This is a genomic window from Mesorhizobium sp. M1027, from assembly GCF_040318745.1.
In the GTDB taxonomy this organism is placed as follows: Bacteria; Pseudomonadota; Alphaproteobacteria; order Rhizobiales; family Rhizobiaceae; genus Mesorhizobium.
The window spans coordinates 1-54,963 of the sequence record NZ_JAMYMW010000019.1; the positions used below are offsets into that span (position 1 = coordinate 1).

At 62.9% G+C, this 54,963-nt stretch carries 59 protein-coding genes (1 of these 59 only partly in view); 38 read left to right on the plus strand and 21 right to left on the minus strand.

The window, feature by feature from the left end; all coding sequences use genetic code 11:
• Nucleotides 1–234: 234 nt before the first annotated feature.
• The 3 genes from clpS to NKH50_RS27580 all read right to left on the minus strand — a co-directional run bounded on the left by clpS (nt 235) and on the right by NKH50_RS27580 (nt 1,394).
• Nucleotides 235–540, minus strand: coding sequence for an ATP-dependent Clp protease adapter ClpS (clpS, locus tag NKH50_RS27570; protein WP_023679498.1), 306 nt, complete (start codon nt 538–540; stop codon nt 235–237).
• 257 nt (nt 541–797) lie between these two features.
• Entirely contained in the window at nt 798–1,013 is a 216-nt protein-coding gene (locus NKH50_RS27575; protein WP_352450529.1) for a hypothetical protein, read from the minus strand.
• 36 nt (nt 1,014–1,049) lie between these two features.
• Nucleotides 1,050–1,394: a hypothetical protein gene (locus NKH50_RS27580; protein ID WP_292665026.1), complete on the minus strand. Its 345-nt coding sequence runs from the start codon at nt 1,392–1,394 to the stop codon at nt 1,050–1,052.
• Nucleotides 1,395–1,630: 236 nt separating this feature from the next.
• Here NKH50_RS27580 and NKH50_RS27585 point away from each other — a divergent pair, with 236 nt between their 5' ends.
• Both NKH50_RS27585 and NKH50_RS27590 read left to right on the plus strand, forming a co-directional pair.
• The gene (locus NKH50_RS27585) at nt 1,631–2,347 is read left to right on the plus strand and encodes a response regulator (RefSeq protein WP_352509808.1); all 717 of its coding nucleotides are present in this window, start codon (nt 1,631–1,633) and stop codon (nt 2,345–2,347) included.
• The gene (locus NKH50_RS27590; protein WP_352509806.1) at nt 2,344–3,753 is read left to right on the plus strand and encodes an ATP-binding protein; all 1,410 of its coding nucleotides are present in this window, start codon (nt 2,344–2,346) and stop codon (nt 3,751–3,753) included. Before NKH50_RS27585 ends, NKH50_RS27590 begins: the two co-directional genes overlap by 4 nt.
• Before the next feature lie 71 nt (nt 3,754–3,824).
• Here NKH50_RS27590 and choV read toward each other — a convergent pair whose 3' ends face one another.
• The 4 genes from choV to NKH50_RS27610 all read right to left on the minus strand — a co-directional run bounded on the left by choV (nt 3,825) and on the right by NKH50_RS27610 (nt 7,169).
• Nucleotides 3,825–5,006: a choline ABC transporter ATP-binding protein gene (gene choV / locus NKH50_RS27595; protein ID WP_352646623.1), complete on the minus strand. Its 1,182-nt coding sequence runs from the start codon at nt 5,004–5,006 to the stop codon at nt 3,825–3,827.
• Nucleotides 5,003–5,857 carry a choline ABC transporter permease subunit gene (gene choW, locus NKH50_RS27600; RefSeq protein ID WP_352646625.1) on the minus strand — a complete coding sequence of 285 codons (855 nt, stop codon included), beginning with the start codon at nt 5,855–5,857 and terminating at the stop codon, nt 5,003–5,005. The genes choV and choW overlap by 4 nt, the downstream gene beginning before the upstream one ends.
• Before the next feature lie 118 nt (nt 5,858–5,975).
• Complete coding sequence (locus NKH50_RS27605) at nt 5,976–6,911, minus strand: choline ABC transporter substrate-binding protein (RefSeq protein ID WP_352646626.1); 936 nt, start codon at nt 6,909–6,911, stop codon at nt 5,976–5,978.
• Nucleotides 6,912–6,926: 15 nt separating this feature from the next.
• A complete protein-coding gene (locus NKH50_RS27610; protein ID WP_352882300.1) occupies nt 6,927–7,169 on the minus strand; it encodes a hypothetical protein in 243 nt (80 codons plus the stop codon).
• Between NKH50_RS27610 and NKH50_RS27615 the strand changes: the two genes are divergently transcribed.
• The 8 genes from NKH50_RS27615 to NKH50_RS27650 all read left to right on the plus strand — a co-directional run bounded on the left by NKH50_RS27615 (nt 7,149) and on the right by NKH50_RS27650 (nt 17,232).
• Entirely contained in the window at nt 7,149–7,760 is a 612-nt protein-coding gene (locus NKH50_RS27615) for a thymidine kinase (RefSeq protein WP_352882302.1), read from the plus strand. The two genes, NKH50_RS27610 and NKH50_RS27615, sit on opposite strands and share 21 nt — an antisense overlap.
• Before the next feature lie 126 nt (nt 7,761–7,886).
• Nucleotides 7,887–8,276, plus strand: a complete 390-nt coding sequence (locus NKH50_RS27620) for a c-type cytochrome (protein ID WP_352702956.1) — start codon at nt 7,887–7,889, stop codon at nt 8,274–8,276.
• A 122-nt stretch (nt 8,277–8,398) separates the two neighbouring features.
• Nucleotides 8,399–9,487, plus strand: a complete 1,089-nt coding sequence (locus tag NKH50_RS27625; protein WP_352478015.1) for a hypothetical protein — start codon at nt 8,399–8,401, stop codon at nt 9,485–9,487.
• 35 nt (nt 9,488–9,522) lie between these two features.
• A complete protein-coding gene (locus tag NKH50_RS27630; RefSeq protein ID WP_352509802.1) occupies nt 9,523–10,668 on the plus strand; it encodes a hypothetical protein in 1,146 nt (381 codons plus the stop codon).
• 24 nt (nt 10,669–10,692) lie between these two features.
• Nucleotides 10,693–12,603, plus strand: a complete 1,911-nt coding sequence (locus NKH50_RS27635) for an AAA family ATPase (protein ID WP_352882305.1) — start codon at nt 10,693–10,695, stop codon at nt 12,601–12,603.
• 198 nt (nt 12,604–12,801) lie between these two features.
• Complete coding sequence (locus NKH50_RS27640; protein WP_352882308.1) at nt 12,802–14,106, plus strand: DUF6638 family protein; 1,305 nt, start codon at nt 12,802–12,804, stop codon at nt 14,104–14,106.
• A gap of 15 nt (nt 14,107–14,121) precedes the next feature.
• A complete protein-coding gene (locus tag NKH50_RS27645; RefSeq protein WP_023679513.1) occupies nt 14,122–15,246 on the plus strand; it encodes a DUF2333 family protein in 1,125 nt (374 codons plus the stop codon).
• 306 nt (nt 15,247–15,552) lie between these two features.
• Nucleotides 15,553–17,232 (plus strand): formate--tetrahydrofolate ligase, encoded by a 1,680-nt coding sequence (locus NKH50_RS27650; protein WP_352882311.1) that lies wholly within the window; start codon nt 15,553–15,555, stop codon nt 17,230–17,232.
• Nucleotides 17,233–17,305: 73 nt separating this feature from the next.
• On the opposite strand, the gene NKH50_RS27655 is transcribed toward NKH50_RS27650, so the two are convergent.
• Nucleotides 17,306–17,953 carry a cysteine hydrolase family protein gene (locus tag NKH50_RS27655; RefSeq protein WP_352882313.1) on the minus strand — a complete coding sequence of 216 codons (648 nt, stop codon included), beginning with the start codon at nt 17,951–17,953 and terminating at the stop codon, nt 17,306–17,308.
• A 127-nt stretch (nt 17,954–18,080) separates the two neighbouring features.
• Here NKH50_RS27655 and NKH50_RS27660 point away from each other — a divergent pair, with 127 nt between their 5' ends.
• From NKH50_RS27660 to NKH50_RS27670, 3 genes are all read left to right on the plus strand, one after another.
• Nucleotides 18,081–19,070: a helix-turn-helix domain-containing protein gene (locus NKH50_RS27660; RefSeq protein WP_352882316.1), complete on the plus strand. Its 990-nt coding sequence runs from the start codon at nt 18,081–18,083 to the stop codon at nt 19,068–19,070.
• A 187-nt stretch (nt 19,071–19,257) separates the two neighbouring features.
• Nucleotides 19,258–19,737 carry a type II RES/Xre toxin-antitoxin system antitoxin gene (gene parS, locus NKH50_RS27665; RefSeq protein WP_302896769.1) on the plus strand — a complete coding sequence of 160 codons (480 nt, stop codon included), beginning with the start codon at nt 19,258–19,260 and terminating at the stop codon, nt 19,735–19,737.
• Nucleotides 19,734–20,243: an RES family NAD+ phosphorylase gene (locus NKH50_RS27670; RefSeq protein ID WP_352882319.1), complete on the plus strand. Its 510-nt coding sequence runs from the start codon at nt 19,734–19,736 to the stop codon at nt 20,241–20,243. Before parS ends, NKH50_RS27670 begins: the two co-directional genes overlap by 4 nt.
• 18 nt (nt 20,244–20,261) lie before the next feature.
• Here NKH50_RS27670 and NKH50_RS27675 read toward each other — a convergent pair whose 3' ends face one another.
• Nucleotides 20,262–20,777 carry a sugar O-acetyltransferase gene (locus tag NKH50_RS27675; protein ID WP_352882321.1) on the minus strand — a complete coding sequence of 172 codons (516 nt, stop codon included), beginning with the start codon at nt 20,775–20,777 and terminating at the stop codon, nt 20,262–20,264.
• Nucleotides 20,778–20,925: 148 nt separating this feature from the next.
• Here NKH50_RS27675 and NKH50_RS27680 point away from each other — a divergent pair, with 148 nt between their 5' ends.
• From NKH50_RS27680 to NKH50_RS27700, 5 genes are all read left to right on the plus strand, one after another.
• Nucleotides 20,926–21,387: a DUF4126 domain-containing protein gene (locus NKH50_RS27680; RefSeq protein ID WP_352882323.1), complete on the plus strand. Its 462-nt coding sequence runs from the start codon at nt 20,926–20,928 to the stop codon at nt 21,385–21,387.
• Nucleotides 21,384–22,760: an FAD-containing oxidoreductase gene (locus tag NKH50_RS27685; protein ID WP_352882325.1), complete on the plus strand. Its 1,377-nt coding sequence runs from the start codon at nt 21,384–21,386 to the stop codon at nt 22,758–22,760. Before NKH50_RS27680 ends, NKH50_RS27685 begins: the two co-directional genes overlap by 4 nt.
• A gap of 131 nt (nt 22,761–22,891) precedes the next feature.
• On the plus strand, nt 22,892–23,959 hold the full coding sequence (locus NKH50_RS27690; RefSeq protein ID WP_352882327.1) for a M14 family metallopeptidase: 1,068 nt from the start codon (nt 22,892–22,894) through the stop codon (nt 23,957–23,959).
• 226 nt (nt 23,960–24,185) lie between these two features.
• A complete protein-coding gene (locus NKH50_RS27695) occupies nt 24,186–26,375 on the plus strand; it encodes an anthranilate synthase (RefSeq protein WP_254819140.1) in 2,190 nt (729 codons plus the stop codon).
• A gap of 33 nt (nt 26,376–26,408) precedes the next feature.
• A complete protein-coding gene (locus NKH50_RS27700) occupies nt 26,409–27,338 on the plus strand; it encodes a cation diffusion facilitator family transporter (protein ID WP_502901849.1) in 930 nt (309 codons plus the stop codon).
• Nucleotides 27,339–27,562: 224 nt separating this feature from the next.
• Here NKH50_RS27700 and NKH50_RS27705 read toward each other — a convergent pair whose 3' ends face one another.
• Nucleotides 27,563–28,039, minus strand: a complete 477-nt coding sequence (locus NKH50_RS27705) for a hypothetical protein (protein ID WP_352882329.1) — start codon at nt 28,037–28,039, stop codon at nt 27,563–27,565.
• Nucleotides 28,024–28,662, minus strand: a complete 639-nt coding sequence (locus NKH50_RS27710; protein ID WP_352882331.1) for a hypothetical protein — start codon at nt 28,660–28,662, stop codon at nt 28,024–28,026. Before NKH50_RS27710 ends, NKH50_RS27705 begins: the two co-directional genes overlap by 16 nt.
• Nucleotides 28,663–28,764: 102 nt before the next feature.
• Between NKH50_RS27710 and NKH50_RS27715 the strand changes: the two genes are divergently transcribed.
• From NKH50_RS27715 to NKH50_RS27730, 4 genes are all read left to right on the plus strand, one after another.
• Nucleotides 28,765–29,217 (plus strand): DsrE family protein, encoded by a 453-nt coding sequence (locus NKH50_RS27715; RefSeq protein WP_352690895.1) that lies wholly within the window; start codon nt 28,765–28,767, stop codon nt 29,215–29,217.
• Between the two features lie 163 nt (nt 29,218–29,380).
• A complete protein-coding gene (locus NKH50_RS27720) occupies nt 29,381–30,178 on the plus strand; it encodes an SDR family NAD(P)-dependent oxidoreductase (RefSeq protein WP_352882334.1) in 798 nt (265 codons plus the stop codon).
• Nucleotides 30,179–30,227: 49 nt separating this feature from the next.
• Entirely contained in the window at nt 30,228–30,533 is a 306-nt protein-coding gene (locus NKH50_RS27725; RefSeq protein ID WP_352508987.1) for a putative quinol monooxygenase, read from the plus strand.
• A gap of 277 nt (nt 30,534–30,810) precedes the next feature.
• Complete coding sequence (locus NKH50_RS27730) at nt 30,811–31,899, plus strand: AbrB family transcriptional regulator (protein ID WP_352823963.1); 1,089 nt, start codon at nt 30,811–30,813, stop codon at nt 31,897–31,899.
• A gap of 17 nt (nt 31,900–31,916) precedes the next feature.
• Here NKH50_RS27730 and NKH50_RS27735 read toward each other — a convergent pair whose 3' ends face one another.
• A complete protein-coding gene (locus NKH50_RS27735; RefSeq protein ID WP_254819134.1) occupies nt 31,917–32,231 on the minus strand; it encodes a nuclear transport factor 2 family protein in 315 nt (104 codons plus the stop codon).
• Between the two features lie 618 nt (nt 32,232–32,849).
• Between NKH50_RS27735 and leuA the strand changes: the two genes are divergently transcribed.
• The 4 genes from leuA (at nt 32,850) to NKH50_RS27755 (ending at nt 38,287) form a co-directional block, all read left to right on the plus strand.
• Nucleotides 32,850–34,586, plus strand: coding sequence for a 2-isopropylmalate synthase (gene leuA, locus NKH50_RS27740; RefSeq protein ID WP_352882337.1), 1,737 nt, complete (start codon nt 32,850–32,852; stop codon nt 34,584–34,586).
• Between the two features lie 143 nt (nt 34,587–34,729).
• Nucleotides 34,730–36,520, plus strand: a complete 1,791-nt coding sequence (locus NKH50_RS27745; RefSeq protein WP_352508990.1) for a tetratricopeptide repeat protein — start codon at nt 34,730–34,732, stop codon at nt 36,518–36,520.
• 212 nt (nt 36,521–36,732) lie between these two features.
• A complete protein-coding gene (locus NKH50_RS27750) occupies nt 36,733–37,536 on the plus strand; it encodes an alpha/beta fold hydrolase (protein WP_352882339.1) in 804 nt (267 codons plus the stop codon).
• A 133-nt stretch (nt 37,537–37,669) separates the two neighbouring features.
• Entirely contained in the window at nt 37,670–38,287 is a 618-nt protein-coding gene (locus NKH50_RS27755; RefSeq protein ID WP_254819130.1) for a hypothetical protein, read from the plus strand.
• Nucleotides 38,288–38,359: 72 nt separating this feature from the next.
• On the opposite strand, the gene NKH50_RS27760 is transcribed toward NKH50_RS27755, so the two are convergent.
• A complete protein-coding gene (locus NKH50_RS27760; RefSeq protein WP_254819270.1) occupies nt 38,360–39,304 on the minus strand; it encodes a metallophosphoesterase family protein in 945 nt (314 codons plus the stop codon).
• Between the two features lie 53 nt (nt 39,305–39,357).
• Between NKH50_RS27760 and NKH50_RS27765 the strand changes: the two genes are divergently transcribed.
• Entirely contained in the window at nt 39,358–39,858 is a 501-nt protein-coding gene (locus NKH50_RS27765; protein WP_352508992.1) for an NUDIX domain-containing protein, read from the plus strand.
• Nucleotides 39,859–39,860: 2 nt separating this feature from the next.
• Here NKH50_RS27765 and NKH50_RS27770 read toward each other — a convergent pair whose 3' ends face one another.
• Nucleotides 39,861–40,850: a glutathione S-transferase family protein gene (locus tag NKH50_RS27770; protein ID WP_352882342.1), complete on the minus strand. Its 990-nt coding sequence runs from the start codon at nt 40,848–40,850 to the stop codon at nt 39,861–39,863.
• A 278-nt stretch (nt 40,851–41,128) separates the two neighbouring features.
• On the opposite strand from NKH50_RS27770, the gene NKH50_RS27775 reads away from it, so the two are divergent.
• From NKH50_RS27775 to NKH50_RS27790, 4 genes are all read left to right on the plus strand, one after another.
• Nucleotides 41,129–41,665, plus strand: a complete 537-nt coding sequence (locus NKH50_RS27775; RefSeq protein WP_254819127.1) for a GNAT family N-acetyltransferase — start codon at nt 41,129–41,131, stop codon at nt 41,663–41,665.
• Nucleotides 41,666–41,729: 64 nt separating this feature from the next.
• Nucleotides 41,730–42,491: a 3-hydroxyacyl-CoA dehydrogenase gene (locus NKH50_RS27780; protein WP_352508994.1), complete on the plus strand. Its 762-nt coding sequence runs from the start codon at nt 41,730–41,732 to the stop codon at nt 42,489–42,491.
• A complete protein-coding gene (locus NKH50_RS27785; protein ID WP_352509001.1) occupies nt 42,463–43,269 on the plus strand; it encodes a HugZ family pyridoxamine 5'-phosphate oxidase in 807 nt (268 codons plus the stop codon). The genes NKH50_RS27780 and NKH50_RS27785 overlap by 29 nt, the downstream gene beginning before the upstream one ends.
• A 173-nt stretch (nt 43,270–43,442) precedes the next feature.
• The gene (locus NKH50_RS27790; RefSeq protein WP_254819124.1) at nt 43,443–43,781 is read left to right on the plus strand and encodes an ArsR/SmtB family transcription factor; all 339 of its coding nucleotides are present in this window, start codon (nt 43,443–43,445) and stop codon (nt 43,779–43,781) included.
• Between the two features lie 88 nt (nt 43,782–43,869).
• Here NKH50_RS27790 and NKH50_RS27795 read toward each other — a convergent pair whose 3' ends face one another.
• Complete coding sequence (locus NKH50_RS27795; protein ID WP_352882345.1) at nt 43,870–44,874, minus strand: L,D-transpeptidase; 1,005 nt, start codon at nt 44,872–44,874, stop codon at nt 43,870–43,872.
• Between the two features lie 312 nt (nt 44,875–45,186).
• Between NKH50_RS27795 and NKH50_RS27800 the strand changes: the two genes are divergently transcribed.
• A complete protein-coding gene (locus NKH50_RS27800; protein ID WP_352882347.1) occupies nt 45,187–45,984 on the plus strand; it encodes a TrmH family RNA methyltransferase in 798 nt (265 codons plus the stop codon).
• Between the two features lie 129 nt (nt 45,985–46,113).
• Here NKH50_RS27800 and NKH50_RS27805 read toward each other — a convergent pair whose 3' ends face one another.
• Together NKH50_RS27805 and NKH50_RS27810 are read right to left on the minus strand one after the other, a co-directional pair.
• Nucleotides 46,114–47,277: a coiled-coil domain-containing protein gene (locus tag NKH50_RS27805; protein ID WP_352882362.1), complete on the minus strand. Its 1,164-nt coding sequence runs from the start codon at nt 47,275–47,277 to the stop codon at nt 46,114–46,116.
• Nucleotides 47,278–47,424: 147 nt separating this feature from the next.
• Complete coding sequence (locus tag NKH50_RS27810; RefSeq protein ID WP_023679557.1) at nt 47,425–48,006, minus strand: DUF1134 domain-containing protein; 582 nt, start codon at nt 48,004–48,006, stop codon at nt 47,425–47,427.
• A gap of 72 nt (nt 48,007–48,078) precedes the next feature.
• Between NKH50_RS27810 and NKH50_RS27815 the strand changes: the two genes are divergently transcribed.
• The 3 genes from NKH50_RS27815 to NKH50_RS27825 all read left to right on the plus strand — a co-directional run bounded on the left by NKH50_RS27815 (nt 48,079) and on the right by NKH50_RS27825 (nt 49,581).
• On the plus strand, nt 48,079–48,324 hold the full coding sequence (locus NKH50_RS27815; protein WP_352882349.1) for a hypothetical protein: 246 nt from the start codon (nt 48,079–48,081) through the stop codon (nt 48,322–48,324).
• Between the two features lie 21 nt (nt 48,325–48,345).
• Entirely contained in the window at nt 48,346–48,975 is a 630-nt protein-coding gene (gene chpT, locus NKH50_RS27820) for a histidine phosphotransferase ChpT (protein ID WP_352882351.1), read from the plus strand.
• 237 nt (nt 48,976–49,212) lie between these two features.
• Nucleotides 49,213–49,581, plus strand: a complete 369-nt coding sequence (locus tag NKH50_RS27825) for a response regulator (RefSeq protein WP_254819118.1) — start codon at nt 49,213–49,215, stop codon at nt 49,579–49,581.
• Nucleotides 49,582–49,685: 104 nt separating this feature from the next.
• Here NKH50_RS27825 and ctrA read toward each other — a convergent pair whose 3' ends face one another.
• Nucleotides 49,686–50,381 (minus strand): response regulator transcription factor CtrA, encoded by a 696-nt coding sequence (gene ctrA, locus NKH50_RS27830; RefSeq protein WP_006203583.1) that lies wholly within the window; start codon nt 50,379–50,381, stop codon nt 49,686–49,688.
• Between the two features lie 451 nt (nt 50,382–50,832).
• On the opposite strand from ctrA, the gene NKH50_RS27835 reads away from it, so the two are divergent.
• Nucleotides 50,833–51,210 carry a flagellar export protein FliJ gene (locus tag NKH50_RS27835; protein ID WP_352882353.1) on the plus strand — a complete coding sequence of 126 codons (378 nt, stop codon included), beginning with the start codon at nt 50,833–50,835 and terminating at the stop codon, nt 51,208–51,210.
• A gap of 62 nt (nt 51,211–51,272) precedes the next feature.
• Here NKH50_RS27835 and NKH50_RS27840 read toward each other — a convergent pair whose 3' ends face one another.
• On the minus strand, nt 51,273–51,668 hold the full coding sequence (locus NKH50_RS27840; protein ID WP_352882355.1) for a winged helix-turn-helix transcriptional regulator: 396 nt from the start codon (nt 51,666–51,668) through the stop codon (nt 51,273–51,275).
• 85 nt (nt 51,669–51,753) lie between these two features.
• Here NKH50_RS27840 and NKH50_RS27845 point away from each other — a divergent pair, with 85 nt between their 5' ends.
• Nucleotides 51,754–52,680, plus strand: coding sequence for an NADP-dependent oxidoreductase (locus NKH50_RS27845; RefSeq protein WP_352882357.1), 927 nt, complete (start codon nt 51,754–51,756; stop codon nt 52,678–52,680).
• A 57-nt stretch (nt 52,681–52,737) separates the two neighbouring features.
• Here the strand turns inward: NKH50_RS27845 and sciP are convergent, their stop codons facing one another.
• Nucleotides 52,738–53,013 carry a CtrA inhibitor SciP gene (gene sciP, locus NKH50_RS27850; protein ID WP_352882359.1) on the minus strand — a complete coding sequence of 92 codons (276 nt, stop codon included), beginning with the start codon at nt 53,011–53,013 and terminating at the stop codon, nt 52,738–52,740.
• Nucleotides 53,014–53,274: 261 nt separating this feature from the next.
• Here sciP and mnmA point away from each other — a divergent pair, with 261 nt between their 5' ends.
• The gene (gene mnmA / locus NKH50_RS27855) at nt 53,275–54,465 is read left to right on the plus strand and encodes a tRNA 2-thiouridine(34) synthase MnmA (RefSeq protein WP_352776997.1); all 1,191 of its coding nucleotides are present in this window, start codon (nt 53,275–53,277) and stop codon (nt 54,463–54,465) included.
• Between the two features lie 14 nt (nt 54,466–54,479).
• On the opposite strand, the gene NKH50_RS27860 is transcribed toward mnmA, so the two are convergent.
• Nucleotides 54,480–54,963: the 3' portion of a Gfo/Idh/MocA family protein gene (locus NKH50_RS27860; RefSeq protein ID WP_254819113.1), read on the minus strand. It continues 476 nt past the right edge of the window; 484 of the gene's 960 nt are visible here — the last part of the coding sequence; its start codon lies off the right edge, out of view; the stop codon is at nt 54,480–54,482.

Here is a 54,963-nt window from a genome sequence, read left to right on the forward strand (position 1 = left end):
ACTGGCCCATCTGCTTCACTGCCATCGCGATTCCCTCCGAGCTTCGTCTCAGAGAATCACAATCAGCGAATTACGCAACAGGCCCCTTGTGGGAGAAGGTGGATTGGCGCGAAGCGCCAAGACGGATGAGGGGTGCCGGAAGAAATGAGGCGTCGGCGTTCCCTGGAACACCCCTCATCCGACCGAGCTTCGCTCGGCCACCTTCTCCCGCAAGGGGAGAAGGGAAAAGGAGCCCTACTCCTCCGGCTCCGTCGTGAACATCAGCGGATAACCCTTGGCCTTGCCGGCATCGGTTGCCCGCGCCGCCTTGGTCTCGGCGACATCCCTGGTGAAGACGGCGACGACGCAGACGCCGCGCCGGTGCGCAGTGATCATTATCCTATGCGCCTGGTCTTCGCTGAGCTTGAACTCGGCCTTCAGCACAGTCACGACGAACTCGCGCGGCGTGAAATCGTCATTGACCAGGATAACCTTGTAGAGCTTCGGCCGTTCGACTTTCGGCTTCGTGCTGGTACGGGGTTTTGTCGTGATTTCAGGCATTGGACCGGCAATTGAGTACGACGGCTTTGCGGTCATTTTGACATGGGCAAAAGCGGTCGTCCATTCAACCGCGCGCGAGCGGCTTCCCGGCGGACGCAGTTCAAAAATCCGTGCCTATGTGGGAACTGCCGTCTGGCGTTCAACGGGGGGTGTGGGCCGGGACTGCCCGTATTGTCTGCACGCAACAAAAAAGACGACCGCTCCAGGCAAATCGCAACTGGAGCGGTCTTCTCATAGGGTAGAAAGATGTCGCTTGATCAGGCCTTCGGAGCTGCCTTGACCGCGTGCTTCTTGTGCTTCTTGACGGTCTTCTTGGCAGCGACCTTCTTCACGGCCTTGGCCGGCGCAGCGGTCGTCGTTGTCGTCGCAGCCGGGGTGGTGGTCGCGGCATTGGCGCTGCTGGCGCCGAGAACCGGCATCGAGACGGCCAGCGCGATGGCGAGACCGAGGGCGGAGAGGAGAGACTTTTTCATGGCTTCACTTCCTTTTTGTGCAGATCGGATTGAGTGTCACTGAACGGGATCGATCGGTGTCACTCCAAGCAGCTTCAAGGCGTTCGCGAGCATCCGGATTCCCTGTGCCTGTTTCTTGTTGGCGCAGAACCGGTTTCCCTTTCTTTGAAGTGCTTTCGCCGCGGTGACCTGCGTTGCCGCGGCATGGGTTTCGAGGGCTTCGTCAAACTGGCGGTTCAGATCGATGCAACGCTCGCTGCGGGTGGTCGCCACCTTTGCATCGGCCGCCTTTGCATTGGCCACCTTTGCATCGGCCAGTTTTGCATCGGCTTGTTCAACCGCGGCCGTGACGAGCGAAATGGAAAGCAACGCACCCATCAGACTGATCGAGAACCTTTGCATTGGTCTATCCGTATCCCGTAACGCGTGTCGCAGCCGATGACCTGACCGCCACGGCACCACTTATGACCTTGATTTTTTTCGGCAGTTTTTCCGGATTGTAGAATTTTGTTTCTGGATTGTTTCTGGGCAGCCCGGATCGGGCCGCCGATCTTCACTGGCCAACTTATGGCCTGAATTCTATCGTCTGGCTGACGGCCGAAGCACCGCTTGGGCGATCCACAAATGACAGGTTTCCTGTGAAATCCGACCCCCACATACTGATCGTCGACGACGACAAGGGCATTCGCGACCTGCTTCAGGAATTCTTCCAGAGGCGAGGGCTGCATACATCTGTCGCCGCCGACGGCACCGAGATGGAGACCGTCCTGCGCCGCGCCCAGGTCGACCTGATCGTCCTGGACGTCATGCTGCCCGGCAAGAGCGGGCTGGAGCTCTGCCGCGAGTTGCGCGCCAATTATTCGACGCCGATCATCATGCTGACCGCGGTTACCGAGACAACCGACCGCGTGGTTGGGCTGGAGATGGGCGCGGACGACTACGTGCCGAAACCCTTCGATCCGCGCGAGCTGCTCGCACGCATTCGTGCCGTCTTGAGACGCAATGGCGCCGCCGAGCCGCGACGCGCCGCCTCGCGGCAGATCTACCATTTCGCCGGTTGGACGATGGACTGTTCGCGCCGCCGGCTAATGGCGCCCGGCGACGTCAGGATCGAGCTGACGATGGCCGAATTCAATCTCCTGCAGACCTTCGTCAAGAGCGCGCAGCGCGTACTGAGCCGCGAGCAGCTGATCGAGCTGTCCGGCGGCGACAGCGGCTACAGCTTCGACCGCAGCGTCGACATTCTGGTCAGCCGGCTGCGGCGCAAGATGGAGGACGACCCGAAAACGCCGAAGCTGATCCTGACCGTGCGCAGCGGCGGCTACCAGTTCCTGCCTGAGACGACCTCCGAATGAGACGCATCCTGCCGCAAACGCTGCCGGTCTGGGTGCTGCTCATCGTCATCGCCGGCCTGCTGATCAGCCAGATCGCGACCCTTTACATCGTTTCGCGCGACCGTGCGGCCGCCAATGACGTCGTCGATCTCTATCGGCTGAACGACCGCGCCTTCTCGCTGGTGCAGCTGATGCATGATGCCACCCCAGAACAGCGCAAGGCGACGGCCTCCGGGCTGTTCAATGCCACCTATGCGCTCACCGTCTCCGACACGCCCGCCGTCACCTCGTCGATAGCGGGCGACGACGAGCTGGCCGAACTGGAAGACATATTGGTCGGCCGGCTGTCGAAGTTCGGGATCACCGATGCACGGGTCCGCCGCGACCCGGCAACGCACGAAGCGGACGCTCCCGGTGGGACGGTCGCCGGTCCCGATATCGGCCAGGTCGAGCGCGACCTGCTGGTGCTGGCGGCCGATTTCGCCCAGAGCGACAAGCTGACGGCTTCGCTTCGCTTTGCCGACGGCCAGTGGCTGAACTTCACCGAACCGAACACGCCGGCCGGGCCGATACTGAGCTTCGATAGCCTGCCGCTCTATGCCTTAATCGCCGGGCTGGTGGTGGCTTCCTCGATCTGGTCGCTGCGCCGGCTGACGGCGCCCTACAGGATGATGGAGACCGCGGTGAAGCGGATCGGCGAGGACCTGAAGAGCCCGCCGATCGCCGAGAGCGGCAGCCGCGAGGTGCGTACCGCGGCAAAGGCGGTCAATGCCATGCAGGCGAGACTGCGCGCCTACGTCGAGGACCGCGAGCATCTTGCGGCCGCACTGGCGCACGACCTGCGCACGCCGCTGACCAGGATGCGGCTGCGCCTCGAACTGCTGAGGAATTCGTCCGTGCGCGCCGCACTGGCGCACGACCTCGCCGACATCGAAGGCATTGCCAGCTCGGTCATCGACTTCGCCACTTTCGAGGTGACCGAGGAGAAGAGCGAGAGGATCGATTTCTGGTCGCTGGTAGAATCGATCGCCGACGGCTTCGACGAGGTCTCCTTCGAGAATGAAGACGGGCGCTCGCGCGGCTTGATCTGCATGGCGCGGCCGGTCGCGCTGCGGCGCTGCGTCACCAACCTCGTCCAGAACGCGGTGACCTATGGCAAGAGGGCGCATCTCAGCCTGCGTCAATCAGGCAAGACAATCACGCTGGCGATCCATGACGAAGGGCCGGGCATACCGCAAGCCGAGCTCGACGCCGTGTTCGGCTCGTTCGTGCGCCTGGAACAGTCGCGCAACCGTCAGACCGGCGGCCTCGGCCTCGGCCTGACCATCGCCCGCAACATCGCCCGCGGCGCCGGCGGCGAGGTCATCCTGTCCAATCACCCCGATGGCGGCCTGTTGACGGAACTGAGATTGCCGCTGGCGGTTTAGCTTGCGGTATCGGGCTAAGCCGGCGTTCCTTCGCGCCGGCGTTTGGTCTCGGTTCTCGCCAAGGAGAAAAATTATCTTCGCAGCACCGCGCTCAGCACATCCCTGACGCCGATGGCGCCGACGAAGCGCGACTGGTCGTCGAACAGCGCCACCGGTGCGGTCTGCGAGCGATGCATGGCCAGCATCACGGTCTTCAGCGAGGTGCCGGGATTGGCCCAGAACACCTGCGCCGTCTCCTCCGGCTGTGCCTCGACATCGGCGCAGGACACCCATACCGCCGGCTTGCCGTCGCGCTCGGCCGCCGCCACCAGCCCATGCTCGTCGATCTTGAAGCGCGTCGTCTTGCGCCGGTCGAGCCACACCCAGCCGTTCTCGCCATGTTCGAGGTCGCGGCGGTCGCGCATGACGTTCCACGCGGTCAACACCGAGAGCGGGTTCACATTGGCGATGAAGTCGCGGACATAGTCGTTGGCGGGCCGCAACACGATGTCTTCCGGCGCACCGGTCTGCACGATGCGCCCGCCCTCCATGATAGTGATGTGGGTGCCGATCTTCAGCGCCTCCTCGAGGTCGTGGCTGACGAAGATGATGGTCTTCTTCAGCTCGGCCTGAAGCTGCAGCAGCTCGTCCTGCAGCTTGGTCCGGATCAGCGGGTCGAGTGCCGAGAACGGCTCGTCCATCAGCAGGATCGGCGCCTCGGTGGCGAAGGCGCGCGCCAGGCCGACGCGCTGCTGCATGCCGCCGGAAAGCTCATGCGCGTATTTCTTCGACCACTGGTCGAGATGAACCAGCTTCAGCTGTTTGGTCACCCGCTCCTTGCGCTCGGCTTCAGGCACGCCGGCGAGCTCGAGGCCGAGGCCGACATTTTCCTCCACTGTGCGCCACGGCAGCAGGCCGAACTGCTGAAACACCATTGCCACCTGTTTCTGCCGCAACCGCCGAAGCGTCGCCTCGTCGCAGGTCACGACGTCGACCGTGCCGTCGCCGTCCTTGACCAGCACCTGGCCGCGCGAGACCACGTTCAGCCGGTTGACGGCCCTGAGCAGCGTCGATTTGCCGGAGCCGGAAAGCCCCATCAGCACCGAGATCTCGCCCTCGTTCACGGTGAGGCTGGCGCCGGCGCAGCCCAGTACGTTGCCGGTCTGTTCGAGGATCTCGGCGCGGGTGGCGCCGCTGTCGATCAGCGCCAGCGAGCCTGCCTGGTCGGCGCCGAAGACGATGTCGACATTTCTGAAATCGACGGCGACGGTCATTTCTTGCCTCCCACGCCGATGCGCGTCATTCGGTCGAGCACGATGGCAAGCACGACGATGGCCAGCCCTGCCTCAAGCCCTAGGTCGATCCGGCGCGAACCGAGCGCGCGGTTGATCTCGGTGCCGAGGCCGCCGGCGCCGATAAGGGCGGCGAACACCACCATCGACAGCGACAGCATAATCGACTGGGTCAAGCCGGCCATGATGGTCGGCAGCGCCGAAGGCAGCTCGACCTTCCACAGCAGCTGGCGTTTGGTGGCGCCGAACGCCTCGCCCGCCTCGACGATCGATTTCGGCACCGAGGTGACGCCGAGATGGGTGAGCCGAACCGAGGTCGGAATGACGAAGATGATGGTGACGATGAGGCCGGGCGCATTGCCGAGGCCGAACAGGGTCAGCACCGGGATCAGGTAGACGAAGGTCGGTAGCGTCTGCATCAGGTCGAGCACCGGCAGCATGACGCGATACACCTTCGGCTTGTGCGCGGCCCAGATGCCGAGCGGCACGCCGATGGCCATCGACACGGCGGCGGCGGCGACCACCAGCACCAGCGTCTCCACCGTCTGCTTCCACAGGTTCTGGTTGAGGATGAACAGCAATCCAATGAATACCGCCAAAGCCAGGCCTTTCGAGCGCTGCAGGAAATAGGCGAGCAGAGCGATCAGCGCGATCAGCAGAACCGGCGGCAGCAACAGCAGCCCGTCGACGATGCCGTCGAGCAGGAAGTTGAGGGTGTTGGAAAAAGCCCTGAAGATGGTGTCGAAATTGTCGGTGAGAAAGCCGAAAAACGCCTTCCCCCATGCCCCGATGGGAATCTTGTAACTGACCAGGAATTTGGAGATCGGATCCATCTAGCCCCTCTTCTGCCGGCGCCGTCCTTCGCCGCACGGTCATCTTGTCACAGGATATGAAAAAGGGCAGCCATTTCTACCGTGGCTGCCCCTTGTCTCGTCATGCCAGATGGTCGGGTCAGCTTCCGAGCGCCGTTTTCACCCCAGCCGCCGCATCGCCGCCGTCGAAGGTGGTGACGCCGGCGATCCAGGGGGTGATCGCGTCAGGGTGTTTCTTCAGCCAGTCGGTCGCGGCGGTATTGGCGTCGGCGCCCTTCAGGATCGCGTCCATCATCTCGCCTTCCATGTCCAGGTTGAACTTCAGATTGGCGATGAACTTGCCGGCGTTCGGGCATTCGCTCATGTAGCCCTTGCGCACATTGGTATGCACGGTGGCGGCGCCGAAGCCGCTGTCGCCCATCCCCTCGAGATAGGTGATCTTCATGGCGCCCATCACCGGATGCGGCGTCCAGCCGAGGAAGGCGATCCATTCATTGTTCTTCATCGACTGCTCGGCCTGGGTGAGCATGCCGGCCTCGGAAGACTCGACCAGTTCGAAGCCTTCGAGATTGGTCTTCGGATCCTTGATCATATCGAGGATAATGCGGTTGCCGTCATTGCCGGCCTCAATACCATAGATCTTGCCGTCGAACTTGTCCTTGAACTTGCCGAGATCGGTTAGCGTCTTGACACCGGCATCGGCGACATAGGTCGGAACGACGATGCCATAGCCGGCACCGCTGAGATTTTCGCTGACGGTCTCGACCGAGCCTTCGGCGGTATAGTCCTTGATGTCGTTGGTCATCGACGGCATCCAGTTTCCGAGGAACACGTCGAGGTCTTTGTTCTTCAGCGACGCATAGGTCACCGGCACCGAAAGCTGGATCACCTGCGGCTCGTAACCGAGCGCCGTGAGCAGCACCGAGGCGACGCCGGTAGTCGCCTGGATGTCGGTCCAGCCGACATCGGACAGCCGCACCGTCTTGCAGCTTTCCGCATCACCGGCGAAGGCCCCAGTCGTGGATAGAAAAGCCGCCAGGCCGAGACCGGCGACGAATGAACTCATGCGCGACATAGAAATTCTCCCATTTCAGTTCTCGGTGAAGCGAAGTGGCGGTTTTATTTCCACCTTTGTTCCGTCAGCCAAACACCATTCTGCTGCGGTTTCAAGCACTAAGGCAATCACGAACAACGGCGCAGGCTGGCCGATCGGCGACACGCCCGCCGCTTTACGGATGGAAGTCGTCTTTTCCCGGTGGAATGTAGGCGCTCCCCCTCCCCGCTTTGTTGCAACTCGGCTTAAAAGGACGGCATGGCCAAGCTGTACTTCCATTATGCGACGATGAATGCCGGCAAGACGACGATGCTGTTGCAGGCCTCGTACAATTACCGCGAGCGTGGCATGACGACGATGCTGTTCATCGCCGGCCACTACCGCAAGGGCGATACCGGGCTGATCTCGTCGCGTATCGGCTTGGAGACGGAGGCCGAGTTGTTCCGCGACGGCGACGATCTGTTTGCCCGGGTCGCCGAGCATCATGACCACGCCACGGTGCATTGCGTCTTTGTCGACGAGGCGCAGTTCCTCGAAGAGGATCAGGTCTGGCAACTCGCCCGCATCGCCGACCGGCTGAACATTCCGGTCATGTGCTATGGCCTGCGCACCGATTTCCAGGGCAAGCTGTTTTCCGGCTCGCGCGCCCTGCTGGCGATATCAGACGAGCTGCGCGAGGTGCGCACCATCTGCCGTTGCGGCCGCAAGGCGACGATGGTGGTACGCCTAGGGGCCGACGGCAAGGTGGCGAAACAGGGTGAACAGGTGGCGATCGGCAAGGACGTCTATGTCTCACTCTGCCGCCGCCATTGGGAAGAGGAAACGGGCCGCGCCATGCCCGACGATTTCATCGGCTTCATCAAAACCTGACCAGCGCGTTGCGTCCATCCGTCCGCCCAGCCGACATTCGTTCCGCGATCGCGTCATCGTGCGGCGCTTGTTAAGGCTTGCTTCCTATTTTCAAAACCTCTCAGCCAGAGCCGTCGGGGAGTTCCCATGCTTCGAGCCATTTCGTCTGCAACTGCTTTCCTCATCGTCGGAGCTCTTGCCGCGCATGCCGACGGCGATGCCGCTCTCGGCAAGAAGGTCTTCAACAGATGCATGGCCTGTCACGAGGCAACGAGCGAACGCGACAAGGTCGGCCCGCATCTGCTGGGTGTCGTCGGACGCACCGCCGGCACCGCGGACAGTTATCTCAGCCGCTACTCGCAGGGGATGAAGGACGCCGGCGCCGCCGGCCTGGTCTGGGACGAAATAAGCCTTGCCGAATACCTGCGCGCGCCGCGGCAGAAGGTCCCCGGCAATAAAATGGCCTTCTCCGGCCTGACCAGCGACGAGGACATCGCCAATGTCATCGCCTACCTCAAGGCTGATCCCAAGCCCTGAGCGTGACCCCAGTTGCCTCGTTTCCTGGTGTCGCCCGTCTTCCGTCTTTCATTCGCCAAACCCGGTACATATAGTCACGGCGGTTCGCGACACGAAAACCGATGCCGAAGCGGGAGGCCCCAATGGCGACATTGCAGAATTTCGATGCCGAGATTGCCAAGACCAAGCAGGTCGTAGAGGACATGCGCACCAAGATCGAGCAGTCCGGTAGCGTGCTCGACACGCTCGCCACCGCCGACAAGAAGATCGGCGACGCCAATTTCGACATCGAGAATGCCCGCATCGAGGACGTGCTGAAGCAGCAGAAGGTGATGGAAGGCAATATCGCCGACCTGATCATCGGCCTGGAGGACGCCACCAACGTCTTCGGCGCCGAATTCGAGAGCATGAAGAACTACACCGGCTGGGAGAATTTCGTCGGCGTCTTCTCCAGCCAGCGCAAACAGCGCATGCGCACCGACCGCGTCCGCAACATGTCGCTGGCCGGCAATTTGCAGGAGCTGTTGGCGAAATCCGACACCATCGTCGGCATCCTCAAGGCGCAGAAGCAGGTTCTCGACACGCGCTACAAGACCTCCGAGGCCAGCCTGTCGCAGGTGATCGAGCGCCGCAAGACAACCATGTCCAATCTCGAGACCGTGCAGAAGCGCATCGAGGAACTCAACCCGATGCTGCTCGACATCGAGAACAAGATCGCCGCCTCGACCAGCCAGAAGGAGCGCACGCAGCTTGAAGGCGAACGCTCGAAACTGGCCACGGAATACAACGAAAAGCAGGCCAAGGAGCAGGAATTGCTGGCCGAGAGCCAGACGCTGGAGCGCTACACCTCGATGTTCCAGACCTTCGTCGATTCGCTCAACAATCAGATCGCGGCGCAATCGACGCTGATCAACAAGCTGACCATCGATACCGAGCAGCGCATCGTGCTGTACAAGGCCCTGGAAGATTCGCTGAAGACCGCCGCCCAGCAGGATGTCGCCCATAAGATCAACACGCTGGGCAGCCAGGTCGACAACACCGCCGAGGAGACCATGGCCGGCATTGGTGCCGCCTCGCAAAAGCACATCGGCGATCTGCTTGAAATGCACGAGAAGAACATGGTCGCCACCGCCGACATCCAGCGCCGCAAGAAGCTCGCCGACGACGCCTTCGCCCGCCGCTTCGACGATGTGATGAAGAAGCACAATTCGGCAAATTACGTGCAGTCGTAATTGCTGCACGTGCACTGCTCCCAAGGGCTGGCAGCATGACCCCCGAAAACGAAGCCGCGGCGCGCTATTTCTCGGCGATCGCGGCTGCACTTGGCGGCCTCGAAGTGTTCATGCGCGACGATCGCTCGCCGCTCTATCGGCACGGCATCGTCGCCAAGGTCGTCGCCGAATATATTGCGCGGCTCGAAAAGTCGTTCTCGTGCTGGCGCAACCGGCTGGGTTTCACCGAGACGTTCCGCATCTCGCGCGCCGAAAGCGGTTTTCCGGTTTTCCAGAACCTGCTCGAACTGGAAAACGACCGCCTCCAGGCCGACAGCCGTCTCGCCGTCATCCCTTCGGCCAGCGAGCTGCGCGAGGAAATGGCCGACTTCATTCTGCGCCACAAGGAATTTCCCGAAGCGTTGCAGAAGTCGATGGCCGAGCGGCTTTACCTCGAAGACGTCAAGAGCGGGACCACCTTCGGCCCGTTCACGCTCGCCCAGACGGCCAAGGTTTCGGTCAACCCGAAGACGCTGCGGCCCTATTATCTGGTCCACTGGGCCTGCTTCGACGGCAGCGCCAACCTGCCGCTGGTCTACATGGCGACGGTCGAGGATTCCTCCGACGACATGATCCGGCAGCTGGTCGATAGCAGCGGCAAGCTTAATGAGAGGGTCGACATTCCGCTGCCGGTCGACGGCTTGCTCAATCCCGAACTCGCCCACCGTTTCGACGATTTCACCGAGAAGAATTCCGCCTACACGCTGTCGCCGGCGACGATCGCGGTCAACCTCGACAAGGATTTCGAGACGCTGCATCCCAAGCAGCTGCGCCGCGTCGTGCTCGGCCCGTTCTATTCTGCCGGCATTACCGACAACAATTCGACGGTGAACGAAGTGCTGGCCAAAGTGCGCAAGCCGGAAAACGCCTGGCTGCTGACCTGGACTATCCAGGAGGTCTTTTCCAAGGCCGAGAAGCCCGGCCGCAAGGGGCTGTTTTCGAGCGAGAAGACGACGCAGGAATTCTTCATCAACACCGACGATCTCGAGGCCGCACGCCAGGGCGTGTCGAGCTACGAGAACCACGCGCTGATTCCGCATGAGGCCTATCAGTCGCTTTACGCCGCCGGCGAGGCGCAGAAGATCTTTTCGGGCTACAAGGTCCATATCCTGTCCAAAGGGCAGGTCATCAGCGACGTCTGACCATCAAATCGCGGAGTATCCTCCATGGACACCGGTCTGACCACCATCCCGGAAGCGGCAATCGAAAAGCACCGCGCCACTGCGCAAAGTTTCATCACCCGCATCGTCGTGCTGGAGGACCCATCGCGCGAATCCGGTACCGCGCTTGCCGGCACCAACCGCCGCTTCGTCTCGACCGTTTCGGTGGGCTCGGTTCGCCGCACGCGCGAGGTCGAGCTCGCCAAAACCGTCGCTGCCGTCCATCCCGACGACCAGCTGCTGACCATCCCGCAGCACATGCTGCTGTTTCGCGCCCGGCGTGGGCTGGCCATTGCGTTGGCAATATCCGATGTCTTCGCCGAAGGCTCTGACCTCGAAAGCCTGCAGGCGAAAAACGCCCGCGCGCCGCTCGAAGGCGACGAGGCCGCCACATTCAAAAAGCTGCTGTCGGCTTCGGCCTATATTTCCGCCTTCAGCTTCGCCTCCTATCTGTTCCAGCTGATCGATAGCGACGGCGAGGCGCCGAACGACACGCCCGAGCCGGACCTTCTGTTCGACACGCCCCAGGACGCGGTGAAATCGATCGTGGCCGGCCTCGACAGGGCGATATCCGGCGCGAAGGACGACGCCGACCTGATGACCCGGGCGCGCGCCTTTGCCCGCATTGCCATCGATGGGCTTTTGGCGCGAAAAGGCCGCTTCGACGGCATCGGCCCGTTCGAGAACGCGCATATCCGCATCGACGTCGACGATTTCACGCTCGATGGTTTCGACGTCGCGCCGGGCAAGCGGGCAAAACCGTTGGTCATGACCTTCAAGAAGCCGGAGGAGGTCGTCGGCAACCACATCGCCAAATACCAGTCGGTCAAGCTCGCCAAGATGCTGATGGCCTACGACTTCGAGCGCGAGTTGAACCCGTTTGTCGAGCTCGGCGGCTTCCTGTTCACCTTCATCGGGGACGGCGCGCCCGGCACCGGCAAGACGACGCTGATCCAGATGATCGCCGGTCTCGTCAACGGCTACTGCCAGGTCGCCGGCTATCCCTTTGCTTACGAGAATTTCGGCGTCGACCAGATCTCGTCCTACCAGGGCAAGTCGGGCCAGAACTGCCGCCAGTTCATCAACAATGTGCTGAACCCGCGCGTCATCGGCTTCGGCACAATCGACGATATCGACCAGGTCGCCGCACGCCGCTCAGACGACCGTGCCTCTGCCGGCCAGCAGGAAATCACCGGTGTGCTTATGGACGCGTTCGGGGGTGCCGGCACCGTGGTGCGCGGCAATTGCTCGTTCGGCATGTTTTCCAACTATCCCGAGAACGTCGACGACGCATTGCGCCAGCGCGCCGGCGCGCGCTGGCTGGTCGATGGCCCGCAGAGCCGCGACGACTACATCGACATTTTCGTTCTGCTCGCCGGCAAGAACCACAAGATCCCGCTCGGCGATCACAAGCTCTATGCGGCGCAAGAGATCCAGCGCGCGGTGATGGAAGCCTATGAGGAGCATGAAAAGCCGCACGAAGACGGGCTGATGAAGGTCTACGAGCGCTATATGAAGGAGAACGGCGCACCGAAGACGATGGCCGACATCGGGACTTATCTGCACATGATCAAGGATGCCGAACCGCGCTTTACCGGCCGCGCCATCAAGAACGTCACCGACGCGATCAAGATGCGCGCCATGGACATCGAATTGCCCGACGAGTGGTTCGAAAAGCCGGAAGCCTTCATGCACAAGAGTTACGACGACAAGAAAGCCATGATCGAGGAACTGCGCGGGCCATTCTCGATGGACATGGTCATGCAGGAGATCAATCGCTATGCGGATTCCGAATTCCGTTATTCCGACAAGTCCGACGATGCCGCGGTGAGCAAGATGATCCGCGATACTCGGCTGCGGGAGCGTGCCGTCCGCGAGATCGAGGAGATGAAGAAGAAGGGGCTGTCGAATGCGTGAGATGCGCCGACGCCCCCTTCTCCCCTTGTGGGAGAAGGTGTCGCCGAAGGCGACGGATGAGGGGTATTCGTCAAGCTGGAACACGCCTCATCCGACCGAGCTTCGCTCGGCCACCTTCTCCCACAAGGGAAGAAGGAGCGTTCGCGCTCCTCATCCGCCGTTCGGACACCTTCTCCCCGTGAACGGGAAGAAGAAAGCATGAGTCCCGCCAAGAAGCCCGATCTGTTGCGCGACAACGAGCTGATCTACGGCCGGCTGCTGACGATCGACGAGCCGCATCTCATCCAGCGCTATAACAAGGCGATGATCGCGTTCGGCTTGAAGCCGACCAAGTTGAAAAGCTTCGAGATCGATCGCACCGGCTTCTCGCCGCAGGTCGCCGAGGAATGCGGCGACTACAGCTACCTCGATCCGAACGAGGTCAACCGCCGCTTCATCATCCTGACGCCGTCGCAGATCGACCTGCCGGTGGTGCACACGGCATTCTCCAACACCTCGCTGCTGATGTACGAATTCATGTCGAAGAACCAGCGCGCCATCGATGCGCTGACGATCAAGGACGTCATCTACGGCGAGATCGAGGATTCGGTCCCCAAGGTCGACGACATCGAGGACCTGCTGTCGATCAACCAGGTCGAATTCAAGGTGCTCTCGGCCGAGGATGTGCTCGGTAAGGCCGCCGAACTCGGCAAGCTGGTCGACCGGCTGAAGCAGGAGCCGGATGCCTGGCGCGACAACGCCATGCTGGCCCACATGGTCGAGCTGGCGAAGATCTGCGGCGACATCCGCGAGAATGCGCTGGTGCCGGACCAGGTGATCTTCCGTCACAATGCCTATTGGACCAGCCATTTCGGCGGGCTCTATGTGTTCGTCGATCCCGACGTGACGACGGTGATCAGCAACCCGGCAGCGCCCGGTTTCCGCCGCTCGCGGCCGTGGCAGGTGAGTTACCTTTCGATCCACGATGCCGACAAGGTGTTCAAGTTCCTCGCCTCGACCGGCCGCATCGAGCTGCCGCGCGCCTCATGGATCGAAACCTCCGGCTATCTCGAGCATCGCGCCGAAATGGTGGTGCGCGCACTGATCCGCGACGCCGAGCCCGACCGCAATCTGACCGATGTCGACAAGGTCTGGCTGCAGACCTGGATCCACGGCCATGCCGATCTGATCACCAGGGACGGCAATTTTCCCTTCCTCAACGCCGCCAAGCGCGAGATCGCCCAGCTCGGCCATCTCAAGATCGAGGATGTGTTCCCGCAGCAGCGCTTCCTGGTCATCCGCGCCAAGCCGGACCATCCCGACGCCTGGCTGACCAACCAGCTGATCTCGGACTTCGTGCCGCAGGACTTCGTCTCGCGTTACGTCTTCAACAAGCCGGGCTTCTACAGGGATTATGACGGCTTCAGCGACGCCTGGCGATCGCATGTTGTGGACGTTCTGAAAACCACATATTTGAAGGACAAGGTGGCGTTTCGCACACGCCTCTACGGCTTGACTGACTGAGGGGGTGACATCGCCATGCTTGATCCGATCGTGAATTTCTTCACCCGGATTTTCCAGTGGATTGGCCGCGGCATCGGCCTGCTCATCGGCGCGATTCTGTGGCCGTTCCTGTGGGCGGGGCGCTGGTACACGCAACGCGGCTGGATCCTGAAGGCGGTGCTCGGCCTGGCTGTGCTCGTGCTGATCGGCCTCTATGTCAATTTCTTCTATGCCACGCAGTGGTGGAACAATTTCGACCCGAATTACGTCGACAAATACACTTTCGAAAAACGCAACAGCTCCGCCGGTGAACAGGTTTCCGCCGGCGCCGGCACCGACACGGCCAAGACCTGCGGAAATTCAGCCATTGCCCAGGTTGCTGCCGACCTGACCGACTTCAACGTCAACCAGAATGCCTGGGTGTCGTCGATGATCCTCTACAAGCTCGGCCTGTTCGGCATCGACTGGGACCACACGCCGTTCATGGACAACAAGGCTTCGTTCCAGCGCGGCATCAACCAGGCGGTGCGGCGTACGGCGACCGAGCTTGCCGATAATCTCGGCCGCGTCCGCACCACCTCGCAGATCGACGCCGACCTGCAGGACGCCCGCGGCAATCTGCAGTTCGATGAGGAAACCTGGTATTTCGGCCTGAACCCGTTCGGCCCCAAGACGCCAACGCCGAGCTACTATCGCGACGCGGTGCGCAAGCTGCGCTCCTTCAACGCCCGCCTCGCAGCCTGCCAGGCGACGTTCGATGCCCGCGCCGACAATCTCAAGCAGTATATCGACCGCATCTCGTCCGATATCGGTTCGACCTCGGCGATCCTCAAGGAGCGTGCCGAAAACCACAATAATGGCTGGTTCGACACGCGCGCCGACGACCGCTTCTGGTTCGCCTATGGCCAGCTCTATGCCTATTACGGGCTGATGAAGGGCGCACAGGCCGACTTCGAGGACGTCATCAAGGAAAAGCACCTGCAGAACCTGTGGGATACGATGGACGCGCAATTCGTCTCGGCGCTGCGCATCCAGCCCTTCATCATCGCCAATGGCCGCGAGGACGGCTGGCTGTTGCCGACACATCTGACGACGATGGGTTTTTACATACTCAGGGTGCGCTCGAACATGGTCGAGATCAGCAACGTGCTGACGCAGTAGCGGATCGTCCCGCACAGCCGGCGCTGGTGAATTTGCGCCGTTGCTTCTGTCGCTTTTCGCGTATTAGGCGGCTGTTTTGAGACGGCGGAACCGCCCCTGCTCTGGCTTCTATACGGCGCTGCAACCGGCGCAAAAAGAACCTGTAGCAGAGCGGCCGGCGGCAGAGGTATTTTCTTCGCAGGAAACATAGTTGCATGAAAGTTGACGCCGCGGCAGCGACAGGGGTAGAACATGCTCGCGCCTGCAATGCCGGGCTGTTCTTGCGACCACACTAGTCAAATCCGTCCAATCCAGAGGGAAGCCGTCATGGCCGAAGTGAAGTCCGACATCGAGATCGCGCGCGGCGCCAGGAAGAAGCAGATCCAGGAGATCGGCCAGAAGATCGGCATTCCGAGCGAACATCTTCTGCCCTACGGCCACGACAAGGCGAAGATCTCGGCCGAGTTCATCAAATCGGTGAAGGGCAACAAGGACGGCAAGCTGATCCTCGTCACCGCCATCAACCCGACACCGGCCGGCGAAGGCAAGACGACGACGACGGTGGGCTTGGGCGATGGCCTCAACCGCCTCGGCAAGAAGGCCATCGTGTGCATCCGCGAGGCTTCGCTCGGACCGAATTTCGGCGTCAAGGGCGGTGCCGCCGGCGGCGGCTACGCGCAGGTCGTGCCGATGGAGGACATGAACCTCCACTTCACCGGCGATTTCCATGCCATCACCACTGCCCATAACTTGCTGTCGGCGCTGATCGACAACCACATCTATTGGGGCAACGAGCTCGGCATCGACACCCGCCGTGTCGTCTGGCGCCGCGTCATGGACATGAACGACCGGTCGCTGCGCGAGATCATCTGTTCGCTCGGCGGCGTCGCCAACGGTTTCCCCCGCGAGGCCGGTTTCGACATCACAGTCGCCTCGGAAGTTATGGCCATCCTGTGCCTGTCGACCGACCTGAAGGACCTGGAAAAGCGCCTCGGCGACATCATCGTCGCCTATCGTCGCGACAAGTCGGCCGTCTATGCCCGCGACCTCAAGGCCGACGGTGCAATGGCCGTACTCCTGAAGGACGCCATGCAGCCCAATCTCGTGCAGACGCTGGAGAACAACCCGGCTTTCGTCCATGGCGGCCCCTTCGCCAACATCGCGCATGGCTGCAACTCCGTGGTTGCCACCACGACGGCGCTGAAGCTAGCCGATTACGTCGTCACCGAAGCCGGTTTCGGCGCCGATCTCGGTGCCGAAAAGTTCTTCGACATCAAATGCCGCAAGGCCGGCCTGAGGCCGGCAGCGGCGGTCATCGTCGCCACGGTTCGCGCCATGAAGATGAATGGCGGCGTCAAGAAGGAGGACCTCGGCAAGGAGAACGTCGAGGCGGTCAGGAAGGGATGTGCGAATCTCGGCCGCCACATCGAGAACATCCGCCAGTTCGGTGTGCCGGCTGTGGTCGCCATCAACCATTTCTACTCCGACACAGAGGCCGAGATCCAGGCGATGAAGGACTACGTCGCCTCGATGGGCGAAGAGGCGATCCTGTGCAAGCACTGGGCCCAGGGATCGGCCGGCATCGAGGAACTGGCGAAAAAGGTCGTGGCATTGGCCGAATCCGGCGCGTCGCAATTTGCCCCGCTCTATCCCGACGCCATGCCGCTGTTCGAGAAGATCAACACCATCGTCCAGCGCATCTATCGCGGTTCCGAAGCGATCGCCGACAAGTCGGTGCGCGATCAGCTCCATGCCTGGGAGCACGCCGGCTACGGCCACCTGCCGGTCTGCATGGCCAAGACGCAATATTCCTTCTCGACCGATCCGAATCTGCGCGGCGCGCCGACCGGCCACACCGTACCGGTGCGCGAGGTCAGGCTGTCTGCCGGCGCCGGCTTCGTCGTCATCATCTGCGGCGAGGTCATGACCATGCCCGGTCTGCCCAAAGCGCCATCCTCGGAAAAGATCTTCCTGAACGAAATCGGCCAGATCGAAGGCCTGTTTTAGGGATAATCAGTGCTCGTACGGCAACGGGCGCCGCAACGCTGCGGGCGCCCTTCTGCCTGTCCGCAATGGTCTCCTACGCCGCGCTCCGCGCCAGCGCGCGCTGGTTGGAGGCATAGGGTGTGTCGTGCTGGGGTACCACGCCGGTCTTCAGGCACTCGATCCATTCGGCGGTTTTGAGAACGGCCGCGAAGCGCGATTGCAGGACGATCGTCATGACGCGATGGATTTCCTCCCCCGACGCGTAGCCGGCGCTGTTGGCGTAGGGCAATGACCCCGTTGCGTCCGATAGGAACTCTACCTCGAAGCCCATATGCACGGCGTGGATGACCGTCGACAGGTCGCAATTATGCGTCATGTAGCCGATGACAGTGATCGTATCGATAGAGTTGGCGCGCAGCCACTCCTCGAGGTCGGTGCCGGTGAAGGCGCTTGGCAGGTGTTTTTCGACATAGTGGTCACGGTTTCGCCTGGCGATTTCCGGGTGCAACTCGGCGCCATGGCTGCCCTTGGCGAAGACCGGTGAAGTTTCCGGCGCCAACTGTTTGATGACCACCACCTTGACGCCTGCCTCGGTGGCCGCATCCATCGCTCGCGCTACATTGACGACGCTCTCGCGGAAGGGCGGATGCTGGATGGCGAGGTTGCCGCCGTCATAGTCGTTTTGAACATCTATGACGATGAGGGCGCGGCGTGGAGCTTTACCTGTGGCTGGTTGCGACATGGGGTTTTCCTTTCCCGTTGGACAGTGATGGATGGACGATAAGCTCGCCACGGGAACGCAAAAAGTGTCCCAATTGACATTATTCGAAAGAATTGGGACAATCGCCTCACCCGTTGCTGGAGCTCCCATGGCCGATCCTGCCGTTGCCGCCATCGCCTTCGATGGCATCAGCCCGTTTCATCTCTCCGTGCCGTGCCTCGTGTTCGGCGCGGATCGCACGACGCTCGGCCTGCCGCGCTTCGACTTCCGGGTCTGCGCGATTGAGAACGGGCCGATCCGCACCGATGCCGGGCTGACCATCAGCGTCCCGCACGGGCTTTCCGCGCTCGATGACGCCGACATCGTCATCGTGCCAAGCTGGAAGGATCTCGGGAGCTCGCCTCCAGCGGTGTTGATCGACGCGTTGCTTGGCGCGCACGAGCGCGGCGCGCTGATCGTCGGACTGTGCTTGGGAACGTTCGCTGTTGCGGCGACCGGACTGCTTTCGGGGCGGCGAGCGGCGACGCACTGGGCCTACGCGGATCAGCTGCAGGAACTCTATCCCGACATTCTCGTCGAACCGGAAGTGCTCTACATCGACAATGGCGATGTCGTGACATCCGCCGGCGTCGCCGCCGGGCTCGACTGCTGCCTGCACGTCGTGCGGGCTCGTTACGGCGCGGAGGCGGCACTTCGCCTGGCTCGGCAGATCGTGCTTTCTCCGCATAGGCAGGGCGGGCAGGCTCAATTCATCGAACGTCCCATCGCCAGGACCGGCATTGCGGACCGCTTCACCCAGGCTCTCGAAGCGGTGCGCAAAACCCTGGGTGAGCCGCACAGTCTGGACAGCGTTGCCGGTCACGCCGGCCTCACCCGCCGGACGTTCACGCGCCGTTTCCAGAAAACGATCGGCACCAGTTTCGGTGACTGGCTGACCGACCAGCGCGTCCAGCTGGCGCAGCGGCTGCTGGAGGCAACGGAAAAATCGATGGACACGGTTGCCTTCGAGGCCGGTTTCGGCAGCGCCACCTCGCTGCGCCAGCATTTCGCGGCGCGGCTCAGAACCTCGCCGGCGCAGTACCGGCGCGAATTCTCGAAGAGTGCTCAGGAGGAGCGCGTGGCGCACATGCCGAGGTGAAATTCGGCTCGCGCTCGATTCCAGGGCAATCGCTTCAGTGCCAACGTTGGACTGCCATCTGGCCCGAGCAGGCTATCTTTTCTCTCGAAGCGATTGCCCTGCTCTCGATCCTGTCGTGCTTGAAAGGCTCTGCGTCATCTGTCATATATTAAAGCGACAGATGACGCGAAGAGGGCTTGCCGTGGCGATGGCATTGGAAAAGGCTGCGCCAGCAGCAAAAAACAATGAACTTCAGAAGGTGGCGAAATTGCTAGGCGGCAGCCGCATTCTGGCAAGGCGCCTCAGCAGCGCTCTGGATGCCCACGAGTTGCTTCTGCACGGCCTGCCGGCTTCAGCGCTGGACCATCTTATCGGGCAACTCGTCTTCATCCAGAAGACTGATTCGCTGGAGAAGGCCGTCGGCATGAGCCTGCGCACCTACCAGCGCCGCAAGGATGCTCCTTCCAAGCCTCTCAGTCAGGACCAGAGCGGACGAACCTGGAAGTTCGCGGAGATCCTGTCGAAAGCGACCGACGTGTTCGGTTCGCAGGTGGAGGCAGAGCAATGGCTGGAGCGCCCGGCGATTGGGCTCGACCAGCGTCGTCCAATCGACCTTCTGGCGACACCGGCGGGGATCGAGCTTGTAGAAGACTATCTGGAACGGCTTGAATATGGCGTTTATGCATGACGCCGCTGCCGGCGGCGCTTGGTGGCTCCGCCCTCATCGGATGGCGCCTCGATCAAGCCGCGTTTGCGCCTGCATGGGATAGTGGCGAGGGCGCATACAGGGTGGGCGGACGCTGGAACAGCAAGGGCGTGCGCGCCGTCTACTGCTCGATCGATCCGTCGACTGCGATCCTCGAAGTTGCGGTCCATAAGGGCTTCAGGGCGCTCGACACGATAGCGCATGTCATGACGGCAGCGATCGTCAGCGATGTCGCGGATGTGCATATCGTCGACCCCGTCGCCGTGCCCAACCCCAACTGGTTGCGCCCGGGCATTCCGAGCCCCGGACAACAGGCATTTGGCGACGATCTTCTGCAACGGCACCGTTTCGTTGTGATTCCGAGCGCCGTATCGCAGCATAGCTGGAACCTGATCTTCGACGCGAGCCTCGCCAGAGGGGCATACGCCATGAAGACCCAGGAGGCGTTTGCGCTCGACACACGGTTGCATCCACCTCCGGCCAAGTGACACGGCCGCCCATGTCCATCAAAACGCCGTCACGTCGCGCGTCACCACGGCACCGGCGCCGACGATGGCGCCGTCCCCGATCCTGACCCCGCCGAGGATGATGGCACTGCCGCCGATCCAGGCATTGTCGCCGATCTCAACCGGCCTGGCGATCTCCAGCCCTGCCTGCCGCCCCGCAGCCTCCTTGTGGTGCTCGGCGCAATAGATCTGCACATTGGGGCCGAGCAGCGTTCCCTTGCCGATGCGCACTGGCGCCGTGTCGAGAATGATGCAGCCGGCATTGAGGAAGACGCGGTCGCCGAGAAAGATGTTGAAGCCATAAGCACAGTGGAACTGCGCTTCGATCCGCGCGCCCTCGCCCGCAGCGCCGAGCAGCGTCCGCAATCCAGGCCCGATATCGCCACGCTGCCGCGGTGGCAGGCTGTTGTGCTCGAACACCGCGTCGCGCGACGTAATGCGCAGCGCCTCCAGTTCCGGATCGAGGCAGCGATACCACTCGCCCGCCGCCATTTTCGTGCGTTCGCTCGCCGTCATGGCCGCAACTCCAGTTTCAATCTCCGCCAAAGCACAAGTGGTGCAAATTCGGAAGCGCCGGCGGCGACACCACCTCTGGTCAAATACCCGACCTATGGTAGCCTGCCCTCTCGGACCTGTCCCAAGCCGGCCATCGAGGGGATCGATCATGCTGTACATTCTTGCACTCCTGATTGGCGTCGTTGCCGGGCTTCGCGCCATGACTGCGCCCGCCGCGGTCGCCTGGGGCGCCTGGCTTGGCTGGTTGCCGGTCGCCGGCACCTGGGCGAGCTTCATGGGCCACTGGATCGCCGTCGGCGTCTTCACCATCCTGGCCATCGCCGAACTGGTCACCGACCAGCTGCCATCGACGCCGAGCCGCAAGGTGCCGCAGCAATTCGGCACGCGCATCGTCCTGGGCGCGTTCACCGGCGCGGTGATCGGCGCCACCGGCGGCGCCACCATCGGCGGCCTGATCGCCGGCGCCGTTGGTGCGGTGATCGGCACGCTGGGCGGCGCCGAGGCGCGCAAGCGCCTGGCCACCGCCTTCGGTAAGGACCCGCCCGCCGCCTTCATCGAGGACGCGGTGGCGATCGCCGGCGGGCTTCTGATCGTGGCGGCGGCGGCATGACGGCAAAGACATTCGATGCCATCATCGTCGGTGCCGGGCAGGCCGGCCCACCGCTCGCCGGCCGGCTGAATGCGGCCGGCATGAGCGTGGCGCTGATCGAGCGAAAGCTGGTCGGCGGCACTTGCGTCAACACCGGCTGCACGCCGACCAAAACGATGGTGGCAAGCGCCTATGCCGCGCATCTCGCCCGCTCCGCCGCGGATTACGGGGTGACGCTATCCGGTCCCGTCGGCGTAAACTACAAGGCGATCAAGGCGCGCAAGGACAAGGTCTCCAGCGACGCCCGCGGCAATCTCGAAGACTGGATTGCCGGCATGGACAAATGCACGCTCTATCGCGGCCATGCGCGCTTCGTAAACGCCAACACGGTGCGCGTCGGCGACGATCTGCTGAGCGCCGAAAAGATATTCCTCAACACCGGCGGGCGCGCCTCGGTGCCCGACCTGCCCGGCATCGACGGCATTTCTTACCTGACCAACTCGTCGATGATGGATCTCGACGAGCTGCCGCGCCATCTCATCGTCGTCGGCGGCAGCTATGTCTCGCTCGAATTCGCGCAGATGTTCCGCCGCTTCGGTTCCGAAGTCACGGTCATCGAAAAAAGCCCGCGTCTGATCGGCCGCGAGGACGAGGACGTCTCGGACGCCATTTTGTCGATCCTCGAAAACGAAGCCATTGCCGTCCATCTCGGCGCCGACGACATCCGCTTCGCCAGGCGAGGCAACGAAATCGCCGTGACCTTCGCGCCAGGCAAGGCGGCTGCGGTCGGCTCGCATGTGCTGCTGGCGCTCGGCCGCACGCCAAACACCGACGATCTCGGCCTCGACAAAGCCGGCGTCGAGGTCGACAAACGCGGCTTCATCGTCGTCGACGACCAGTTGCGCACCAGCGTGCCCGGCATCTGGGCGATGGGCGACTGCAACGGCAAGGGCGCCTTCACCCACACCTCGTACAACGATTACGAGATCGTCGCCGCCAACCTGCTTGACAACGATCCGCGCAAGGTCAGCGACCGCATCGAGGCCTATGCGCTCTACATCGACCCACCACTCGGCCGCTGCGGCATGACCGAGACAGCGGTAAGGAAATCCGGCCGCCGCGCCTTGGTCGGCCAGCGGCCAATGACCCGCGTCAGCCGTGCAGTCGAAAAAGGTGAGACGCAAGGCTTCATGAAGATCCTGGTCGATGCCGACACCAGGGAGATCCTCGGCTGTTCGGTGCTCGGCCCGGGCGGCGACGAGGCGGTGCACTGCGTGCTCGACCTGATGTATGCCAAGGCGCCGGTCAGCACGCTGGCGCGCGCCGTGCACATCCACCCGAACGTCTCGGAGCTTCTGCCGACCATCGCCCAGGAACTCAAGCCGCTGGTGTGAACCGGGCGTATCGCGCGAACCCTCGCGCATCCCGCCGAGTAGGCTCATTGCGCCCATAGCGCCGCTGGCTGGACCAATCGACAAGCGCGCCGGCGACGGGCATGTCTTCCGAACTCTTGACGGAGGACAGCATGCAGAAGTCCATCGAACGCATCGCCGGCGACAGCGAAGGCGTTTCCTACGAATTCCCCGTCTTCCGCTTCGCCGGGTCGGACAAGACGGCGCCTTCCGCCTATCTGCAGGCGGCGCTTCATGCAGGCGAATTGCCGGGCGTCGTCGCCATCGACACGCTGATGCCGATGCTCAGCAAGGCGGAAGCCGAAGGCCGCATCACCGGCAATATGACCATCGTGCCCTGGGCCAATCCGATCGGCCGCGCGCAATATCTTTACGGCGACCATCAGGGCCGCTTCCATCTGGGCACGCGCACCAATTTCAATCGCGGCTTTCCGCGGCTCGCCGCGCCCGACGTCGCCCTGCTGCCGATGCACGGCACGGTCGACCAGCGGCTGAAAACGCGGCTGCTGCAGCTCTCCATCGGCCACGACATTGTGCTCGACCTGCATTGCGACGATGAGGGCCTCGCCTATCTTTACGTCCACACCAGCCTGTGGCCGGCCATGGCGGATTGTGCAGCGGCCATGGGCGTCGATGCGGTGATGCTGTGGCACGAAGATCCCGACGGCACCTTCGAAGGCGCCTCGATCATGCCGTATCAGAACGTTCCAGCCGACGTGGCGCGCCTGGACCGGCGTGTCGCCACCACGGTCGAATATCGCGGCATACTCGATGTCGACGGCGCCCTGGCCGGCGCCGATGCCGAAGGGCTTTACCGGCTGCTGGTGGCGCGCGGCGTCATCCAGGATCAGGCGCTGCCCGCGCTTGGCAGCTTCGTTAGGCCCAGTTTTTTTACCGGTATTGTCGCGCCGCTCGAAAACATCGAGATGATGCCGGCGCCCCGCTCGGGCGCGATCCTCTACGACGTGAAGCCGGGCGACCGCGTCACCAAGGGTGTGCGCCTTGCCACCATCGTCCACGCGCCCGGCGAGCCCGACGGCCGCACGGAAGTGTTGGCGCCGCAGGCGGGCCTCATCCTCACGCGGCGTTCCCGCCGCATCATCCGCGCCGGAGAAGACCTCTTGAAGCTGGTGGGGGATAAGAAGAGCGCCGAGGCAAGGTCGGGGACGCTGGAGGACTGAGGGCTTTCATTTGAATCCAGTTGCGCGGCCGTCCAATCGCCGCTATGGGAATCGCCATGAATATGCGTTCGATCAAGACCATTTGGTGGTGGGCTCGCTGACAGCGGCCTGTTCGAACGCGTTCGCGTGACAATAGAGGGTGGCCGCAGCGGAATGTCCGGGCGGCCATTTGTTTTTTCAAGCCATTCCCGGGTCCGTTGCCCCAAAGACGCTGATGGAGACGGCAATGACGACGAAAATTCTGGAGAATGGAGCCGAGCGCTTCGTCACCGCCGGCGGCGTGGCGATTACCCGCCAGCGCCACGACCGGCCGTATGAGGGAGCGATCGATGGCTATGTCGACGGGCTGAATTCGCGCCGCGGCGCTGTGTTTTCCTCGAATTACGAATATCCCGGCCGCTATACGCGCTGGGACACCGCCATCATCGATCCGCCGGTGGTGATCTCGGCACGCGGCCGCGCCATGCGCATCGAGGCGCTGAACCGCCGCGGCGAGGTGCTTTTGCCGGTAATCGGCACGGTGCTTGCCGGCCTTGACGATGTCACGATCGCCGAGACGTCGAACAAACTCGTCCGCCTCGAAGTCGCCAAGCCCGGCCGTGTCTTCACCGAGGAGGAACGCAGCCGTGTTCCCTCCGTCTTCACCGTGCTGCGCGCCATCACCGCCTTGTTCAAGACCGAGGAAGATGCCAATCTCGGCCTCTATGGCGCCTTCGGCTACGACCTCGCCTTCCAGTTCGATCCGGTCGACTACAAGCTCGAGCGCAAGCCAAGCCAACGCGATCTCGTGCTGTTCCTGCCCGACGAGATCCTCGTCGTCGACCACTATTCGACCAAGGCCTGGACCGACCGCTACGACTATTCCGGCGATGGCTTCTCGACCGAAGGCCTGCCGCGCGACGAAATCGTCGAGCCGTTCAGGACCGCCGACCGCATCCCGCCGCGCGGCGACCACGAGCCCGGCGAATATGCCAAGCTGGTGCGCAAGGCGATGAAGAGCTTCGAGCGCGGCGACCTGTTCGAAGTGGTGCCGGGGCAGATGTTCTACGAACGCTGCGAAACCCAGCCCTCCGAGATTTCCCGCAAGCTGAAGAGCATCAACCCTTCGCCCTATTCCTTCTTCATCAATCTCGGCGAGGGCGAATATCTGATCGGCGCCTCGCCGGAAATGTTCGTGCGCGTCAACGGCCGCCGCGTCGAGACCTGCCCGATCTCCGGTACCATCAAGCGCGGCGACGACGCCATCTCCGACAGCGAGCAGATCCTGAAGCTGCTCAATTCGAAGAAGGACGAATCCGAACTCACCATGTGCTCGGACGTCGACCGCAACGACAAGTCGAGGGTCTGCGAGCCGGGCTCGGTGCGCGTCATCGGCCGCCGCCAGATCGAAATGTATTCGCGCCTGATCCACACCGTCGACCACATCGAGGGGCGGCTGCGCGAAGGCATGGACGCCTTCGACGCCTTTCTGTCGCATGCCTGGGCCGTCACCGTCACCGGCGCGCCGAAATTATGGGCAATGCGCTTCATCGAGCAGAACGAGAAGAGCCCGCGCGCCTGGTATGGCGGAGCGATCGGCATGGTCAATTTCAACGGCGACATGAACACCGGCCTGACGCTTCGCACCATCCGCATCAAGGATGGCATCGCCGAAGTGCGCGCTGGCGCCACGCTGCTCTTCGACAGCATTCCCGAGGAAGAAGAAGCCGAAACCGAACTGAAGGCATCCGCCATGCTCTCCGCCATCCGCGACGCCAAATCAGGCAATGCCGCCAGCACCGAACGCAGCACCGCGCGTGTCGGGGACGGCGTCAACATCCTCCTGGTCGACCACGAGGACAGTTTCGTCCATACGCTCGCCAACTATTTCCGCCAGACCGGCGCCAATGTCTCGACGGTGCGCACACCGGTGCCGGACGAGATCTTCGACCGGCTGAAGCCAAACCTGGTCGTGCTGTCGCCCGGTCCCGGCACACCGAAGGACTTCGACTGCGCCGCTACCATCAAGCGGGCCCGTGCACGCGACCTGCCGATCTTCGGCGTCTGCCTCGGGCTGCAGGCGCTGGCCGAGGCCTATGGCGGCGAGCTGCGCCAATTGCACATCCCGATGCACGGCAAGCCGTCGCGCATCCGCGTGTCGAAGCCGGGCATCATCTTCTCCGGCCTGCCCAAGGAGGTGACCGTCGGCCGCTACCATTCGATCTTCGCCGATCCGGTGCGGCTGCCCGATGGTTTTGTCGTCACCGCCGAGACCGAAGACGGCATCATCATGGCCTTCGAGCACCGCAAGGAGCCTATCGCTGCGGTGCAGTTCCACCCGGAGTCGATCATGACGCTCGGCCACAATGCCGGCATGCGCATCATCGAGAACATCGTCGCGCACCTGCCGCGCAAGGCCAAGGAAAAGGCCGCTTAATTTCGAGGGCTCAGTGTTGGGATTTCTTCCCCAGTGACCGCGGTGGATAACAAAGCCGCCGCCAGGCAGAAGGTCGCCAGCCTCGCCTTCTGGTCGATCGTCGTCGCCTTCGTCGTGCTCGGCCTGAAGCTGGTGGCCTGGTACGTCACCGGTTCGGTTGCGCTTTATTCGGACGCGCTGGAATCGATCGTCAACGTCATTGCCTCGGCGGCCGCCTATTGGGCGATCCAGGTCAGCTACAAGCCGGCCGACCAGGACCATCCGTTCGGCCACCACAAGGCCGAGTATTTCTCGGCCGTCCTGGAAGGCGTGCTGATCGTGCTTGCCGCGCTGCTCATCCTCAACGAGGTCTGGTGGTCGTGGCAGCATCCGGCCCCGCTCGAACAGCCATGGACCGGCCTTGCCGTCAACGGCGTCGCAACGGTCATCAACGCCGTCTGGGCCTTGACGCTTATCCGCACCGGACGACGTGAAAAATCACCGGCGCTCGTCGCCGACGGCAGGCACATCATGACCGACGTGGCGACCTCGGTCGGTGTGTTCATCGGCCTGGTCGGCGCCGTGCTGACCGGCTGGCAGGTTCTCGATCCGGCTCTTGCCGTGATCGTCGCGCTCAACATTCTGTGGCAGGGCTGGCACGTCATCGGCTCGTCGATGAACGGACTGATGGACCGCGCCGTCGATACCCAGGAACATATCCGTATCCGCGACATCATCTCGGCCAATTGCAAGGGCGCGCTCGAGGTCCACGACCTGAAGACGCGCATCGCCGGCCGCGCCACCTTCATCGAGTTCCATCTGGTTGTCGACGCCGACATGTCGGTCGGTGCCAGCCACGTCATTTGCGACCGCATCGAAGACGCGCTGAAGGCCGAAATCCCTTCCGTCCGCGTCATCATCCATGTCGAACCCGACGACGAGGCGAAACTGCCCAAGGGCACGACGGCCGTGCCGTTCGCGTGAGGTGGCGTCGCAGAGAAAACATCGCTCAGTCGTGATCCTTCGCGCCCCCCTCTGTCCTGCCGGACATCTCCCCCTCTAGTGGGGAGATTGGATGTCGCTTCGGGCTTCGCCAATCTCCAACGACAAGCGCTGTCGGCGAAGCTGCCGATCTCCCCCCTTGAGGGGGAGATGTCCGGCAGGACAGAGGGGGGCGCTGTCCCGCCGGCATCGCGGTTCTCAACTGCTCAAAGCCCGCAGGCAGCCTGCGGCATCGGCTGCAGCCGGTAGACCTTGTCGTCGGACATTGTGTCGCCTGCCGCCGCCTTCGAGCACAGGTCGACGATCGGCAGGCCGCTGTTCGGGTTGGCCAGCATCATCGTGCCGTTGGCGCCGCGGCGAAGGAAGACCTCCTTTTGCGCGATATCGCAGGAGGCAGCACCCGTCTTCGCGCTCGCCGCGCAGCGCCATTGGTCGCCCTCGCCCTGGCAGTTGTAGGCCTGCGTGACCTTGGCCGATTTCTGCCGCGTGGTAACCGAAACGGCGATGTCGGCGCCGCTTGGCCAATTGGCCGGATCGCCCTCCTTGGCGAAAGACGCCAGCTCGACCGGTCCGCGGAAAACCCTGATCGACTGGGTCAGCTGATCGGGATGCGAGCCGAGATGCGCGGCGTCGTAGTCGCGTCCGTAGCAGAAGGCCTGGTCCGGCTTCAGTCGCTCGCGCAATGGCGGGCCAAGGGCGGGTCGATCGGGTCGATGCGCGCGAACTCCGCCTTGCAGGTCGCGGCCGGCATCGGGTCGAGCCTGAAGCCGTTATCGTCCTTGCCCAGCGCCTGCCTTTCGTACTCCGCCTTGCCGAGCTCGTCTTCCGAGCCGGCGTCGAGATAGAGGTCGGGCTGCACGTCCGAGACGATCAGCCGGCCTTTGTCGTCGACCTTCAGCGAAGCCATGGTGCGATCGCAATCCATGCCGCAGCGGATAGGGCCGGTCTTGCCGTCCTCCGACTCATGGCTGCACCAGCCACCGAGCCATTCCGGCGCCTCGGCGCCGCGCACCGTCGTCGCCATGAAGCCATTGTAGGAGGAATCGATGCCGGCGCTTGGCTCCTCGTTCGGCCGGCTGACCGGATCGCGGCCGTAATAGAAGAAGATGCGCGCCACCTTCTGGTGCGGATGCGACTTGAGATGCGCGGCGTCGTAGACGCGGCCGAAACAGGCGTCCTTGCCGTCCGGGCTGAGCTCGGTGAGTTTGAGCATGTCATCGGCGAAAGCAGCGCCGGCGACGGCGGCAAGCAAGGCAACCCCAACTCCGGCGCCCACAATGGTCCCCATTATGGTCCTCGACGTCATGCTACCCCTCCATTGCCCCGACAAGACGTGGCGTCAATTTATGCTAGGATCGCGGCCGAGGCCACGCAATTTGCGCCGGCCGGCCGAATGGGAGATGAAGCCATGCGACGCCGCGATATTTTCCGTGTCGGTCTTGCCGGAGTTGCCGGGCTTTTCGGGCTGCGCCCGACCAAGGCGGCAGCCATTGAAGTCAAGGCCGTCGAAGAGGAAAGGCAAAAGGTCGCCTATCACCTCAGCGACCTCGACAAGGTCAATTTCGTGCTCGCCAACATCAAGAACCACTTCGAAGGCACCGACGGCAAGGTCGACATCGCGCTCGTCGTGCACGGCCCAGCACTTGCCGCCTTCAAGTCGAAGGGCATATCCGCCGCCATTTCCGGGCGGTTCGCCGGGCTTGTCCAGGACGGACTCAGCCCGCACGCTTGCGCCAACACCATGCACGGTATGGATATCGGCCTGGCCGACCTGCTCGACGGCTTCCATGCAGCCGACAGGGGTGGCGTCGTCAAGCTCGCCGAATTGCAACGCCAGGGCTACGCCTATCTCAGGCCATAGGGCAATTCCAGGAAAAGTGTGAAAACGGTTTTCCGTCCGGAATTGCGTCAAGACAAAGAGGGAGCGGTCGTGAAACAGTGAACCGCTCTAAACTTTTACGGACTTGAATGCGAGGACTGCGAGGGCCTACGAAGAGCAGGCAGAGTCCCCCGGAGGAATAGACGTGCCAGCCACCACCACCCTTGTCAGCCCCTCTCTGGTCATCCCCGACCTTGCCGGAAAGGCGGTGCTGGTCACCGGCGCCTCGACCGGCATCGGCGCGGCGCTTGCACTTGCCTACGCCGCGCAGAAATGCCGCGTCGCGCTGCACTACAATTCGAGCCGCGCGGCTGCCGAAAACCTGGCCGCGACCATTCGCAACGGCGGCGGCGACGTGTTCCTCGCCCAGGGCGATTTCTCGATCCCCGCCGATGTCGAGCGCGTCGTCGAGGACAGTGCGCAACATTTCGGCCGGCTCGACGGCCTCGTCAACAATGCCGGCGGCATGCTCGGCCGCGTGCCCTATGCCGAGCAGACCGAAGCGCATTACGACGCAGTGATGGATCTCAACGCGCGTTCCGTGCTGACAGCTTCGCGCAAGGCGATCCCATGGCTGAAGCGGCAGGGCGGCTTCATCGTCAACACCTCCTCGATCGCCGCGCGCAACGGCGCCGGTGGCGGCGCCGGCCTTTACGGCTCGGCCAAAGCCTTCGTCTCCAACGTCACGCGCGGCATGGCCAAGGAGCTGATCGGCTTCAACATCCGCGTCAACGCAGTGGCGCCCGGCACTATCGCCACCCCTTTCCACGAACGCTACTCGACCGACGACCAGATGAAAGGCATGATCGCCACCATCCCGCAGGGCCGCGCCGGCACGGCCGAGGACTGCGTCGGCGCCTATCTGTTCCTCTCCTCCGATCTGTTGAGCGGCTACATCACCGGCCAGGTGATCGAGGTCAATGGCGGGCAGTTGATGCCGTAGACGGCGAACTGCATACTCCTGGTTGCGTCATCTCAACGGAGCAAAGCGAATGTACGGACTGATCGGCAAGATGCGGGCGATGCGCGGCCAGCGTGACGCAATGATGGATATCCTGCTCGCCAGCACCGGCGCCATGCCCGGCTGCCTGAACTACATCATCGCCACCGACCCGGCCGATGCCGACGCGATCTGGGTGACCGAAGTGTGGACCGACGCCGAAAGCCACAAGGCTTCGCTGCAGCTGCCCGAAGTCCAGGCGGCAATCGCCAAGGCACGGCCGATCATCGCCGGGTTCGAGTTCCAGGTGGAGACGCATCCTGTTGGCGGGTTCGGCTTGCCAGTGAAGGCGGAATAGTGGGAGAGGCCGGCGGGACAGCGCCCCCCTCTGGCCTGCCGGCCATCTCCCCCTCAAGTGGGGAGATTGTCCGTCATCTCGGCTTTCGCCAATCGCCAAACGCCACAGGAATGAGCGGGGCCCTGGAACAGCCGATCTCCCCCCTCGTGGGGGAGATGTCCGGCAGGACAGAGGGGGGCGCGAAGGATCACCACAGAAGCCCTAGTGCAGTCGTCACCCAAGGCCAACCCCGCAAAAAGGGTTCGCATTTTTTCGCGGCCGGTCTAAGAGCCCATCTATGGATTCTTCCCCGAACCCGCCGGCCATCGAGCACCTGGCGCGGATCCACAAGGCCTGGCAGTGGCCGGTCCTGGTGGTGGTCTCGGTGCTGTTTGCCGGCGCGCTGGAACTCGCCGCCCTGCCCGCCGCGCTCTTGATCGGACCGATGCTGGCGGCCATCGTCGCCGGCACCAACGGCGCCACGGTGCGCGTGCCGCGGGTTCTGTTCGGCTCAGCCCAGGCGGTCGTCGGCTGCCTGGTCGCCAGTTCCATCTCGGCCGATATCTTTCCCGTCTTCTACAAGGAATGGCCGCTGTTCCTTGGCGTCGTGATGGCGACGGTCGCGGCATCCAGCCTGCTCGGCTGGCTGATCAGCCGATGGCGCATCCTGCCCGGCACCACCGCGGTCTGGGGCTCGTCGCCGGGCGCCGCCACCGCCATGGTGCTGATGGCCGGTGCCTTCGGCGCCGACCAGCGCCTCGTCGCCTTCATGCTTTATCTGCGCGTCATCTGCGTCTCGATGACGGCAGCCCTGGTGGCCAAGCTCTGGGTCGACACCTCGGGCATCGAGGTGCCGGCCATCGTCTGGTTCCCACCGGTCGACCCGCAAGGCTTAGCCGCGACTTTCGGCGTGGCGCTCGTCGGCGGCCTCGCCGGCAAGATTTTCCGGCTGCCGTCGCCGTTCTTCCTCGGCACCTTCATTTTCGGCACCGTGATCCATCTTGGGCTCGGCGTGACCATGCAGTTGCCGCCCTGGCTGCTTGCCTTGAGCTATACGACGATCGGCTGGAGCATCGGCCTGAATTTCACCAGGGCCATTTTGCGCCACGCGGCCCGCGCGCTGCCGCAGATCGTCGGCTCGATCATTGCCCTGATCGGCTTTTGCGGCGGCCTCGCCTTCCTGATCAGCCGCCTGCTCGGCATCGATCCGCTGACCGCCTATCTGGCAACCAGCCCGGGCGGCATGGACAGCGTCGCCATCATCGCCGCCGCCGCGCAGCATGTCGACATATCCTTCGTCATGGCGCTGCAATCGGCACGCTTCCTGATCGTGCTTCTGGTCGGCCCAAGCGTGGCGCGGCTGGTGGCGAGAAGCCTGCGGGAGTAAAGACCAGCTGGGCTGCGTCAGCTGATCACCAGGCTCGATATACGCTCGCCGTCCAGCGTGAAGACCATATCGCCCTCGCCGTTGAAACCGTTGCCTTCGACGGCGATGCGAACGCGGCAGGTGCCGTCCGCTGCTGCGATGCCGAGGATGCTGAACCTGGACTGCACGCCGATATTGTCCGACTGGTTCCAGCGCGCAATCTGCTCGCGGCCCCGGAACGACCGGCCCCAGTCGCTCAGAAAGGCATCCGGCGTGAAACTGTCCAGGAAGGCTTCGGTGTCGCCGGCATTGGTGGCTTCGACAAAGCGGCGGATGGGATCGGGCGTGTCCATGTCTTTCCTCCTGGACCGGATTCCGGTGCTCTGGAAGGAGCGGCCGGATGGGACGATAGGGTAGTCCTCGAAGCATGACGCCGAAAATAAAAAACCCGCCTCGGGAGGCGGGTCGTTGGAGCCAATTAGCACCATACGCAAATTAGTAGCATAGTTGCCGGCACAAAGCAAGAACAAAATGTGGCTACCCCGGACAATCGCGACAGGTCTGCGCCGCCCCGAGTGAGGGGCAGCGCCAGCATCGGTCATCCGTTTGATTGATTTCCCTGGCATCGAACAGCCCCAAGCCGACGGGCGTGCTCCCACTTGCCTCGCTTTGCCCGCTCCTGTATGAAAACCGCCATGAGCCCGCGCGCCACCTCTTTTGCGTCCCGTCCGACCGGCATTGCCGGCCAGACCGTTCGCGCGCTTGCCTCCACCCTGCTGCTTCTCGGCCTTATCGGCGATCGCCGGGTTCGCTGAAGGAGCGCCCGGCGGTCGAATTCGCCGCTCACGCGCACGCTCCTTGGCCAGTCTGCAAATTGGCACGTCACATCAAGCGAACGAAATTCTGGTAAAGGCGCCGCTCGCCACCAATCCGCCTGAAGCTGGATCCGCGAGCCGCCGGGAGAAAAGACGATGAACGCACGAGAAGATATCCGTCTGAACGTAGAGGAAACCACCAAGCCCGCGAGGGGCATGCCGGACGCTGCCCGCAAATACCAACCCTATCCGACCGTCGGCCTTGCCGATCGCACCTGGCCTTCGAAAGTGATCGACAAGGCGCCGATCTGGTGCTCGGTCGACCTGCGCGACGGCAACCAGGCGCTGATCGATCCGATGGGCCAGGAACGCAAGGCGCGCATGTTCGCCCTGCTGCTCGACATGGGCTTCAAGGAGATCGAGATCGGCTTCCCGTCGGCCTCGCAGACCGACTTCGATTTCGCCCGCTGGTGCATCGAACAAGGCAACGTGCCCGCCGACGTCTCGCTGCAGGTGCTGGTACAGTGCCGGCCGGAACTGATCACCCGCACTTTCGAGGCGCTGAAGGGCGCCACCAACCCTATCGTCCATTTCTATAACTCGACCAGCGAGCTGCAGCGCCGCGTCGTCTTCGAGAAGGACGTCGCCGGCATCAAGCGGATCGCCACCGATGCGGCCAAGATGATCACGGACATGGCGGCGAAGGCCGGCGGCGGCTACCGTTTCGAATACTCGCCGGAGAGCTTTACCGGCACCGAGCTCGAAGTGGCGCTGGAGATCTGCAACGCGGTCACCGAGATCGTCAGGCCGACGGCGGAAAACAAGCTGATCATCAACCTGCCCTCCACGGTCGAGATGTCGACGCCCAACATCTATGCAGACCGCATCGAATGGATGTGCCGCAATCTCGACAATCGCGAGAACCTGTTGATCTCGCTGCACCCGCACAATGACCGCGGCACCGGCATCGCCACCACCGAACTCGGCCTGATGGCGGGCGCCGACCGCGTCGAAGGCACGCTGTTCGGCAATGGCGAGCGCACCGGCAATGTCGACATCGTCACGCTGGCGCTCAACATGTACACGCAAGGCGTCGATCCCAAGCTCGACTGCTCCGACATCAACCGCATGAAGGACGTCTACGAATACTCCAACCAGCTGAAGATCCCAGAGCGCCATCCCTATGTCGGCGAGCTCGTCTACACCGCCTTTTCCGGCTCGCACCAGGACGCCATCAACAAGGGGATGAAGGCGCTGCGCAAGGCCAACACGCCGCATTGGGAGGTACCCTACCTGCCGATCGACCCGGCCGATGTCGGCCGCAGCTATGAAGCTATCATCCGCATCAACTCGCAGTCCGGCAAGGGCGGTATCGCCTATGTGCTGCATGCGGATTACGGCCTCAACCTGCCGCGCAACCTGCAGATCGAGTTCAGTCGGGCCATCCAGGCGATCACCGACGCCGAAGGCAAGGAAGTGCCGGCCAGGCGCATCTACGAGCGCTTTCTCGATACCTATGTCGACCAGCCCGGCGCGCGGCTGAAGTTCCTCGACCACCACACCTACCCCGACACCGAGGTCAAGGGCCGGCGCGTGGTCGAAGCGGTGATCCTCGACAAAGGCAAGGAGGTGACCATATCCGGCACCGGCACCGGCCCGATCGACGGCTTCGTCGATGCGCTGTCGCGCCATGTCGGGGTGCCGATGTCGGTGCTGGATTATTCCGAGCATTCCATGCAGCGCGGCTCGAATGCCTCGGCCATTTCCTATGTCGAGATGGAACATCCGGGCGGCAAGCTGTTCGGCGCCGGCATCAACACCAACATCGTCGCCGCCTCGCTCGAAGCCGTGGTTTCGGCCGCCAACCGCATCGTCGGCCGAAAGCTCGGCTAGCCGAGACTGCCAGACTCGCGCCATCGGCCCACCGGACTTTTATCCGGTGGGTACGCTATCGCACCATAAGCACACGCTTGTAAGCCGCCGCCAGCGCTATATGATTGTACCTCAACCTGTGCCGAATTCGAAGGGATCGACACTTGCAGCATACCACGCCTGCCGCCCCCGCAGTGCGCGAAACGCTGGAGCGATTGCTTGCCAGCGAAACGTTCGGACGATCCGAGCGCGCGCGCAAGCTGCTCCGCTATCTCGTCGAGCGCGAGCAGGCAGGCGAAGCCGACCGGCTCAAGGGCTTCTCCATAGCGATGGACGTCTTCGGCAAGGACGGCGATTTCGATCCGTCGACCGATGCGGTGGTGCGGGTGCAGGCCGGCAGGCTGCGCGAGCTTCTGCAGCAGTATTTCGCCAATGAGGGCGTTGCCGAACCGGTCCGCATCGCCATTCCGCGCGGCGGCTATGTTCCGTCCTACGAACTCAACGCCATTCGCTTGCCGGCGGAGGTGGAGGCAAAGAGCAAGCCGCAGCCAGCGACAGAGGAGGCGGCGACGACCGCCCCGCCCGGATCGCTGGAGGACGCCCGCAACCGGACACATCCGGCTGCATTGCTGAGCGTTCCAGCCGTCGCCCCTGCTGCACCTTCGCTGCAGCGCCATTTGCAATTCTTCTGGCTGGCGATCGCGCTAGTCATCCTCATGCTGGGTGTGCTGATCCTTCGCCAGGGCAGCGTGGTGTTGCTGACCGGCGGCGACACGGCGGTCGAGACCGCGGTGGCGACCGCCAGCATTGCAGCGCCTCCGGTTGAAAACCTTCCCCAGGTCTACATCGCCATCAAGGCCGACAGCGACGTGGCTCGCCGTGTCGCCGCATCGCTGCGCGCCGGCCTTAGCGGCTTCGACACCATCAATTTCATCGGCCGTGATGCCGACAGCCCGCCCGATCCAGTTACCGACGCCGCCAGCTTCGTATTCGATGTCCTGCCCGGGCCGCGCAGCGGCGACATCATGCTCGAGCTGCAAAGCGTGGCAACAGGCCGCGTGCTGCTGTCACGCAACCTGACCGCCGGCGACAGCGCGAACACCGCCATCGAGGACCAGATCTCCGGCATTTTGAGCTCGGCTCTTCCCGCCTCGGGCACGATCTACAACTACATCGAGCAGAGCGGCATCCAGACCGGGCTGACGGCGTGCCTGGTGCTCAACGGCAAATATTATCTCGACCAGAACGCCCAGACGCACGAAGCCGCCTACCGCTGCCTCGAAGATCTTGCCAACGGGAAGGCGAAGTCGTCGCTCGTCTATTCGGAACTCGCATCCTTGCATCTTGAAGCGGTCACCGACCACTATCCCTACCCCGCCGACGCGACGATCGACAAAGCGATGACGTTTGCCCATCGCGCCATCCAGATGGGCCCGACCAGCCCCTACGCGCACCGCGCCCTTGGTTATCTCAACTCGCGCATGGGCGATTCCGCGGAATCGATCCGCTGGATGCGCAAGGCCTATGAGCTCAATCCCTACGATCTCGCAATGGCCGCCGCCTATGGCTACGGGCTGGTTTTCGCCGGCAGGTACAGCGAGGGCACCCCGATCATCGCTCACGCGGTGGACATCGCCAGCGCCCATCCGACATGGTGGGATTACGGGCTGTTCGCCGGAGAGTTCATGATGGGCGACATGAACAAGGCGACGCTTGCCGGCGACGGCTTGCGAACGACGGAAATGAAATCGCATTATCTGGCCGCGCGGCTGATCGGTGCCAAGGCTGCCGGCCGCGAGAAGCTGGCGAGCAGGCTTCTGCAGGAACTGACCACCAAATTCCCGAAATTCGCAGCCGATCCGCGCGCAACCTTCGTCGAACGAAGATATCCCGCCGATCTGACCAACCGGCTGGTGGAAGCCCTGCGCGCCGCCGGGCTTGGCGGCGCCAGCTGACGTCTCCGGGCGCGTGCACGACGTCAGGTGATCGCGAAGATTTTACTGGCCATCCGGACGGCCAAAGCGCAATTCAGACACAATTTGAACCGGCCAATCCGATCCCACATAGGTCTTATCGCGCATAAGACTGATCTCCGCATAAGTCTGACCTCCCACAAAGACTGATCCGGGCATCCTGATCTATCCCGGCACCAGGCCATAAAGTTTGCATGACCCCATCCCTGTACGCCGCCGAACGGGGCACCGGCCCGACAACCATCGCCTTGCTGCATGGCTTCGGTGGCTGCCACGACGACTGGCGCGAGGTGGCCGCGTCCCTGGCACTCGGCGCGCGGACGTTGGCCTATGATCTGCCGGGGCATGGGCTGTCACTCGATTTTCCGGGCGGCGGTCCGGCCAGGATTGCAGCCAGTGCCGTCCTTGCGGATTTTTCCGCTCGCGGGATTAAGCGGGCCCATCTCGTCGGCCATTCGATGGGCGGCGCCGTGGCCGCCCTGATGGCATTGAACGAGCCGGAAAAAATAGCCTCGCTGACGCTGCTGGCGCCGGGCGGTTTTGGTCCTGAGATCAATGGTCCGCTGCTTCGTCGTTACGCCGCCGCTGCCGGCACGGATGAAATCCGCGCCTGTCTTGCCGCCATGTCGGGACCACAAAGCCGGCCTTCGCAGCATAGGGTCGATCTCGTCAACGAGATGCGGCAGCGTCCCGGTCAGCTACGGACACTTGTCGAGCTCGCGGCCGCCATGACCAGGGATGATCGGCAAGGCGTCATCCCAAGCGAGCGGCTTGAAACGCTGAATATGCCAGTCATGGTGGTTTGGGGAACCGACGACGCGATGCTGCCCGTCAGCCAGGCGGACGGCCTGCCGAAGCATTTTCATCTGCACCACGTGCTGGAAGCCGGCCATATGCTGGTCGAGGAAGCGCCCGGCCTGGTCGTCGAGGCTGTCCGTTGCAACATGCGGCGCCGAAGCAGGCGACTTCGTCCAGAATTGGCTGCGGCGGCGAGCTGATCCGTCCTCGCGCGGGACGGCCGCGGCGCAGGTGCTCCTTCCACCGAACCCTTGCCGGCCCGTCGATCTGGTAAGTGCATTTTGCCGGCGGCTGTGTTAATTCGGTGTTAACCAAACCCGCGAGGCAACGCCGATGAAGGACGCAGGCGAGAACATCACCCAGATCGATCAGTCGCGAAAACTGTCCGATGCCATTCGCGACGTCAAGAACGCCTTCGCCGACCGCGACGATGTCGTCGTCGACATGCGCGAAGCGCATCGCATGCGGCTTGATCTGCTTGCCGCCGAACTCGCGCCGGTCTTCGGCGACGTGCCCACCGACATGGACAGTTTCGACTTCGCCGTCTCGTCCGGCCTGCAGCCACGGCTGTGGATCGACGCCGTCAGCCATGTCGCCATGGGACGCGACCGCCGCACCTACCGCTTTCTCAAGGACACGCGCATCGGCCGCGTCGTCCTCGCCGAATCGACCGACATGAAGGTCGTTGCCGACCAGGTGACGCGCTATGTCGCCGAGCGCGTTGTCGAGCGCCAGAGAATGATGGAAGGCGGCATCGAGCAAGCCGTCGCCGGCCTTAAACGCGCCCTGGTGGCGGAGGCCGAGCCGCCGCTGCAGATCGCCGCGCGCAGCAACGGCTGGTCGGCGTTCTTTTCCGGCCTCGGCCTGATCGCCGCCGGCGCCCTGGTCGGCCTGGCGATTTCGCTCGTGCTGTTCTGGGATCGCATCGTCGCGATGAAAATAAGCTTCTGAAGCGGTTCAGCGTTTCACCGAAGTGCTGAACGGCTCTATCTCTTTGTTTTGACGCAATTCCGAAAAACCGCTTCACACTTTTCCTGGAATTGCTCTAGCCATCGACGCCTCGGCCTCGACGCCAAGCTCCAGCGTCTGCAGGTCGCTGGGCGGCAATGCCGGCCCGGTCAGGCCGCGGCGCGTCAGCCTGATCCGCCAATTGTCCTTTTCACCGTCAATGTCGAGCAGATTGTATTGCGCCGGCGCATGCGAACTGCCGGGGGCCTGCCCGGCGGCGGCGACGCCGACCACCGGGATTTTTGTCTTGCGGGCGCCGATGAAGAACAGCGACGGCACATGCGAATGGCCATGCAGCACAAGTTCGGCGCCGTGCCGGTGAAGCACCCTGTGGAAGCGCGAGATGCCGAACAGCCGCTTGTTCTGCGAAACGGCGCCGCGCATCGGCGGGTGGTGGATCATGATCACCCGGAACAGGCCGCGCTTGCCTGTGGCGTCGAGCATGCCGCGCAGCCGTTCCGCCTGGCCTTCCAGAAAGAAGCCGTTGGCCATGAACGGAGCCGTGGCGCGCGCCGTGGAGACGCCGATCAGCGCAACATCGCCGCGTACGCGCAGATACGGAAAGGTGTTGCGGTCGACCGGCGTATTGACGCCGTCGCCGGTCATCCACGCCGCCCACGACCGGCAGGTCTTGTCGAAGGCGCCCGGCACATAGGCGTCATGGTTTCCCGGCACGACGGACACGTCGTTGGGCGAGCCCAGCGTCTCCAGCCAGTGCTTGGCCATCTCGAGTTCGCCGTCGAGCGCCAGATTGACCAGGTCGCCCGTGATGGCGAGATGGTCCGGCCCGCTGGCCTTCATGTCGGCGACGATCGTGTCGATGACGGCGTCGTGCATGTGGCGGCGGCGGTTGCGCTGCCAATTGACGTAGCCGACCACGCGCTTGGAGGCGAGATCGCGATAGGTTACATCGGGGAGCGGCCCCAGATGGACATCGGAAATATGCGCGAGCCTGAACATCTTTTCTTCATAGGCGAGGCGCGCGCCGCTTTCCACTCACGGTTTCGCGGACGATGACGACGCCGGATCCGGAGCAAGCGCTGCGCCAGACCGGATGGCCGGGCCTCAGGGCAAGGCTGTTTCACCTGTATTTCGTACTGCGGCGGCCGATGACGCTCGGCGTGCGCGGCTTGATTCACGACCGCCCCTCCAATTCCGTCTTCCTCATCCGCCATACCTATGTTCCTGGCTGGCACCTGCCCGGCGGTGGCGTCGAGTTGGGCGAGACGATGATCGAAGCGCTGACACGCGAAGTCTTCGAGGAAGGCAACATCGCGCTGACCGGACCGCCGGTGCTGAAGTCGCTGCATTTCAACCGCCGCGCCAGCCGCCGCGATCATGTCGGCCTTTATCTGGTCGAGGAGTTCGACCAGCCAGCACCCAAGCTGCCTGACCGCGAGATCGCCGAAGCCGGCTTCTTCCCGCTCGACCGCTTGCCTCAGGGAACGACGCCGGCAACTTTGCGACGGATTGCCGAGGTTTTTGATGGCGCAGCGGTATCGCCTTACTGGTAAAATCAGAAAGCCTTCCTGAACCTGTCGCGGTCATGCGGCGCGCCATAGTCGAGCTCTGGCCCGACCGGCACGATGCGCGTCGGGTTGATCGTCTCGTGGCTGCCGTAATAATGCGCTTTGATGTGGTGCAAATTCACCGTGCCGGCAACGCCCGGCACCTGGTAGAGGTCGCGCAGATAATTCGACAGGTTCGGATAGTCGGCGATGCGGCGCAGATTGCATTTGAAATGGCCAACATAGACCGGGTCGAAGCGGACCAGTGTCGTGAACAGCCGCCAGTCCGCCTCTGTGATGCGGCCGCCAACGAGATAGCGCTGCTTTGACAGGCGGTCCTCCAGCGTCTCGAGCGCCGAGAACAATTCGCCGAACGCCTCCTCGTAGGCTGTCTGCGTGGTGGCGAAGCCGGCACGGTAGACGCCATTGTTGACCGCGGGATAGACCAGCGCATTGACCGCATCGATCTCGCCGCGCAACGGTTCCGGATAGAAATCGAGCTTGGCATCGCCCCATTCGTCGAACGCCGAATTGAGCATGCGGATAATCTCGGAGGATTCGTTCGAAACGATGGTCTGCTCGCGTTTGTCCCACAGCACGGGAACGGTGACGCGGCCCGAATAGCCGGGATCGGCCCTGGTGTAGATCTGGTGCAGGAAATCGAGGCCGTAGAGCGTGTCGCCGGTGGCGCCGTCCTCGGCCAGGAACGTCCAGCCGTCGGCGCCCATGAAATGATGGACGACCGAGATGGAAATCACGTCCTCGAGTTTCTTGAGCACGCGAAAGATCAGCGTCCGATGCGCCCACGGGCAGGCGAGCGAGACATAGAGGTGATAGCGGCCGGGCTCGGCCTTGAAGCCGCGTTTTCGTCCTTCGGCCGGCGCGCCGTCGCGGGTCACCCAGTCGCGCCACTGTGACTGCGCGCGCACGAATTTCCCGCCGCTCTCCCCGGTATCGTACCAGCGGTCCTGCCATTGGCCTTCGACTAGCAATCCCATGAAATATCCTTTCGCGTTCCTACCCGATGTAGGGCAGCAAGCGGCCCCGCGGAAATCCTCGACGCTGAACAGATCGTCAACGGCTGCGTCGAGTGCGTGTCGGCTGCGCCGGCCGATTGCGGCGGCTGAAAATTGGTGGTAGCGGACATCCACATGTTTGACTTTGCCGTGATCCGGTTCGACCGACGACGAAAGAGCGCCCGCGCTTGATGAAGCGCTGACTGGCGAACGCTGCCGCTTGCAGCAAACCTTTCCTCGTATACCGGAACGCAAAGACCATGAGCCTTGCCGACGTGAAATACCTGCCGGAAACTCCGGCGCATGATCCTGAAATCGAAGCCATCAACAACGAGGCTTTCGGGCCGGGCCGTTTCGTGCTTGCCGCCTACAAGATCCGCCAAGCTGGCTCGCACGAACGCGCTTTGTCATTCGTGGCCGTCGACGGCGCAATCGTCGTCGCCTCGGTACGGATGACGCGTATCGCCGCCGGTGCCGGCCGCGCGCTGATGCTCGGGCCGCTCGCCGTGCGGCCGGCCTTCAAAAATCTCGGCATTGGCCGCAAGCTGGTGGCAATCGCGCTGGAAGCCGCCGCCAAGGCCGGCGCGCCGGCCGTGATGCTGGTCGGCGACGAACCCTATTACGGCCCGCTCGGCTTCAAGAGGCTGCCGCGCGGGCAGATCTCGATGCCGCGTCCGGTCGATCCCGATCGGCTTTTGGCGCACGAGATCATGCCGGGCGCGGTGGCAAGGCTGGTGGGCGAGGTTTGCCACGCCGACCAGGCAAGGATTGCCGAGCACATCGCCGCGATGGCGTGACCGTGCCGGCGCTGTTGCACGGTGGCTTCGCAGCATTAGTCTGGGCAGGGAGGCGAACGTCAAGATGAACCCGAACGGCCAGATTGCGATCGTCACCGGCGGCGGCTCTGGCCTTGGCGAGGCGACGGCGCGCGCTCTTGCCGTCCGTGGCGCCAGGGTTGCCGTCCTCGATCTCGGCATTGACCGGGCGGCCAAGGTGGCGGCCGACATCGGCGGCATCGCCGTCCAATGTGATGTGAGCAACGCGGAGAGCGGTGCCGCTGCTGTCGCGGGAGTGGGTGAGACGCTCGGCGAGCCGCGCATTCTGGTCAATTGCGCCGGCATCGCCATCGGCTTGAAGACGATCGGCAAGGATGGAGCGCACCCACTCGATCAATACCGCAAGGTGATCGAGGTCAATCTGATCGGCACCTTCAACATGATCCGCCTGGTCGCCGACCGGACCGCGAGGCTCGAACCGCTACAGGGCGGCGAGCGCGGCGTGATCGTCAACACCGCATCGGTCGCGGCCTATGACGGCCAGATCGGCCAGGCGGCCTATTCCGCGTCCAAGGCTGGCGTCGTCGGCATGACGCTGCCGGTGGCGCGCGATCTCGCCCGCTTTGGCATTCGCGTCTGCACCATCGCGCCCGGCATCTTCAGGACGCCGATGATGGCCGGCATGCCGCAGGAGGTGCAGGATTCGCTCGGCGCCGCAGTACCCTTCCCTTCCCGTTTGGGCGAGCCTTCGGAATACGCGGCACTTGTCTTGCACATCGTCGAGAACCAGATGCTCAACGGCGAGACCATTCGCCTCGATGGCGCCATCCGCATGGCGCCGAAATAAAAGCGACGGTGGTGCTTTGGACGAACCCAGGAAAGACGTGATCCGCGCGACCGACGCCGAGGCGATCAGGCTGGCAAAGACGCTGATCCGCAGCGCCCGTTTCGGCGCGCTGGCGGTGCTCGAACCAGGGACCGGTTCGCCGCTGGCCAGCCGGGTCGGCGTCGCCACCGACATCGACGGTACGCCATTGATCCTGGTCTCGATGCTGTCCGCCCACACCGGCGCTATCCTTGCCGACCCGCGCTGCTCGTTGCTCGTCGGCGAACCCGGCAAGGGCGATCCGCTGGCGCATCCGCGACTGACGCTCGTCTGCCGCGCCGTCCGGCTCGAACGCGGATCGAACGAACACGCCCGCGCCGAGCGGCGCTACCTCAACCACAATCCCAAGGCGAAGCTCTATGCCGGACTCGGCGACTTCTCGATCTTTCGGGTCGAACCGGAGCGCGCCAGCCTGAACGGCGGCTTCGGCAAGGCCTATCTGCTCGACCGCACCGATCTGGTCGCGACGGGAGCGATCGTCGAAGAGCTTGCCGTCGGCGAGCAATCGGCACTCGACCATATGAACGCCGACCATCTCGATGCGATTGCCCTCTACGCAAGTTATTTCGGCGGGGCCGGGGGCGACGGCTGGATCGTCACCGGGTTCGACGCCGACGGGATGGATCTCGTATCCGGCGACAATGTCTGTCGGGTTTTCTTCCCCGAGCCGCTGGCAGCGGCACGCGACCTCAGGCCTGTCCTGGTCGATATGGCAAAGGCCGCCCGATCGGCAAATTAATCACAGCCGGGCAGTTAATCGGCTTGCATGGAAAGCAAGCCTTGAGATTTGAGCGAAATGTTCTACCTTTGCGAGTGACGCTGAATCGCTGGCGTGCATCTATAGGGAAAGTCTATGGAATCCGACGCTATTGCCCCCATAGCGGCGGATGAGCAAGAAGGCATGGGGGATCTATGGTCTCGAACAAACTAGTCGCCAACGCCGGAACCGCGGCTGCGTTTCTGACGCTGATGGGCAACGAAAAACGTTTGTTGATCATGAGCTATCTGGCCGAGGGCGAGATGTCGGTCGGCGCCATAGCCGAGAAGGTGTCGCTCAGCCAATCCGCCCTGTCACAGCATCTGGCCAAGCTCAGGGCTTCCGACCTTGTCGAGACCCGCCGCGATCGGCAAATGATCTATTATTCCTGCAAATCCGGGGCGGTGCGCGAATTGCTGCATATGCTGGACGGCATTTTTGGCGAAGGTGAACTGTCGCAGATGGCTCACCGGCTGCGTCGCGCCGGGACTTGAGCGGCCGAGGCGGAGAACACCCCGCCAAATCCGCTTGCCGCCAAATCCGCCTTGCTGCCAAATCCGCCTTGTTGCCAAGTCAGCCTTGCTACTGAACACGCTCGTCGGCGGCCTGCGCAATCTCCTCCTTGAACTCGACCTTCGTGCCCGGCTGCACCATCGAGGCAAGGTCTTCGGCATCCCAATTGGTCAACCGGATGCAGCCATGCGAAAAGGTCGTGCCGATCTTGCCGGGTTCGGGCGTGCCGTGGATGCCGTAGCTTTCGATGGAAAGGTCGATCCAGACCGATCCCACGGGATTGTTCGGCCCGGCAGCGACGGTGAAGGGCCGCTTGGTCTTGACCCCCTTGAAAGCGAAGTCCGGATCGTAGTGATAGGTAGGGTTGTGCACCACGCGCCTGACCTCTGCTATGCCGCTTGGCGCCGGCTTCTCCTCGCTCCCAATCGAGGCGGGGTAGACCGCCAGCCATTTGCCGGCACGGTCGAGCACCCGCACCAGGCGAGCGCCCTTGTCGACCTCGATGGTGGCGACGCCGGCGGCAGGGTCGCCCCTGTCGACATCCGGCACCACCAAGGTCCTGCCGGGCTTCCTGAGGCTGGTGCCCGGATTGAGCATTCTCAGCAATTGTTCGCTGACATGGAAGCGCTCGGCCAATCTCTCCACCGCATTGCGGTAGCCGAGCCGCCGCAAGCGGGCCATCCTCTCCAAGCGGGCGGGAATACGCCGGGTGAACGGTCCACGCACATCCTTGCGCATCACCTCATAGGTCGCCAGCACCGGCTTGGCGGAGGTTGCGATGAGTTTGCTCCAGGTCTGTGGACTGAGCTTGCCATCGGGCGGAAGTCCGTTTGCCGCCTGAAACGCGGCGACGGCCTTGGCGAAGTTCTGGGAAAGGCGACCGTCGATCAGGCCCGGCGAGAAGCGGGCGCGATCCAGAAGGATCTGCGCCTTCAGCAGCATCGGATCGACACCCTTCGGTTCGCCGACAGTGAATTGGGCCTGATTGACGGTGGCCGGATTGAGCTTGGCCGCGCGGGCCACGCCGCATGCAAGGGCAAGCGTGGCGGCAAAGACGAGGAGGAGCCTGATCATCGATGTCCTCCCAGGACCGCAGCAGGAGCCCGCTTCTATGACGCGGCATGGCCCTGTGCGGTTCCCTCGCCCCATCGAAATTCTGCATTGAAGCGGCTTTGCCGAAGCGCGGTACCGCGGGAATCAATATTCCCCCGTCGCCAAAGCCCGGGCAGATTCCATCCTGGCCCGGCGCCCCAGTGACTGGATGACCGTTAGCACGGCGTGCATCCATTTCGACGCTGAGATACGGTCTGAGCTTCGGATCCGGCATCATGCCTTCCGAAACCGAGTCCCGATTCGTGGCCGACGCCATGGTCCGCCGAGGAAGCCATGAATCCGATCCGCATAGACGATCCGCACGATCCCCGCGTCGCAGCCTACCTCGACATCCGGGAGCGAGATCTTGCCGGCCGGCAAGGCCGTTTCGTCGCCGAAGGCAAGGTGGTGCTCGACACGCTGCTCGCCGCCCGTCGCTTCGAGGCAGAATCGGTGCTGGTACTCGAAAACCGGCTGGCTGGCCTCGATGACGTCTTGCGCAAGGCGCCTGCCGGGCTTCCGATCTATGTCGCATCCGGCGAAATCATCGACAGGATTGCCGGATTCCACATGCATCGCGGCATATTGGCGATCGGCTGCAAGGGCGCGGCCATCTCCGCCGAGGCCTTGCTTGGCGCACTGCCCGCCCGCGCGCTGATCGTGGTGCTGGTCGGCATCGCCAATCATGACAATATGGGCTCGATCTTCCGCAATGCCGCGGCCTTTGGCGCGGATGCCGTGCTTCTCGACCCGACCTGCTGCGATCCGCTGTACCGCAAGGCAATCCGCGTTTCGGTGGGTGCGGCCTTGAAGGTCCCCTTCGCCTGCTTTGCCGATACCGCCGGCTGCACCGCAATGCTCGACCAGCAAGGCTTCAGCCAATTCGCCTTGTCGCCGCGCGGGCAGATCAACATTCGCGATGCCAAGAGAAACGAGCGGCTGGCGCTCTATCTCGGCACCGAGGGCGAAGGCCTGCCGGAAAGCCTGCTTGCCCGCCTGCAGACGCTGCGGATCGGTATGGCGCAAGGCTTCGACAGCCTGAACGTCGCCGCCGCGTCAGCCATCGCGCTGCATCATTTTTCCGGAGCCTGATGCATGTCGCGCAAAAGCGTGCAGCGGTTTCGCGATAACGACATGCATCAAACAAGAACTTAAAGCGCGTCCGATGAGGCGGTCGAACGCGACGCGCTTCAGAGCCGCCGCGCTTGCGCTTGCGGAATCTCAGTCGGTCGAAGCGGCCTTCTGCAGCGCTCGCACCCGATCGGCAAGGCTGCGTCCGCTGCTCCCCGGCCGCGTATCCTCAGCCGCTGCAAGCGCCCGGGCGATCGGCGAATCCGGCCCGTCGAGCCTTGCCGTCAAGGCCACGACTTGCGCCGCCAGATCGTTCATCTCTTCGCGCAATGCCGCGCTGGCGCTGCCGGCATCATCTCCGGCCCGTGATTTCGACGTTTCAACGGCAGCAAGATCTGTCTTCAGCCGCCTGTTCTCGCGTGCCAGCGATGTCAGCCTGGCCTCCAGCCGCTCGCGGTCGGCGTCGAGCTTGGCGGTTGTCTTTTCGATGTCGCCGTTGGCGGCCACATTGACCTGACTGCCTGGCACGCCGGCAAGACCCCCCGCAGGCGCCCTTTCAGCGCTTTTCGGCTTTTCGCGAAGGCGCACCAGTTCCTTCTCGCGGCGCTCCAGCCTGTCCTCGCGATCGGCCAGCGTGGCGAGCAGCCGCTCGATTTTCTTTTCCAGGTCGCCGGTTCTTTTCTTCTCGGCCTTCAGCGCGTCCCGCAAAGCCTTGCTTTCGGCTGCCAATTCCTGGCTGCGCCTGTCCGCCTCCTTGCGCTGGCCGCGCAGCAGCGAAATGTCGCTCGCCAGCTTCTGCAGCTCGGATTCGCGCGCCACCAGCTCGATCTGCCGGCTGCTGGATGAGAAACTGGCGTCGTCATACATGTGCTCCAGTTTCCGCAGTTCGAGCCCACGCTTTTCGAGGGCGCGTTCGGTCTCCGCAAGCCGCTCCGACAGCTGCTGCAGCTGCTCATCGCGCTTGCGAAGCTCCTCGCCCCTGGTTGTAAGATCGGCGACGACCCGGTTCTTGTCCTGCCGCTCGGCCGCCAATTCCTTGAGGGCTTCGCGGTCGCGGCCGATCTCGACCAGCTGTTCGGCGGCCTTCTCGCGCAATGACTTGACGGTCATTTCAAGCCGGCGCACCGAAACCGCGAACTCGGCGCGAATGCGATCCTTGTCCGCCTGGATCTCGGCCAGCGTCAACGGCATCGAACCCTCGACGCGCTTGCGCGTCAGCGCCACCGCCCGCCGCCACACGGCCGGAGCAATCATCAGCGCCAGAAAGCCCGCGCAGAGAAAGCCGAGAACAAAGAACAGGATCGACTGGACCAAGATGACTATCCGTTGTGCATGGCAACCGCCAAAGGTCGACTTTGCCATCTTCGCATGACGGAAATCCGGCGCCACGGCAAGAGTATGCCGCGGCAAAGCTCGGGCCGCGGGATCACAGGCCCAATCGCCGTCGCTCCGTCATGCCGGTCAGAACGGATTCCAGGTCGCGCGCTGGGTGAGCTTGAGGTAGCCGAGATTGACGCCGAGACGGGCGCCGACGCCGGTACGGATCGGCACGAGCAGCACATTGTTGTTCTTCAGCACGTTGAAACCGACGCCGGCGACGACATAGGCGGAGCCGGCGACGCCGCCAAAACGGTTATAGAGGCTGCTCACATCGTCCAGATTGTAGACCAGCATCATGACGCGCGAGCCCTCGCCGCCGAAATCCCAGCCGAGCGACGGGCCTTGCCAGAACACTTTGTGATCGCCGGCATTCTTGGTGTAGAGCGTGCCTTCGCCATAGGTCAGGCCACCGATCAGCGCCCCGGACCCCTCCTCGCCGAGCAGATAGCCGTTCGGCAGGCCATAGGTGGCGAAAATCTTCTCGACGACGGTGGCGAGCCCGCCCGATGTCGCGCCGAAGAATTTATGACCGGAATCGACGATCTCCTGGGCCGTGTATTCCTGCGCCCGCGCCGCCGATGCCGAAAAGGCGACAAGGCCGATAAGCGCGATCGTCATTGAGATGACACGGAAAAAAGTCCGGTCGTAGAATCGGGAAACCATGCTTCCAATCTCCGTCAGGGAGCACTTTCGCCGACGCCTCGCATCCGTACGGCTCTTTGGCGGCCGTTAAGGATGGCTGTTAGGGGCAAACTATGCCGTAATCCTTTTTCAACCATTAAACTCTCACATGAAGATGGCGGTTCGAAGGCTGTTTTGCATCGCCCGCGCAGCACCCTGCTGCGTGAACACACCATTTTCGACAACGACAAATTTGGATTTGTTGCTGCGCGCACAAGCGCTGTGTATTCAGAATGCTTGGGAGAGAGCGTGATTCGTGTTGACAGGCGTGATCATGATCGCCCGGTCATTGTGTTGTGAAATTTGCAGGGATTTTTGCTGATGGCCGAGCTTTTCACCCTTTCCGCACCCGACCTGGCGGCGCTTTTGTGCAGCCGGGTCTGCCACGACATCATTTCGCCGGTCGGCGCCATAAACAACGGGCTTGAGCTGCTCGACGAGGGCGGCGCCGACGAAGACGCCATGAAACTGATCCGCCAAAGCGCCAAAAACGCTTCCGCCCGCCTGCAATTCGCCCGCATCGCCTTCGGCGCCGCCGGTTCCGCCGGCATGCTGATCGACACCGGGGATGCCGAGGCCGTGGCCATCGCCTTCCTGAAGAACGAGAAGCCGGAACTGGTCTGGAACGGGACCCGTGCGCTGTTGCCCAAGAACAAGGTCAAGCTGCTGCTCAATCTCATCCTCGTCGCCAACGCCGCCATTCCGCGCGGCGGCAGGCTGGCGGTCACGCTGGACAACCTGGAGACCGAGCCGCGCTTTGCACTCGCGGCGAGCGGCCCGATGCTGCGCGTGCCGCCCAAATTCCTGGAATTGCATTCCGGCAACAGGCCGGACGAGCCGATCGACGCGCATTCGGTGCAGCCCTATTACACGCTGCTCCTGGCCCGCGAAGCCAACATGACGATTTCGATCCACGCGACCGCCGACGAGATCGTCCTTTCCGCAGCCTGAAGTTCTCCGAAAGAGCGGGAAAGTATTTTCTCCAAGTCATATTTACGGCGTGGTCTTAATATTTGTGAGACGCGCTTGCAGATTGATTGCGTGAAGCATTGCCAAAGAAGATTTCACTAAAAACACCTTCAGGAAAATTTTACCTAACGGCTTTTCGGCTTCTTTACCAGATCGGCCTATGTTCCCCGGCAGATGCCACGACGCTGCCGGTTCGCCAAACGGCAAGAGGGTCCGGGAATGAAACGCTGCATGTTCGTCGACAATTCGAGCGTCATCAGGAAGGTCGCAAGGCGTATCCTGGGCGGTTCCGGCATGATGGTGATCGAAGCCGCCAGCGGCCATGAGGCGATCGAGATGTGCGCGGCCGACATGCCTGATATCATCGTCGTCGACGGCGCCTTGCCGGACATGCAGGCGCAGGACCTCATCCGCCGCGTGCGCGCCATCGAAAGCCCGGTATTGCCGCAGGTTTTGATTTCGCTGGTCGAGGTCGATGTCGGGGCGATCATGCGCGCAAAACGAGCCGGCGCCCAGGGCTACCTGCTGAAGCCGTTCAACCGGCCGCAACTGCTCGAGTGCTTCCGCGCCTTGAAGGTTGCCGCCTGATCAGAGCTGTTCCATTCCGACGAAAATCGGATCGGCTCTATCTTGTTGTTTTGCCAGGTTCTTTTCCGAACAAACCGGCGCCACCTTGGGATCACGCCCCTAGTTCAGGCGCTGACGCGGATATCTTCGGGCTCACGCAGCACATAACCGCGGCCCCAGACGGTCTCGATGTAATTCTGCCCGCCAGACGCGGCGTCAAGCTTCTTGCGCAGCTTGCAGATGAAGACGTCGATGATCTTCAGCTCCGGCTCATCCATGCCGCCATAGAGATGGTTGAGGAACATTTCCTTTGTCAGCGTGGTGCCCTTGCGCAGCGAGAGCAGTTCCAGCATTTGATATTCCTTGCCGGTCAGATGCACGCGCTGGCCACCGACCTCAACGGTCTTGGCATCGAGATTGACTACCAGGTCGCCGGTGGTGATGACCGACTGGGCGTGGCCCTTGGAACGCCGCACGATGGCATGGATGCGGGCGACCAGTTCGTCCTTGTGGAAGGGCTTGGTCATGTAATCGTCGGCGCCAAAGCCGAGGCCGCGCACCTTGTCCTCGATGCCGGCCATGCCGGAGAGGATGAGGATCGGCGTCTTCACCTTGGAAAGGCGAAGCGTTCTCAAAACTTCATAGCCCGACATGTCGGGGAGATTGAGATCGAGGAGAATGATGTCGTAATCATAAAGCTTGCCTAGATCGACGCCCTCTTCGCCAAGGTCGGTCGTATAGACATTGAAACTTTCTGATTTCAGCATCAGCTCGATGCTCTGTGCGGTTGCACTGTCGTCTTCTATCAGCAGAACGCGCATTTCATTCCCCTTTTCTGCTGCCGGACCATTTCACGACCCGTCCAGGACCGGAGCAGTGATTGCCCTGAGCAGAGGCTGCCATCGAATGGTTAATAAAACCTAATTCCCCGTCCGTGACGGTATCAGATTTTTTAACCCCTTTCTACACCTTGTTGAATCCAATAACGAATCACAGACCCCAACCGTTAATGCGGCACATTAATAAGCCAGACTAAGTGACTCTTCGGACTCGTTGGCCGGGTTTCGCGACGAGAAGCAGAATTTTTACCCGCCCTTAAGTCCTGAGCCGTATGATTAACAATGCCCGTAAACGAATGGTTACCGCCGGCAAAAAACTTTAGGAGTTTGTTTCCCATAGTTCCGGGAAAGCCGGTGGAAACGGGTCAGGCCTGGGCCGTGCCGGGTGAATTGGACGATATGTGCAGGTGTGCGTTTCCGGGAGTACCGAATCATGAAGTCACGTGAAAACCTCGTTCGGCTGAAGCAATTTCAGGTGAGCGAGAAGCGGCGGCAGCTGCTGCAGCTCGACATGATGATAGCCGAATTCGAGCGCATGGCCGTCGAGCTGGAACTTCAGATCGCTGCCGAAGAGAAGAAGGCCGGCATCACCGACATCAATCACTTTGCTTATCCGACCTTCGCCAAAGCGGCACGTCTACGCCGCGACAACCTTAGAAATTCGCAAAGCGACCTCGCCCAGCAGCGAAATGTCGCCGAATCATTGCTGAGCGAAGCCGAAGCGGAGCTTTCCAAGGCCGAGATGCTGGAATCGCGCGACACCAAGGCGCGCGACACGGAAACCGGCGGCCGCAGCGCCATGATCGGCTGAAAACAAGACTTAACGCGCGTCGCGCTTTGCGCGCTATTGCTGCGCACCGAACTGTGCCCGCCTCAGGCACTCAAATCTTCTTGTTGTTCCGCCGCCCGTGCGCGCGCATTTTTGATGTCGGGCACATGCTGCTCCGACCAGGCTCTGATCTGATTGAGCAGTCCTGCCAGGTTCTGGCCAAGTTCGGTCAGCTCATATTCGACCCGCGGCGGAACGACCGGGAAAACCTCGCGCCGCACAAGCCCGTCGCGTTCCAGGATACGCAGCGTCTGCGTCAGCATTTTTGGCGTGATGCCTTCGAGCTTGCGCGCCAATTCGCCGTTGCGGAGCCGGCCCCGGCGCAGCGCACAGATCACCAGGTAGACCCATTTGCTGGCGAGCGTCTCGAGCACGGCGTGTGACGGGCACGACCGCCGAAAGGCGTCATAGCCGAAAGGGGAAACATCTTCACTATCCATGAGGTGCGTATATATCAAAAAGGTACATACTAGATGTAACTATCCAAATGATAGTGGCACGTCAAAACCAGCAGGAGAGCCTTCCATGCGTGCCATTATTCAGAATTCCTTCGGCGGACCCGACGTCCTCGTCATTGCCGATCGCCCCGCGCCATCCCCCGAGGCCGGCGAAGTGCTCGTCCGCATCGAGGCGGCCGGCATCAATCCGGTCGATGGTGCGGTGCGCGGCGGCCACTATCCGCTGCTTGGCGAGCCGCCTTTTGTCCTTGGCTGGGACGTTTCGGGAGTTGTCGAGGCGCTGGGCTCCGGCGTCTCCGGCCTCAAGGTCGGCGATGCCGTGTTCGGCATGACGCGCTTTCCCAAACAGGCGGCAGCCTACGCCGAACTCGCCGCTGTCCCGGCTGATGAGCTTGCGCCGAAACCCGAAGGCATGGATCACGCGCAAGCCGCCGCGCTGCCGCTGGCCGGCCTGACGGCCTGGCAAGGCCTTGTCCGCCATGGCCGGCTCGAACCTGGCAAGCGCGTGCTGATCCACGCCGGAGCCGGCGGCGTCGGCCATCTGGCGGTACAGATCGCCAAGGCGTACGGCGCTTACGTCGTCGCGACCGCCAGCCCGGCAAAGCTCGATTTCGTCCGCTCGCTCGGCGCCGACGAGGTGATCGACTACACAAGGGATGATTTCACCGGGAAGGCCCGCGACATCGATCTGGTTCTGGACCCGTTCGGCGGCGTGCATGCGGAGCAATCACTGAAAGTGCTCACCGCTGGCGGCGTTCTGGTGTCGCTGCTCGATATCAGCGATGCCACCAAGGCAAAGGCCAGGACGCGACGCATCCGCGTCGAGCGCATGTCCGTAGTGCCCGACCGTGCCGCCCTGGTGGAGCTCGGCAAATTGATCGACGCGAAAAAGCTGGCCGTCCACGTGGTAAAGGCGTTTCCGCTCGAACAGGCCGGTGCCGCCCATGCCTTTCTCGCCACCAGGCCGATCGGCAAGGTGGTGCTGACGGTCTGAAATTGCAGATCGTCGCCCCTCGCAAACGTAAGGGCGCTGATCAGCGCCCTTATCGGCCTAATGCCGGTATTGCTGGATGCGCGTGGTGCGCAGGCCGGCAAGGCCGTATTCGTCGATCGACGCCTGCCAGGACAGGAATTCCTCGGTGGTGAGCTTGTAGCGCTGGCACGCCTCTTCGAGGCTCAAAAGCCCGCCACGCACCGCCGCCACCACTTCCGCCTTGCGCCGGATAACCCAGCGACGTGTGTTTGTCGGCGGCAGATCGGTGATGGTAAGTGGGCTGCCGTCTGGCCCGATAACATATTTGACTCGCGGTCTAATTAGATCGGTCATCGTACTCTCTACAAAAAACTCAAAGACCCAATCGCCACCACATTACCGCCACAGCTTTAAAATTTGCCTAAGCAGACCCTAATGGTTAGGTAAGGATCATGAACGCGGCGTTAGCCTTTTCATCCGCATTTGAAACATCTGCCGGCAAGCACATTGAACCCGGCAGGAAAAATGAACCGGCCCGGCAAAGCTGGCGCAGCCGAGACGCTTGACCTATATTCCGGCCATTGGCATTGAAGCGCCGCGCAGAACGAAAGAACCATGAACAGCCTCGATCTTCCCGGACGCCCCGAAAACACCCGCGTCGTCGTCGCCATGTCGGGCGGTGTCGATTCGTCGGTCGTTGCCGGCCTCCTGAAGCGCGAGGGCTACGACGTCGTCGGCGTCACATTGCAGCTTTATGACCACGGCGCGGCAACGCACCGGGCCGGCTCATGCTGCGCCGGCCAGGACATCGACGATGCCCGCCGCGTCTCCGAGACGCTCGCCATCCCGCATTACGTCCTCGATTACGAGGAGCGCTTCCGCAAGGCGGTGATCGACCCGTTCGCCGAGAGCTATGTCGCCGGCGAAACGCCGATCCCTTGCGTCTCCTGCAATCAGACGGTGAAATTCGCCGATCTTCTCGCGACCGCCAAGGAACTCGGCGCCGATGCGCTGGCCACCGGCCACTACATCCGCTCCGGCGCCAATGGCGCCCATCGCGCGCTTTACCGGCCGGTCGACGCCGACCGCGACCAGAGCTATTTCCTGTTCGCCACCACCCAGGCGCAGATCGACTATCTGCGTTTTCCGCTCGGCGGCCTGTCGAAGCCTGAAGTTCGCGCCATCGCCGAGGAGATGGGACTGACGGTCGCCGCCAAGCAGGACAGCCAGGACATCTGCTTCGTGCCACAGGGCAAGTATTCCGACATCATCGCCAAGCTGAAGCCGGCTGCCGCCAATCCGGGCGACATCGTCCATATAGACGGGCGCGTGCTTGGCCGCCACGAGGGCATTTTGCGCTACACCGTCGGTCAGCGCCGCGGCATCGGCATCGCCTCCGGCGAGCCGCTCTACGTCGTCCATCTCGACGCCGACCGGGCCCGTGTCGTCGTCGGCCCGCGCGAGGCGCTGGAGACCCACAAGATCTTCTTGCGCAACATGAACTGGCTCGGCGATGGCCCGCTGACCGCTATCCCGGCGGCCGGGCTTGAGCTTTTCGCCAAGGTACGCTCGACGCGGCCGCCGCGCCCGGCGGTGCTGCATCACCGCGCCGGCGTCACTTCGGTGGAGCTGGTTGACGGCGAGTCCGGCATCGCCCCCGGTCAGGCCTGCGTGCTCTATTCCGGCGACGGCAACGAGGCGCGCGTGTTCGGCGGCGGCTTCATCGAGCGCTCCGAGCGCGGCGCCGAAGCCGAGGCGATGCTGACGCGGCTTGCCGTCCAGCCGGCGCGGGTTCCCGCCGAATAGAGGGCGTTTTCTCTTTAGGGTCTGGTGTGGGCAACGGTGCCGGCGGTCAGGATGCGCAGCACGCGGATGGCTTCCTCACCGCTGGTGCGCGGTTCGGCCCGCGTCTCGATGCAGTGGATGAAATGCTCCAGCTCGCGCGTGAGCGGCATGCCCTCGCCGACCGCCACATAGGACGGCTCGTTGGCGGTGAACGCCCATTGGCCGCTGTCCTGCCACACCGCATGGCGGTAGACGGCAAGCTTGCGCTCCCACGGCTCGACATCGTCGAACACCGCCATCGCCTTGGTGCCGACCACGGTCAGCCGCCGTTCGCGGTAGGGATTGAGCCGCGAGGCGAACAGATGGCCGCGCAAGCCGCTGGGAAAGCGCATATGCAGATGCGCAAAGTCGCTGAGATTGTCGAGAAGGGCAGCGCCTTCGCCGCGCACCTCGACCGGTTCGGTGCCGGTGATGGCCAGGATCATCGACAGATCGTGCGGCGCCAGATCCCACAACGCA

Coding starts and splice junctions, on each gene's coding strand:
- clpS (WP_023679498.1), bottom strand. CDS start 540: ATGCCTGAAATCACGACAAAACCCCGTACCAGCACGAAGCCGAAAGTC.
- NKH50_RS27575 (WP_352450529.1), bottom strand. CDS start 1,013: ATGAAAAAGTCTCTCCTCTCCGCCCTCGGTCTCGCCATCGCGCTGGCC.
- NKH50_RS27580 (WP_292665026.1), bottom strand. CDS start 1,394: ATGCAAAGGTTCTCGATCAGTCTGATGGGTGCGTTGCTTTCCATTTCG.
- NKH50_RS27590 (WP_352509806.1), top strand. CDS start 2,344: ATGAGACGCATCCTGCCGCAAACGCTGCCGGTCTGGGTGCTGCTCATC.
- choV (WP_352646623.1), bottom strand. CDS start 5,006: ATGACCGTCGCCGTCGATTTCAGAAATGTCGACATCGTCTTCGGCGCC.
- choW (WP_352646625.1), bottom strand. CDS start 5,857: ATGGATCCGATCTCCAAATTCCTGGTCAGTTACAAGATTCCCATCGGG.
- NKH50_RS27605 (WP_352646626.1), bottom strand. CDS start 6,911: ATGTCGCGCATGAGTTCATTCGTCGCCGGTCTCGGCCTGGCGGCTTTT.
- NKH50_RS27615 (WP_352882302.1), top strand. CDS start 7,149: ATGGCCAAGCTGTACTTCCATTATGCGACGATGAATGCCGGCAAGACG.
- NKH50_RS27610 (WP_352882300.1), bottom strand. CDS start 7,169: ATGGAAGTACAGCTTGGCCATGCCGTCCTTTTAAGCCGAGTTGCAACA.
- NKH50_RS27620 (WP_352702956.1), top strand. CDS start 7,887: ATGCTTCGAGCCATTTCGTCTGCAACTGCTTTCCTCATCGTCGGAGCT.
- NKH50_RS27625 (WP_352478015.1), top strand. CDS start 8,399: ATGGCGACATTGCAGAATTTCGATGCCGAGATTGCCAAGACCAAGCAG.
- NKH50_RS27630 (WP_352509802.1), top strand. CDS start 9,523: ATGACCCCCGAAAACGAAGCCGCGGCGCGCTATTTCTCGGCGATCGCG.
- NKH50_RS27635 (WP_352882305.1), top strand. CDS start 10,693: ATGGACACCGGTCTGACCACCATCCCGGAAGCGGCAATCGAAAAGCAC.
- NKH50_RS27640 (WP_352882308.1), top strand. CDS start 12,802: ATGAGTCCCGCCAAGAAGCCCGATCTGTTGCGCGACAACGAGCTGATC.
- NKH50_RS27645 (WP_023679513.1), top strand. CDS start 14,122: ATGCTTGATCCGATCGTGAATTTCTTCACCCGGATTTTCCAGTGGATT.
- NKH50_RS27650 (WP_352882311.1), top strand. CDS start 15,553: ATGGCCGAAGTGAAGTCCGACATCGAGATCGCGCGCGGCGCCAGGAAG.
- NKH50_RS27655 (WP_352882313.1), bottom strand. CDS start 17,953: ATGTCGCAACCAGCCACAGGTAAAGCTCCACGCCGCGCCCTCATCGTC.
- NKH50_RS27660 (WP_352882316.1), top strand. CDS start 18,081: ATGGCCGATCCTGCCGTTGCCGCCATCGCCTTCGATGGCATCAGCCCG.
- parS (WP_302896769.1), top strand. CDS start 19,258: ATGGCATTGGAAAAGGCTGCGCCAGCAGCAAAAAACAATGAACTTCAG.
- NKH50_RS27670 (WP_352882319.1), top strand. CDS start 19,734: ATGACGCCGCTGCCGGCGGCGCTTGGTGGCTCCGCCCTCATCGGATGG.
- NKH50_RS27675 (WP_352882321.1), bottom strand. CDS start 20,777: ATGACGGCGAGCGAACGCACGAAAATGGCGGCGGGCGAGTGGTATCGC.
- NKH50_RS27680 (WP_352882323.1), top strand. CDS start 20,926: ATGCTGTACATTCTTGCACTCCTGATTGGCGTCGTTGCCGGGCTTCGC.
- NKH50_RS27685 (WP_352882325.1), top strand. CDS start 21,384: ATGACGGCAAAGACATTCGATGCCATCATCGTCGGTGCCGGGCAGGCC.
- NKH50_RS27690 (WP_352882327.1), top strand. CDS start 22,892: ATGCAGAAGTCCATCGAACGCATCGCCGGCGACAGCGAAGGCGTTTCC.
- NKH50_RS27695 (WP_254819140.1), top strand. CDS start 24,186: ATGACGACGAAAATTCTGGAGAATGGAGCCGAGCGCTTCGTCACCGCC.
- NKH50_RS27710 (WP_352882331.1), bottom strand. CDS start 28,662: ATGACGTCGAGGACCATAATGGGGACCATTGTGGGCGCCGGAGTTGGG.
- NKH50_RS27715 (WP_352690895.1), top strand. CDS start 28,765: ATGCGACGCCGCGATATTTTCCGTGTCGGTCTTGCCGGAGTTGCCGGG.
- NKH50_RS27725 (WP_352508987.1), top strand. CDS start 30,228: ATGTACGGACTGATCGGCAAGATGCGGGCGATGCGCGGCCAGCGTGAC.
- NKH50_RS27730 (WP_352823963.1), top strand. CDS start 30,811: ATGGATTCTTCCCCGAACCCGCCGGCCATCGAGCACCTGGCGCGGATC.
- NKH50_RS27735 (WP_254819134.1), bottom strand. CDS start 32,231: ATGGACACGCCCGATCCCATCCGCCGCTTTGTCGAAGCCACCAATGCC.
- leuA (WP_352882337.1), top strand. CDS start 32,850: ATGAACGCACGAGAAGATATCCGTCTGAACGTAGAGGAAACCACCAAG.
- NKH50_RS27750 (WP_352882339.1), top strand. CDS start 36,733: ATGACCCCATCCCTGTACGCCGCCGAACGGGGCACCGGCCCGACAACC.
- NKH50_RS27755 (WP_254819130.1), top strand. CDS start 37,670: ATGAAGGACGCAGGCGAGAACATCACCCAGATCGATCAGTCGCGAAAA.
- NKH50_RS27760 (WP_254819270.1), bottom strand. CDS start 39,304: ATGTTCAGGCTCGCGCATATTTCCGATGTCCATCTGGGGCCGCTCCCC.
- NKH50_RS27765 (WP_352508992.1), top strand. CDS start 39,358: ATGACGACGCCGGATCCGGAGCAAGCGCTGCGCCAGACCGGATGGCCG.
- NKH50_RS27770 (WP_352882342.1), bottom strand. CDS start 40,850: ATGGGATTGCTAGTCGAAGGCCAATGGCAGGACCGCTGGTACGATACC.
- NKH50_RS27775 (WP_254819127.1), top strand. CDS start 41,129: ATGAGCCTTGCCGACGTGAAATACCTGCCGGAAACTCCGGCGCATGAT.
- NKH50_RS27780 (WP_352508994.1), top strand. CDS start 41,730: ATGAACCCGAACGGCCAGATTGCGATCGTCACCGGCGGCGGCTCTGGC.
- NKH50_RS27785 (WP_352509001.1), top strand. CDS start 42,463: ATGGCGCCATCCGCATGGCGCCGAAATAAAAGCGACGGTGGTGCTTTG.
- NKH50_RS27790 (WP_254819124.1), top strand. CDS start 43,443: ATGGTCTCGAACAAACTAGTCGCCAACGCCGGAACCGCGGCTGCGTTT.
- NKH50_RS27795 (WP_352882345.1), bottom strand. CDS start 44,874: ATGATCAGGCTCCTCCTCGTCTTTGCCGCCACGCTTGCCCTTGCATGC.
- NKH50_RS27800 (WP_352882347.1), top strand. CDS start 45,187: ATGAATCCGATCCGCATAGACGATCCGCACGATCCCCGCGTCGCAGCC.
- NKH50_RS27810 (WP_023679557.1), bottom strand. CDS start 48,006: ATGGTTTCCCGATTCTACGACCGGACTTTTTTCCGTGTCATCTCAATG.
- NKH50_RS27815 (WP_352882349.1), top strand. CDS start 48,079: ATGGCTGTTAGGGGCAAACTATGCCGTAATCCTTTTTCAACCATTAAA.
- chpT (WP_352882351.1), top strand. CDS start 48,346: ATGGCCGAGCTTTTCACCCTTTCCGCACCCGACCTGGCGGCGCTTTTG.
- NKH50_RS27825 (WP_254819118.1), top strand. CDS start 49,213: ATGAAACGCTGCATGTTCGTCGACAATTCGAGCGTCATCAGGAAGGTC.
- ctrA (WP_006203583.1), bottom strand. CDS start 50,381: ATGCGCGTTCTGCTGATAGAAGACGACAGTGCAACCGCACAGAGCATC.
- NKH50_RS27835 (WP_352882353.1), top strand. CDS start 50,833: ATGAAGTCACGTGAAAACCTCGTTCGGCTGAAGCAATTTCAGGTGAGC.
- NKH50_RS27840 (WP_352882355.1), bottom strand. CDS start 51,668: ATGGATAGTGAAGATGTTTCCCCTTTCGGCTATGACGCCTTTCGGCGG.
- NKH50_RS27845 (WP_352882357.1), top strand. CDS start 51,754: ATGCGTGCCATTATTCAGAATTCCTTCGGCGGACCCGACGTCCTCGTC.
- sciP (WP_352882359.1), bottom strand. CDS start 53,013: ATGACCGATCTAATTAGACCGCGAGTCAAATATGTTATCGGGCCAGAC.
- mnmA (WP_352776997.1), top strand. CDS start 53,275: ATGAACAGCCTCGATCTTCCCGGACGCCCCGAAAACACCCGCGTCGTC.